This is a genomic window from Agrobacterium larrymoorei, assembly GCF_037722385.1.
In the GTDB taxonomy this organism is placed as follows: domain Bacteria; phylum Pseudomonadota; class Alphaproteobacteria; order Rhizobiales; family Rhizobiaceae; genus Agrobacterium; species Agrobacterium larrymoorei_C.
Genome location: NZ_JBBKAQ010000006.1, coordinates 230,687 through 287,599 on the forward strand (window position 1 = coordinate 230,687; position 56,913 = coordinate 287,599).

At 56.7% G+C, this 56,913-nt stretch carries 54 protein-coding genes (2 of these 54 only partly in view); 27 read left to right on the forward strand and 27 right to left on the reverse strand.

The window, feature by feature from the left end; genetic code table 11:
* The 3 genes from guaA to WKI41_RS10785 all read left to right on the forward strand — a co-directional run.
* Positions 1-102, forward strand: partial view of a glutamine-hydrolyzing GMP synthase gene (gene guaA / locus WKI41_RS10775; RefSeq protein WP_340193474.1) — the 3' end only. The gene continues 1,476 nt to the left of window position 1, outside the view; only the last 102 of its 1,578 coding nucleotides appear in the window; the start codon falls outside the window, past its left edge; the stop codon is at positions 100-102.
* A gap of 241 nt (positions 103-343) precedes the next feature.
* The gene (locus tag WKI41_RS10780) at positions 344-1,171 is read left to right on the forward strand and encodes a DUF1206 domain-containing protein (protein WP_340193475.1); all 828 of its coding nucleotides are present in this window, start codon (positions 344-346) and stop codon (positions 1,169-1,171) included.
* A 56-nt stretch (positions 1,172-1,227) separates the two neighbouring features.
* Complete coding sequence (locus tag WKI41_RS10785) at positions 1,228-1,662, forward strand: pyridoxamine 5'-phosphate oxidase family protein (protein WP_340193476.1); 435 nt, start codon at positions 1,228-1,230, stop codon at positions 1,660-1,662.
* A 112-nt stretch (positions 1,663-1,774) separates the two neighbouring features.
* Here the strand turns inward: WKI41_RS10785 and WKI41_RS10790 are convergent, their stop codons facing one another.
* The gene (locus WKI41_RS10790; protein WP_340193477.1) at positions 1,775-2,551 is read right to left on the reverse strand and encodes an IclR family transcriptional regulator; all 777 of its coding nucleotides are present in this window, start codon (positions 2,549-2,551) and stop codon (positions 1,775-1,777) included.
* Between the two features lie 88 nt (positions 2,552-2,639).
* Between WKI41_RS10790 and WKI41_RS10795 the strand changes: the two genes are divergently transcribed.
* From WKI41_RS10795 to attM, 3 genes are read left to right on the forward strand one after another with little or no spacing between them, the layout of a single operon-like run.
* Positions 2,640-4,094: an NAD-dependent succinate-semialdehyde dehydrogenase gene (locus WKI41_RS10795; protein ID WP_340193478.1), complete on the forward strand. Its 1,455-nt coding sequence runs from the start codon at positions 2,640-2,642 to the stop codon at positions 4,092-4,094.
* 20 nt (positions 4,095-4,114) lie between these two features.
* Positions 4,115-5,275, forward strand: a complete 1,161-nt coding sequence (locus WKI41_RS10800; protein WP_340193479.1) for an iron-containing alcohol dehydrogenase — start codon at positions 4,115-4,117, stop codon at positions 5,273-5,275.
* A 45-nt stretch (positions 5,276-5,320) separates the two neighbouring features.
* Positions 5,321-6,112: an AttM family quorum-quenching N-acyl homoserine lactonase gene (gene attM, locus WKI41_RS10805; RefSeq protein WP_340193480.1), complete on the forward strand. Its 792-nt coding sequence runs from the start codon at positions 5,321-5,323 to the stop codon at positions 6,110-6,112.
* Between the two features lie 138 nt (positions 6,113-6,250).
* Here the strand turns inward: attM and WKI41_RS10810 are convergent, their stop codons facing one another.
* Positions 6,251-6,418, reverse strand: coding sequence for a hypothetical protein (locus WKI41_RS10810; protein WP_340193482.1), 168 nt, complete (start codon positions 6,416-6,418; stop codon positions 6,251-6,253).
* Between the two features lie 192 nt (positions 6,419-6,610).
* Here WKI41_RS10810 and WKI41_RS10815 point away from each other — a divergent pair, with 192 nt between their 5' ends.
* The 4 genes from WKI41_RS10815 to WKI41_RS10830 all read left to right on the forward strand — a co-directional run bounded on the left by WKI41_RS10815 (position 6,611) and on the right by WKI41_RS10830 (position 10,935).
* Positions 6,611-6,961, forward strand: a complete 351-nt coding sequence (locus WKI41_RS10815) for an ArsC family reductase (protein ID WP_340193483.1) — start codon at positions 6,611-6,613, stop codon at positions 6,959-6,961.
* A 3-nt stretch (positions 6,962-6,964) separates the two neighbouring features.
* Positions 6,965-7,441: a Cys-tRNA(Pro) deacylase gene (ybaK, locus tag WKI41_RS10820; protein WP_340193485.1), complete on the forward strand. Its 477-nt coding sequence runs from the start codon at positions 6,965-6,967 to the stop codon at positions 7,439-7,441.
* A gap of 84 nt (positions 7,442-7,525) precedes the next feature.
* Entirely contained in the window at positions 7,526-8,764 is a 1,239-nt protein-coding gene (locus tag WKI41_RS10825) for an aminopeptidase (RefSeq protein ID WP_340193486.1), read from the forward strand.
* Positions 8,765-9,048: 284 nt separating this feature from the next.
* Complete coding sequence (locus tag WKI41_RS10830; RefSeq protein ID WP_340193487.1) at positions 9,049-10,935, forward strand: MFS transporter; 1,887 nt, start codon at positions 9,049-9,051, stop codon at positions 10,933-10,935.
* 71 nt (positions 10,936-11,006) lie between these two features.
* On the opposite strand, the gene WKI41_RS10835 is transcribed toward WKI41_RS10830, so the two are convergent.
* The 8 genes from WKI41_RS10835 to WKI41_RS10870 form a co-directional block, all read right to left on the reverse strand.
* Entirely contained in the window at positions 11,007-12,416 is a 1,410-nt protein-coding gene (locus WKI41_RS10835; RefSeq protein ID WP_425341019.1) for a mannitol dehydrogenase family protein, read from the reverse strand.
* Entirely contained in the window at positions 12,416-13,612 is a 1,197-nt protein-coding gene (uxuA, locus tag WKI41_RS10840; protein WP_340193490.1) for a mannonate dehydratase, read from the reverse strand. The genes WKI41_RS10835 and uxuA overlap by 1 nt, the downstream gene beginning before the upstream one ends.
* 18 nt (positions 13,613-13,630) lie before the next feature.
* On the reverse strand, positions 13,631-14,680 hold the full coding sequence (locus tag WKI41_RS10845) for an L-idonate 5-dehydrogenase (protein WP_340193491.1): 1,050 nt from the start codon (positions 14,678-14,680) through the stop codon (positions 13,631-13,633).
* Positions 14,681-14,752: 72 nt separating this feature from the next.
* Entirely contained in the window at positions 14,753-16,159 is a 1,407-nt protein-coding gene (locus tag WKI41_RS10850) for a TRAP transporter large permease (RefSeq protein ID WP_340193492.1), read from the reverse strand.
* A gap of 1 nt (position 16,160) precedes the next feature.
* Positions 16,161-16,736 carry a TRAP transporter small permease gene (locus WKI41_RS10855; RefSeq protein WP_340193493.1) on the reverse strand — a complete coding sequence of 192 codons (576 nt, stop codon included), beginning with the start codon at positions 16,734-16,736 and terminating at the stop codon, positions 16,161-16,163.
* 111 nt (positions 16,737-16,847) lie between these two features.
* A complete protein-coding gene (locus WKI41_RS10860) occupies positions 16,848-17,822 on the reverse strand; it encodes a sialic acid TRAP transporter substrate-binding protein SiaP (RefSeq protein ID WP_340193494.1) in 975 nt (324 codons plus the stop codon).
* A 76-nt stretch (positions 17,823-17,898) separates the two neighbouring features.
* A complete protein-coding gene (locus WKI41_RS10865; RefSeq protein ID WP_340193495.1) occupies positions 17,899-18,597 on the reverse strand; it encodes a FadR/GntR family transcriptional regulator in 699 nt (232 codons plus the stop codon).
* A gap of 118 nt (positions 18,598-18,715) precedes the next feature.
* Positions 18,716-19,783, reverse strand: coding sequence for an Ldh family oxidoreductase (locus WKI41_RS10870; protein ID WP_340193496.1), 1,068 nt, complete (start codon positions 19,781-19,783; stop codon positions 18,716-18,718).
* Positions 19,784-19,903: 120 nt separating this feature from the next.
* On the opposite strand from WKI41_RS10870, the gene WKI41_RS10875 reads away from it, so the two are divergent.
* Positions 19,904-20,905 (forward strand): GntR family transcriptional regulator, encoded by a 1,002-nt coding sequence (locus WKI41_RS10875; RefSeq protein WP_340193497.1) that lies wholly within the window; start codon positions 19,904-19,906, stop codon positions 20,903-20,905.
* A 53-nt stretch (positions 20,906-20,958) separates the two neighbouring features.
* Positions 20,959-22,077: a mandelate racemase/muconate lactonizing enzyme family protein gene (locus tag WKI41_RS10880; RefSeq protein WP_340193498.1), complete on the forward strand. Its 1,119-nt coding sequence runs from the start codon at positions 20,959-20,961 to the stop codon at positions 22,075-22,077.
* Positions 22,078-22,093: 16 nt separating this feature from the next.
* Here the strand turns inward: WKI41_RS10880 and WKI41_RS10885 are convergent, their stop codons facing one another.
* The 9 genes from WKI41_RS10885 to infC form a co-directional block, all read right to left on the reverse strand.
* Positions 22,094-22,618 (reverse strand): flavin reductase, encoded by a 525-nt coding sequence (locus WKI41_RS10885; RefSeq protein ID WP_340193499.1) that lies wholly within the window; start codon positions 22,616-22,618, stop codon positions 22,094-22,096.
* Positions 22,619-22,838: 220 nt separating this feature from the next.
* Complete coding sequence (locus WKI41_RS10890) at positions 22,839-25,130, reverse strand: methyl-accepting chemotaxis protein (protein WP_340193500.1); 2,292 nt, start codon at positions 25,128-25,130, stop codon at positions 22,839-22,841.
* Positions 25,131-25,384: 254 nt separating this feature from the next.
* Positions 25,385-26,374: a Bug family tripartite tricarboxylate transporter substrate binding protein gene (locus tag WKI41_RS10895; RefSeq protein WP_340193501.1), complete on the reverse strand. Its 990-nt coding sequence runs from the start codon at positions 26,372-26,374 to the stop codon at positions 25,385-25,387.
* 211 nt (positions 26,375-26,585) lie between these two features.
* On the reverse strand, positions 26,586-29,009 hold the full coding sequence (pheT, locus tag WKI41_RS10900; protein WP_340193502.1) for a phenylalanine--tRNA ligase subunit beta: 2,424 nt from the start codon (positions 29,007-29,009) through the stop codon (positions 26,586-26,588).
* 26 nt (positions 29,010-29,035) lie between these two features.
* A complete protein-coding gene (gene pheS, locus WKI41_RS10905) occupies positions 29,036-30,118 on the reverse strand; it encodes a phenylalanine--tRNA ligase subunit alpha (RefSeq protein WP_340193503.1) in 1,083 nt (360 codons plus the stop codon).
* Positions 30,111-30,983 carry a serine/threonine protein phosphatase gene (locus tag WKI41_RS10910; RefSeq protein ID WP_340193677.1) on the reverse strand — a complete coding sequence of 291 codons (873 nt, stop codon included), beginning with the start codon at positions 30,981-30,983 and terminating at the stop codon, positions 30,111-30,113. The genes pheS and WKI41_RS10910 overlap by 8 nt, the downstream gene beginning before the upstream one ends.
* A 230-nt stretch (positions 30,984-31,213) precedes the next feature.
* Complete coding sequence (gene rplT / locus WKI41_RS10915) at positions 31,214-31,618, reverse strand: 50S ribosomal protein L20 (RefSeq protein WP_027674723.1); 405 nt, start codon at positions 31,616-31,618, stop codon at positions 31,214-31,216.
* A 40-nt stretch (positions 31,619-31,658) separates the two neighbouring features.
* Positions 31,659-31,862: a 50S ribosomal protein L35 gene (gene rpmI / locus WKI41_RS10920; protein ID WP_027674722.1), complete on the reverse strand. Its 204-nt coding sequence runs from the start codon at positions 31,860-31,862 to the stop codon at positions 31,659-31,661.
* Between the two features lie 195 nt (positions 31,863-32,057).
* Positions 32,058-32,594: a translation initiation factor IF-3 gene (infC, locus tag WKI41_RS10925; RefSeq protein WP_111847509.1), complete on the reverse strand. Its 537-nt coding sequence runs from the start codon at positions 32,592-32,594 to the stop codon at positions 32,058-32,060.
* A gap of 179 nt (positions 32,595-32,773) precedes the next feature.
* Between infC and WKI41_RS10930 the strand changes: the two genes are divergently transcribed.
* The gene (locus tag WKI41_RS10930; RefSeq protein ID WP_340193504.1) at positions 32,774-33,568 is read left to right on the forward strand and encodes an alpha/beta hydrolase; all 795 of its coding nucleotides are present in this window, start codon (positions 32,774-32,776) and stop codon (positions 33,566-33,568) included.
* A gap of 120 nt (positions 33,569-33,688) precedes the next feature.
* The gene (locus WKI41_RS10935; protein WP_340193505.1) at positions 33,689-34,303 is read left to right on the forward strand and encodes a transglutaminase-like cysteine peptidase; all 615 of its coding nucleotides are present in this window, start codon (positions 33,689-33,691) and stop codon (positions 34,301-34,303) included.
* A 60-nt stretch (positions 34,304-34,363) separates the two neighbouring features.
* Here the strand turns inward: WKI41_RS10935 and WKI41_RS10940 are convergent, their stop codons facing one another.
* Positions 34,364-35,263 (reverse strand): DMT family transporter, encoded by a 900-nt coding sequence (locus tag WKI41_RS10940; RefSeq protein WP_340193680.1) that lies wholly within the window; start codon positions 35,261-35,263, stop codon positions 34,364-34,366.
* A 134-nt stretch (positions 35,264-35,397) separates the two neighbouring features.
* Here WKI41_RS10940 and WKI41_RS10945 point away from each other — a divergent pair, with 134 nt between their 5' ends.
* Complete coding sequence (locus WKI41_RS10945; RefSeq protein ID WP_340193506.1) at positions 35,398-35,835, forward strand: Lrp/AsnC family transcriptional regulator; 438 nt, start codon at positions 35,398-35,400, stop codon at positions 35,833-35,835.
* A gap of 3 nt (positions 35,836-35,838) precedes the next feature.
* Here WKI41_RS10945 and mbfA read toward each other — a convergent pair whose 3' ends face one another.
* Positions 35,839-36,822: an iron exporter MbfA gene (mbfA, locus tag WKI41_RS10950; RefSeq protein ID WP_340193507.1), complete on the reverse strand. Its 984-nt coding sequence runs from the start codon at positions 36,820-36,822 to the stop codon at positions 35,839-35,841.
* A 290-nt stretch (positions 36,823-37,112) separates the two neighbouring features.
* Between mbfA and WKI41_RS10955 the strand changes: the two genes are divergently transcribed.
* Positions 37,113-38,228 carry a Gfo/Idh/MocA family protein gene (locus WKI41_RS10955; protein WP_340193509.1) on the forward strand — a complete coding sequence of 372 codons (1,116 nt, stop codon included), beginning with the start codon at positions 37,113-37,115 and terminating at the stop codon, positions 38,226-38,228.
* 103 nt (positions 38,229-38,331) lie between these two features.
* Complete coding sequence (locus WKI41_RS10960) at positions 38,332-38,943, forward strand: flavodoxin family protein (protein ID WP_340193511.1); 612 nt, start codon at positions 38,332-38,334, stop codon at positions 38,941-38,943.
* Between the two features lie 89 nt (positions 38,944-39,032).
* On the opposite strand, the gene WKI41_RS10965 is transcribed toward WKI41_RS10960, so the two are convergent.
* Positions 39,033-39,581 (reverse strand): cupin domain-containing protein, encoded by a 549-nt coding sequence (locus tag WKI41_RS10965; protein WP_340193512.1) that lies wholly within the window; start codon positions 39,579-39,581, stop codon positions 39,033-39,035.
* Between the two features lie 148 nt (positions 39,582-39,729).
* Between WKI41_RS10965 and WKI41_RS10970 the strand changes: the two genes are divergently transcribed.
* A complete protein-coding gene (locus WKI41_RS10970; protein ID WP_340193513.1) occupies positions 39,730-41,064 on the forward strand; it encodes an aspartate aminotransferase family protein in 1,335 nt (444 codons plus the stop codon).
* A gap of 133 nt (positions 41,065-41,197) precedes the next feature.
* Here WKI41_RS10970 and WKI41_RS10975 read toward each other — a convergent pair whose 3' ends face one another.
* Positions 41,198-42,622: an FAD/NAD(P)-binding protein gene (locus tag WKI41_RS10975; protein WP_340193514.1), complete on the reverse strand. Its 1,425-nt coding sequence runs from the start codon at positions 42,620-42,622 to the stop codon at positions 41,198-41,200.
* Between the two features lie 342 nt (positions 42,623-42,964).
* On the opposite strand from WKI41_RS10975, the gene repA reads away from it, so the two are divergent.
* From repA to WKI41_RS10995, 4 genes are all read left to right on the forward strand, one after another.
* Entirely contained in the window at positions 42,965-44,179 is a 1,215-nt protein-coding gene (gene repA / locus WKI41_RS10980) for a plasmid partitioning protein RepA (protein WP_082447420.1), read from the forward strand.
* Entirely contained in the window at positions 44,176-45,189 is a 1,014-nt protein-coding gene (repB, locus tag WKI41_RS10985) for a plasmid partitioning protein RepB (RefSeq protein WP_340193515.1), read from the forward strand. Before repA ends, repB begins: the two co-directional genes overlap by 4 nt.
* Before the next feature lie 295 nt (positions 45,190-45,484).
* Complete coding sequence (gene repC, locus WKI41_RS10990; protein WP_340193516.1) at positions 45,485-46,750, forward strand: plasmid replication protein RepC; 1,266 nt, start codon at positions 45,485-45,487, stop codon at positions 46,748-46,750.
* Between the two features lie 136 nt (positions 46,751-46,886).
* Positions 46,887-48,260 carry a cytochrome P450 gene (locus tag WKI41_RS10995; protein ID WP_340193517.1) on the forward strand — a complete coding sequence of 458 codons (1,374 nt, stop codon included), beginning with the start codon at positions 46,887-46,889 and terminating at the stop codon, positions 48,258-48,260.
* A gap of 71 nt (positions 48,261-48,331) precedes the next feature.
* On the opposite strand, the gene WKI41_RS11000 is transcribed toward WKI41_RS10995, so the two are convergent.
* Complete coding sequence (locus tag WKI41_RS11000) at positions 48,332-48,814, reverse strand: pyridoxamine 5'-phosphate oxidase family protein (RefSeq protein WP_340193519.1); 483 nt, start codon at positions 48,812-48,814, stop codon at positions 48,332-48,334.
* 121 nt (positions 48,815-48,935) lie between these two features.
* Here WKI41_RS11000 and WKI41_RS11005 point away from each other — a divergent pair, with 121 nt between their 5' ends.
* From WKI41_RS11005 to gshB, 4 genes are all read left to right on the forward strand, one after another.
* Positions 48,936-49,379, forward strand: a complete 444-nt coding sequence (locus WKI41_RS11005) for a PPC domain-containing DNA-binding protein (RefSeq protein ID WP_340193521.1) — start codon at positions 48,936-48,938, stop codon at positions 49,377-49,379.
* A 175-nt stretch (positions 49,380-49,554) separates the two neighbouring features.
* Positions 49,555-51,318: a methyl-accepting chemotaxis protein gene (locus tag WKI41_RS11010; protein WP_340193522.1), complete on the forward strand. Its 1,764-nt coding sequence runs from the start codon at positions 49,555-49,557 to the stop codon at positions 51,316-51,318.
* 272 nt (positions 51,319-51,590) lie between these two features.
* The gene (locus tag WKI41_RS11015) at positions 51,591-52,205 is read left to right on the forward strand and encodes a biliverdin-producing heme oxygenase (protein WP_340193524.1); all 615 of its coding nucleotides are present in this window, start codon (positions 51,591-51,593) and stop codon (positions 52,203-52,205) included.
* 149 nt (positions 52,206-52,354) lie between these two features.
* Complete coding sequence (gshB, locus tag WKI41_RS11020; RefSeq protein ID WP_062423610.1) at positions 52,355-53,311, forward strand: glutathione synthase; 957 nt, start codon at positions 52,355-52,357, stop codon at positions 53,309-53,311.
* A 59-nt stretch (positions 53,312-53,370) separates the two neighbouring features.
* Here gshB and WKI41_RS11025 read toward each other — a convergent pair whose 3' ends face one another.
* Both WKI41_RS11025 and WKI41_RS11030 read right to left on the reverse strand, forming a co-directional pair.
* Positions 53,371-53,574, reverse strand: a complete 204-nt coding sequence (locus WKI41_RS11025) for a hypothetical protein (protein ID WP_340193525.1) — start codon at positions 53,572-53,574, stop codon at positions 53,371-53,373.
* Between the two features lie 270 nt (positions 53,575-53,844).
* Positions 53,845-54,732: an AraC family transcriptional regulator gene (locus tag WKI41_RS11030; RefSeq protein WP_340193526.1), complete on the reverse strand. Its 888-nt coding sequence runs from the start codon at positions 54,730-54,732 to the stop codon at positions 53,845-53,847.
* Between the two features lie 102 nt (positions 54,733-54,834).
* Between WKI41_RS11030 and WKI41_RS11035 the strand changes: the two genes are divergently transcribed.
* Positions 54,835-55,572, forward strand: a complete 738-nt coding sequence (locus WKI41_RS11035; RefSeq protein ID WP_340193527.1) for an SDR family oxidoreductase — start codon at positions 54,835-54,837, stop codon at positions 55,570-55,572.
* 268 nt (positions 55,573-55,840) lie between these two features.
* On the opposite strand, the gene WKI41_RS11040 is transcribed toward WKI41_RS11035, so the two are convergent.
* Positions 55,841-56,913: the 3' portion of a HAMP domain-containing methyl-accepting chemotaxis protein gene (locus WKI41_RS11040; RefSeq protein WP_340193528.1), read on the reverse strand. It continues 853 nt past the right edge of the window; the window shows 1,073 of its 1,926 coding nt (coding positions 854-1,926); the start codon falls outside the window, past its right edge — the gene reads right to left on this strand; the stop codon is at positions 55,841-55,843.

The window sequence follows — 56,913 nt, forward strand, 5'->3', positions numbered from 1 at the left end:
CTTGGCCGTGCGGCGACCCGCATCATCAACGAGGTCAAGGGCATCAACCGCGTGGTCTACGACGTGACGTCGAAGCCACCCGGCACCATCGAATGGGAATGATTGAACGTCTGCCAGTTCGATGAACTGAAAAATGTAACCGCCGGTTTTCGCCTGAAGAAACCGGCGGTTTTTTGTGTGTGAGGCTACGTTTTGTTCCTCGAAGCGGGCGCCACCCCGGCCATGAACAAGCGAGTTTATGAAACAGTCGGCCAGCGCTTCGACATTTTTTCTCGTCCTCGGCTCAACCTTTCATCCGCACGGCGCGTTAGGGACCCATTGTTCCCAGCACCGCGGACCCAACATGCCTTCAGCCTTTCGATTCGATCTCCTCGCCAAAAGCGGTTATGCCGCACGCGGTATCGTTTTCATGCTCGTTGGCGGGCTGGCCCTCCTATCCGGCGTCGCGGGCGAGAAAACCGAAACCAAATCTGCGATTTCGACATTACTGAGCCAACCCTTCGGACGCATCTGGGTGGGCGCCATCGGCATAGGGCTCCTTGGCTTTGTCTGTTGGCGGTTGGCGCAAGCCATCGCCGATACGGATGATCACGGCACGAGTGCCAAAGGACTTGTCGTTCGAACGGCTCTTATCGGAAGTGCTATCACCTATCTCGGTCTTGCAGGTTTTGCGCTGGGCCATAGCGTTCTCGCCGGTGGTGGCAATGAAGGGTCGGGCGAGAAAGACCTTGCCCAATGGATCATGTCGCAGCCCTTCGGATCCTATCTTCTGATTGCAGTCGGAGCCGGTTTCGTCATCGGCGGCGGTGTTACCGCGGCGAAGGGACTGACGCGGAAATTTGAGCGCTATCTTCGCATCCCAGACAACAACGCGATCGCAACCTGGATCTGCGTCTACGGGCTCGTCGCTCGCGGACTGGTGTTTGCAATCATCGGCGTTCTGTTCATTACGGCTGGAATAAAGGTCGATCCGCAGGAAGCCGGCAGCATGGGTGATGCGATGCAATGGCTGAGGCAAATGCCGTTCGGCAGCGCGCTCTACATCTGCGTCGCCGCCGGACTGGCAGCCTTCGGCATCTACAATCTCATCGAAGCTCGATACCGCACAATCCCAAGCCCGTCCTTAAGCGCGGTCACGCGGTCCGTACAATCGGCTCTGCCGGGTCGGTGAAGAGAAACGTCCAACACTGTCCGATGATCTAACGTTTCGAAAAAAGGAAACCCTCCATGGCGAGCAAGACAATAGAAGACATTTCTTCGACGATGAAGAAGATCGATTTTTGCATGATGGCGACACACGGCTCTTCCGGCGCGATCACCAATCGCCCTATGAGCAACAATGGCGATGTCGAGTACGACGGCGATTCCTGGTTCTTCTCGCTGAAGGACACGCACAAGGTCTCCCATATCAACCGCAATCCCCAGGTGACGCTCTCCTTCACCGAGCCGCCGAGCCTGCTTGGCAAGCCTGGCATGTTCATCTCGATCGAAGGCGCGGCCGAACTCATCGAGGATAAAGCCGCTTTCGAAAGCCATTGGGTTTCAGATCTTGATCGTTGGTTCACCGAAGGCGTCGATACCCCCGGCTTGGTCCTGATAAAGGTGCGCGGCGTGCGGGTACAATATTGGGACGGTGAAGAGAACGGCTCCATCGAACTCTAAAGCGCCAGGCGTTTTCGCAGCGATTCCGATTTCGGGCAGACGCTGTAGATGAACGCATGTCGGCGGTGGATTGCGGCGCGGCACCAGCCAGCGGCCGCATGCGGGAGCTTCGTCAGGCTCCGCCAAGTCCCTCAGACATACCTCTCGCAATTGCTTGCAATTGCGCTCCGAGTTCCGCTGTCTTGTCATCACTTGCTTCGCTGCGCAAAAGGCTGATCGCAATCCCAGCAATCGCGGTGCCGGAGTGATCTCGAAGTGCAGCACCGATACAGATCATTCCTTCGCGGATCTGCCCGTCATCAATGGAGAAGCCGCGTGCTCGCGTGACTTCAAGCTCACCCTCAAGCTCCTCGAGGCTGCGCACGCTGCGCGTCGTCAGCGGCTTGGGAAAATCGGCGAGCAGATGATCGAGTTCGGCAGGTTTGAGGTCCGACAGCAGTATTTTGCCCGTTGCCGTAAAAGGCGCGGGCAGTCTCATACCGATGCGGAACGTCTGCCCCAACGGCTGATCTGAATTGCGACAGCCTACATAGACGACTTCTGCGCCTTCCCGAACCGTCAGCGTTACGGTGTAGGGATCGAGTTTGCGGTCCCGCGCAAGCACTTCCTGGAAAGTGGTGACGATGTCGAGCTGAGACAAAAAGGCGTTTGCCCATCGCAGCGGATGAGGTCCGATCCGCAACGCGCCGTCCGGCGTCTTCGCCACCAGATCTAGCTCAGCCATCACTGCCAGTAATCCATGCGCCGTACTCTTCGGAAGGCTGAGGGCGCGTGCGATTTCGGCGGCGGTCAGATTTTTGCCGGAGGCAAGAATATCCAGAATGCCGACCGCTCGACGCAGGGCGGGTACGGTTTGAGCGGACGATGTGTCGGGCTCGTCATTTTGCATGTCGTCTCCTTGACAGTATCGGCAACAGCCATCATAGTTCAATATATGGATCGCAGTTCAATTAGATGAACTATTTGGAGATCACTCTGTGCTCACGCTGAGAAATCCTCGCCTTCTAACCGATGCCTGTCTGATCAACGGAAAGTGGATTCAATCGGATAGTTCCGAAACGATCAAGGTCGAAAATCCAGCGACGGGCGAGGTCATTGCTCACGTCCCATCCCTTACGCCAACTCAGGTGGAGCATGCGGTTGAGGCTGCGGAGAAAGCCTTTGTCGTCTGGCGAAGCCGGTCTGCGAAGGAGCGCGCTTCGCTACTGCGGCGCTGGTTCGACCTTATGGTGGCACATGCCGACGACCTTGCCGCCCTGATGACGGCAGAACAGGGAAAGCCGCTTGCTGAAGCGAAGGGTGAAGCGCTCTATGCCGCGTCCTTTGTGGAGTGGTTCGCCGAGGAAGCGAAGCGCGTCTATGGTGAGACTATCCCCGCACCAACGACCGACAAACGCATCACCATCCTCAAGCAGCCAATCGGTGTCTGCGCAGCCATCACGCCGTGGAATTTTCCAGCGGCGATGATCACTCGCAAGGCGGCGCCGGCACTTGCCGCAGGCTGCACGATGATCGTCAAACCTGCCGAGCAAACGCCGCTGACGGCACTGGCCCTCGGTGTGCTCGCCGAGGAAGCCGGAATTCCAGCGGGCGTGCTGCAAGTCGTGACAGGCAAGGCGCGGGAGATCGGCAAGGTGTTCACCGATAGCGACGCAGTGCGCAAGATTTCCTTCACCGGATCAACCGAAGTTGGACGCGTGCTGATGGCTCAGTCGGCACCGACGATCAAGAAACTCTCTCTCGAACTTGGCGGCAACGCGCCCTTCATCGTCTTCGACGATGCCAATATCGATGCGGCTGTCGAAGGCGCGATCGCGTCGAAGTATCGCAATGCCGGACAGACATGCGTGTGCAGCAATCGCATCTATGTGCAGGGCGGAATTTTCGACGTCTTTGCGGAAAAACTGGCAGCGAAGGTGAAGGCGATGAAGGTCGGAGCCGGCACAGAGGAAGGCGTCACCATCGGCCCACTGATCGATGAAGACGCCGTCAAGAAGGTCGAGGAACACGTCGCGGACGCTCTGGCGAAAGGCGCGACCTTGGTTACCGGCGGCGGACGACATGCCCTTGGCGGCACCTTCTTCGAACCCACCGTCATTGCCGGCGCAAATCAGACCATGAAAGTTGCCCGCGAGGAAACCTTCGGACCCGTTGCACCCCTCTTTCGTTTCGAAACGGAAGAAGAGGTGGTCGCCATGGCCAACGACACCGAGTTTGGCCTGGCGGCCTATTTCTACACCGAGAACGTCAGCCGCACATGGCGCGTCGCGGAAGCTTTGGAATACGGCATGGTCGGACACAACACCGGCATGATCTCCAATGAAGTTGCCCCCTTCGGTGGCGTCAAGCAGTCCGGCCTTGGCCGCGAGGGCTCGCATTTCGGCATCGATGAATATCTTGAAATCAAATATCTCTGCTCGGCTATCAGCTGAGACGTGATCGGGAGGACACTATGACGATCAATCCGTTCGAGTTTCGAACCGTTCCCGCCATACAGGTTGCCTGGGGCGGAGCTGCAAAGCTTGGTGAGATTCTGGCTGGCCGGTTCTCTCAGCGCAAGGCACTTCTGATCACCGACAGCGGTCTGGTGAAGGCAGGGCTTATTGAACCGATTTCCGAAACGCTGTCTTCCAGCGGCTTCTCCGTCGAGATCTTCGACAAGGTTGTTGCCGATCCGCCGGAACATGTGGTCGCCGAATGCGTCTCTTCCGCCAAAGCCTTCGGCGCAGATATCGTTATCGGCCTGGGCGGTGGATCGTCGCTCGACATCGCAAAGCTTGTAGCCGTGCTTCTCGTTTCCGATCAGTCGCTTGCCGATATGTACGGGATCGGCAACGTCAAGGGATCGCGCGCACCGTTGATGCTGGTACCGACGACTGCCGGAACGGGCTCCGAAGTCACCAATATCTCGATCATCACCACCGGCGAGACCACCAAGATGGGCGTCGTCTCGCCCCAGCTTTACGCGGACTTCGTCCTCCTCGACGCCGAGTTGACCGTCGGCTTGCCGCAGGTCCACACTGCAGCCACCGGCATCGATGCAATGGTTCATGCGATCGAAGCCTATACCAGCAAGCACAAGAAGAACCCGCTCTCAGACTGCCTGGCGCGCGAAGCCTTGCGTCTTCTCGGTGACAATCTGGTCGCAGCCTGCAAGGATGGTTCCAATCGGCAGGCGCGCGAGGCGATGCTGCTGGGGGCAACGCTTGCCGGCCAGGCCTTCGCCAACTCACCGGTCGCGGCCGTGCATGCTCTGGCCTACCCGCTTGGCGGCCACTACCACATTCCCCACGGCCTCTCCAACGCTCTGATGCTCGGCCCCATCCTTCGGTTCAACGCGGTTGCAGCCGCGCCCCTTTATGCCGAGCTCGCTGAGGTCTTGAAGGTGCCGGGCGAAGGTGACGCCACGACGCGCTCCGCAGCCTTCGTGCAGCACATGGAGAAGCTGATGGATGAGAGCGGTGCGCCACGCCGTCTGAGAGATGTCGGCGTAACCGACAATAGCCTCGCAATGCTGGCGTCAGACGCGATGAAGCAGACGCGTCTGCTCGTCAACAACCCCGTCGAGGTGCGCGAGGAGGATGCACTGGCGCTTTATCGGGAAGCATTCTGATCACCTAACCCATTCAGGAAATCTATTCTCAGGGAGGAAATTGTCATGACTGATATCAGGCTCTACATGCTTCAATCCGGGACCTTGAAGTGCAAGGTTCACAACATCAAGATGAACCAGGGCGACGGCGCGGACTACGAAATTCCCGTCCCCTTCTTCCTGATCACGCATCCTGATGGGCATACCGTCATCGATGGCGGTAACGCGATCGAAGTGGCCACCGACCCCCGCGGCCATTGGGGCGGCGTGTGCGATGTCTACTGGCCGGTACTGGATAAGGATCAAGGCTGCGTCGACCAGATCAAGGCGCTCGGTTTTGACCCTGCCGATGTCAAATACGTCGTCCAGTCCCACCTGCATCTCGATCATACAGGCGCCATCGGTCGTTTTCCGAATGCGACCCATATCGTGCAACGCCGGGAATATGAGTACGCCTTCACGCCGGATTGGTTCGCGGCAGGCGGTTACATCCGCAAGGATTTCGACAAGCCGGGCCTGAAATGGCAGTTCCTCAACGGTGCCGATGACGATCTCTATGACATCTATGGCGACGGAACGCTGACGACTATCTTCACCCCGGGGCACGCGCCGGGCCACCAGTCCTTCCTGGTCCGCGTACCGGATAGCAAGCCGTTGCTGCTGACGATCGACGCCGCGTACACGCTGGATCACTGGGAAGAAAAGGCACTGCCAGGCTTTCTCGCCTCCACGGTCGATACGGTGCGCTCCGTCCAAAAGCTCAGAACCATCGCAGACAAGGCAGATGCGATCGTGGTGACAGGGCATGACCCCGATGCTTGGTCGACCTTCAAGAAGGCTCCCGAATATTACGGCTAACCGTTTCATCGGCAGCGCTAACCAGTCTCCACCGCAACGATCAAATATGGAAAAGCCGGGCACTGCATCAAGCAGCGCCCGGCTTTATTCGAAATTGAACTTCACAGTGCGCAGGCCAGTGAGGCGCGCGACCGGATGTTACAGCTGAACCTTATCGAAAGCCTTGGGATCGATGCCCAGCGCATCAAGGTCGGAGCCGGCAGGCTTGCGGTGCGCGCGTACGGCAGCAGAAACCGAAACAGCGGCGCCGAAAACGGCAATGGTTTCACTGAAAAACTTACGCGATGTCTTTGCAACCGAACGCATTTCTTTCTCCTTTTGGGTTGACCTGAATATGGGCAAAACCACCCAAGTCTACAACTCATGATATAGCGCAGGAGCCATGCGGCGGAGCTCGAACTCCTTTGGATGACTGCCAAGACAAATTTGCATGGGTCCTAGCGCTTTGACGGGATCCAAGATTTTGTTAATCCATACTCAGCACGGGAGACTGCGAGCATGGCAACGGTGATTTACGGGATCAAGAACTGCGACACGATGAAGAAGGCGCGCGGTTGGCTGGACGCGAATGGCATCGAGGCGGTCTTTCATGATTACAAGACGCAAGGCATCGATCTCGACCATCTGAAAGGCTGGTGTGAGGCTGCTGGATGGGAAACCGTCCTGAACCGCGCAGGCACGACGTTCAAAAAGCTGGATGACGCAAAGAAGACCGATCTCACTCAAGAGAAGGCGATCGGGCTGATGTTCGAGCAGCCATCGATGATCAAGCGCCCGGTGTTGGAAACCGAAGGCAAAATAACCGTCGGCTTCAAGCCTGAGACTTACGCTTCGGTTTTCGGCAGATAGGCCATGTCCAAGACAACTCGCGCGACGCAGATGCTGACCAAGGCTGGCGTAACCTTCACCACCGTTTCCTATGAGTATGATCCGAATGCCGAGCGCATCGGTCTCCAGGCAGCCGAGTCCATCGGCGAACCACCGCATCTGGTACTGAAAACGCTGATGGCCGAGGTAGACGGCAAGGCCGTCTGCGTTGCCGTCCCATCCGATCGCGAAGTCAGCATGAAGAAGCTTGCCGCAGCCTTTGGCGGCAAGTCCGCGCATATGATGAAGCCGGCAGATGCCGAGCGAGCCACCGGCTTCCATGTGGGCGGCATCAGCCCATTCGGACAGAAGAAGCAGGTGCCGACCGCCATTGAGGTCCAATCGATGGACCACGCTTACGTCTATATGAATGGCGGGCAACGGGGGCTGCAGGTGCGCCTTTCACCCAAAGATGCGCTCGCTGCGTTGAAGGCCACGGCGGCGCCGCTCGTCGCCGATTGAGCAATCCCACTGGGAAGGTGGTTGGCTTTCCCGACGGATGGTCTATTGTCCAAGCCCGTTCAAGCAGACATGTGAAGGCAGATCATGAGCGTTTCTCCTATCGATCCCGTCAAACTCGAAAAGCTGGCCGAAGTCGCCATCAAGGTTGGACTTCAGCTCCAAAAGGATCAGGATCTGGTGATCACCGCACCGCTGGCGGCCCTTCCGCTGGTGCGCCAGTTGACCAAGCACGCCTATATGGCAGGCAGCGGTCTCGTCACCACCTTCTATTCCGATGAGGAAACGACGCTCGCCCGCTATCGTCATGCAAGCGATGCCAATTTTGACAGGGCGTCCAGCTGGCTCTATGAAGGCATGGCGAAGGCCTACGCAAATGGTGCGGCAAGACTGGCGATTTCCGGCGACAACCCCATGCTTCTCTCCGAGCAGGATCCGGCCAAGGTCGCGCGCGCCAACAAGGCCAACTCCACGGCTTATAAGCCAGCGCTTGAGAAGATCTCCAATTTCGACATCAACTGGAACATCATCTCCTATCCCAACTCTTCCTGGGCCAAGCAGGTCTTTCCAGACGTCAGCGAAGACGAAGCAGTTCGTAAGCTGGCCGATGCGATCTTTGCAGCATCGCGTGTCGATGTTGCCGATCCGGTGGCAGCTTGGGTCGAGCACAATGCCAATCTTGCCAAGCGGTCGAAGTGGCTGAACGGCGAGCGGTTCGCCTCGCTGCACTTCACCGGTCCCGGCACCGATGTCACGATCGGTCTCGCAGACAGCCATGAATGGCATGGCGGTGCCTCGATGGCGAAGAACGGCGTTACCTGTAACCCGAATATCCCGACCGAGGAAGTTTTCACCACCCCGCATGCGCTGCGTGTGGACGGTTATGTCTCAAGCACCAAGCCACTTTCCCATCAGGGCACGCTGATCGACAATATCCAGGTCAAGTTCGAGGCTGGCCGCATCGTCGAGGCCAAGGCTTCCAAGGGTGAATCCGTGCTGAACAAGGTGCTCGATACCGACGAGGGCGCACGCCGTCTCGGCGAAGTGGCGCTTGTGCCGCATTCCTCGCCGATTTCAGCGAGCGGCATTCTCTTCTACAACACGCTGTTCGACGAAAACGCCTCCTGCCATATCGCACTGGGCCAGTGCTATTCCAAGTGCTTCATCGATGGCGCGTCGCTGAGCCAGGATCAAATCAAGGCTCAAGGCGGCAATTCCAGCCTCATCCACATCGACTGGATGATTGGCTCCGACAAAGTCGATATCGACGGCATCAAGCCGGACGGCTCCGTCGTGCCCGTCATGCGCAAGGGGGAATGGGCTTAAAATCCGCCCGGGCTTCTTAGCGATGAGAAGCCCGGCACACTGTCCCGGTCGGAGCATTTATCGGCGGTGATCTTTCAACGATCGCCACCCCGTGCCGATCAGCCACCGCGACCATTCCAGAAGAGCTAGCGCCTATTAGACTAAAGTCATAAGCCAAAAGCATCGCTCTTCCTTTCGTTAAAATTCTGTCACCTTGCAGTCAGGTGCATCGTGCCTGGAAGGGCCAGTTCGAGGGGAGTCGAGCTGTTGCGATGCGTCTTCTTGATTTCAGTGGAGGACAGCCAATGGCAAATATAGCAGCGACGGGTGTGGAAAAAGCCCGCCCCATGACGGGGGAGGAGAAGAAGGTCATTTTCGCCTCTTCTCTCGGTACGGTCTTCGAGTGGTACGACTTCTATCTCTATGGTTCTCTCGCCATCTATATCGGCGCGAACTTCTTCAGCCAGTATCCAGAGACGACGCGCAATATCTTCGCGCTACTGGCCTTTGCCGCTGGCTTCCTCGTCCGCCCCTTCGGCGCTCTGGTGTTTGGTCGTCTCGGTGACATCGTCGGGCGTAAATACACCTTCCTCATCACCATTCTGATCATGGGCTTCTCGACCTTCGTGGTCGGTATCCTGCCCGGCGCGGCACAGATCGGCATTGCCGCTCCCATCATCCTCATCATCCTGCGCATGCTTCAGGGCCTGGCACTCGGCGGTGAATATGGTGGTGCGGCAACCTATGTGGCCGAACATGCGCCAAACGGCCGTCGCGGCTATTACACCTCCTGGATCCAGACCACGGCAACGCTCGGTCTCTTCCTCTCTCTGGTCGTCATTCTTGGCGTTCAGTTCAGCGTCGGCAAGGAAGCCTTCGCAGCTTGGGGCTGGCGCATTCCCTTCCTTCTGTCTGTCTTCCTGCTCGGCGTGTCGGTCTGGATTCGCGTGAAGATGAATGAATCGCCTGCCTTCAAGAAGATGAAGGAAGAGGGCAAGACCTCCAAGGCGCCGCTCAGCGAAGCCTTTGGTCAATGGAAAAACGCCAAGATTGCGGTCATTGCACTTCTCGGCGCTGTCGTTGGTCAGGCGGTGGTCTGGTATACGGGCCAGTTCTACGCCCTTTTCTTCCTCCAGAGCATTCTGAAGGTGGATGGACAGTCGGCAAACATCATGGTCGCCTGCGCCCTGCTGATCGGCACCGGTTTCTTCGTTCTTTTTGGTTGGCTCTCCGACAGGATCGGACGCAAGCCGATCATCATGGCCGGCCTCGTTTTGGCGATGCTGACCTACTTCCCGCTGTTTAAAGCGCTGACCTGGGCGGGTAACCCGGCTCTTGCCGAAGCTCAGTCTACAGTGCGTGCGACAGTGACCGCCGCTCCTGGCGACTGCAAGTTCCAGTTCAACCCAACGGGCACGGCAAAGTTCACGACATCCTGCGATATCGCAACCTCGTTCCTTACCCGTAACTCCGTTCCCTACGATGTGGTGGAAGGTCCCGCCGGACAGCCTGCCACTGTGAAGATCGGCGACGCTACCATTACCGGCTACGACGCAGCCTCCGCCGGTGCCGATGCGGCGGCAAAGGATCGCGCTTTCCAGAAGCAGATCAACATTGCCCTGCATGACAGTGGATATCCGCTGGTTCGCGGTGCCGCTCAGGTTCCGGAAGCCAAGCTCGATGCCTTCGTTGCGGCCAACCCGGAACTCGCGCTCAACGCCGATGCAGTGCGCGCTACACCTGCCAAGACCGTGCCGGTCGACAAGCTCGTTGCCGACAAGCTGCTAACCCCAGCCGAAGCCAACGGTGCGACGGAGATGGCCGTCTACACGGTTCCTGCAGCTGGCGCCTTCTCCATGGTTGCGGATCCCGCAGCCGTGAATTGGGTGGTGATCATCGCGGTCCTGACCGTCCTCGTCATCTATGTGACGATGGTCTATGGCCCGATCGCGGCACTACTGGTCGAGCTTTTCCCGACCCGCATCCGCTACTCCGGCATGTCCCTGCCGTATCACATCGGTAACGGCTGGTTCGGTGGTCTTCTCCCGGCAACGGCGTTCGCAATGAGTGCTGCCAAGGGCGATATCTACTACGGTCTCTGGTACCCGATCGTCTTTGCTGGCATCACGCTGGTGATCGGCCTGCTCTTCCTGCCGGAAACGAAGGACCGCGACATCCACAAGATGGATTGAGCAATAGCTATAATCTAAAGAAAACCCGGCGAGACAATCGCCGGGTTTTTTGTTTCTGACGTTTCAAGACTTTAGGCGTTCAGGCTCTGCAGTGCCGCATTGACGCGATCGCGCCAGGCTCTGTTCTGAACCAGCGCTGGTGGGAACAGCCCGTCGACGGCAAAGAATGAGGCCGAGGGGTCGCTTGGATCGATGTTGGAAGCAGCAGCGAGAATTTCCCCCCGACGCGGGTCGTCAAGATTTCCACGCTTGTGGATCGACGCAATCCAAAGTGCGATCAGATAAGCAAACTCTGCTGCATCCCGACCAGCTTCCAGCGTCTCCACCGTTGCCGCCAAAGCGCGCTGCGGCAGCTTCTGGCTGGTATCCATTGCAATCTGGATGTTCTTGTGCGCAATTGTCGGATTGGCAAAACGCTCGATGAGTTCATCCATATAGGCCGGAAGATCGATGCCCGGCACAGGATCGAGCGTCTTGACCGCCGCCTGCATGTGCCGCCTGACCTTCTCGACAAATTCCGGCACCGCCATGACATCGCGCACGAATTCCAGATCGTTGAGAATACCGAGATGGGCAATCATCGTGTGCGGGCCATTGAGCAGCCTCAGCTTCATCTTCTCATAGGGTTCGACGGCGTTCGCGAAGACAGCCCCACCTGCCTCCCAGGCGGGACGACCTGTGACGAAATTTTCTTCGATGACCCACTGCATGAAGGGTTCGGTCTCGATCGAGAGCTTGTCTTCAACACCGAGTAGAGCTTGTGCACGCGCGCGGCTTTCCGCTGTCGCCGCAGGGACGATGCGATCGACCATGCTGCAGGGGAATGCGCCGTTTTCGGCGATCCATCGTGCCAGCTCGGGATCGCGACGCTCCGCCATGTCGAGCACGAGGCGACGAACCACATGGCCGTTGGAGGGCAGGTTGTCACAGCAGAGCACCGTGTAAGGAGCGATCCCCTTCTCGCGGCGCCTGGCAAGACCTTCGACAAGGAAACCGATGGCACCGATAGGCGCGTGAGGATTGGCGAGATCGGCTGCAATCGAGGGATGCTTGAGATCCAGACCCCCGGTCACAGGATCAAGGCCATAAGCCTTCTCGCTGACGGTGAGCGTGACGATCTTGATGGTCTCGTTGGCGAGATAGTCGAGCACGTCCGTGCCACGCTCGGCCGCGCAAAGCCAGTCTACCGTCGCGCCGATGACCTCTGCGGTGTCGCCCTCTGCGTTGCGAACGATGATCGAGTAGAGACCATCTTGTTCCGCCAGCGCTTCCACCGGATCGGGTGACCGCAGGTTGACCGCGACAATGCCCCAGGCCCCAAACTTTTCGGCCAAAGCGCGCTGCGTATAGACGGCCTGATGGGCGCGGTGGAAGGCGCCAAGCCCCATATGCATGATGCCGGGCTGCAAATTCGTCCGGTCATAGGTGGGCTGTGCAACCATGTCAGGCAATATGGTGGAAGAAGACAATCTGCTCATAATCAAATAATTCCGTGAGTGGGATGTGAAAGAGTACGTTCGATGCCGCGAAGCTCTGCCAGCCCTTTGAGGCGACCGATAGCCGGGTAACCGGGCTGTGCGCCACGCGCCACATCGTCGAGGATTTCCTGGCCGTGATCCGGTCGCATGGGAATTTGATGATCGGAAAGACCGGCATCCAGGCGGCGCTTCTCTTCTGCAAGAAGAGCAGCAATCACGGCAACCATATCCGTGCCGCCTTCCAGATGCTCGTCCTCAAAGAAGGAGCACGGCACGGTATCGGTGTCGCGGGTGACGTTGCGCAGGTGAACGAAGTGGATGCGATCGGCAAAGCGTTTGGCGATGAAAGGCAGATCGTTATCCTGCCGCGCGCCGAGCGAGCCGGTGCAAAGCGTCACGCCATTGGCTCGGCTATCGACCGCCTTCAGCATATGGGCGTAATCCTCTTCCGTCGAGAGAATGCGCGGCAGACCAAGCAGTGGCCAGGGTGGATCGTCGCCGTGGGCGCAGAGATTGATGCCGACCTCTTCGGCGACCGGCACGACCTCGGAGAGAAAATCGACAAGGTTCTGCTGAAGTCTCGCGCGGTCGGTGCCGTGATAGCTGCGCAACTTTTCCAGAAGTTGATCGAGCGTATAGCCGTCAGCGGAGCCGGGAAGCCCTGCGCCGATATTTCTACCAAGTGCGGCAATCTTCGCGTCCGGCATATCACCAAATCGGCGCGCCGCCTCTTCCACCAGCCAATCCGGATAGTCGGCAACTGCGTTCGGGCGCTTGAGAATATGGATATCGAAGGCGGTAAAATCAGTCAGATCGAAGCGCATTGCCTTAGCACCGTGCCGGGTCTCCCATCTGAGATCCGTTCGCGTCCAGTCCAACACCGGCATGAAGTTGTAGCACACGGTGCGGATGCCGCTGGCAGACAGGCGGCGAAGCGTTTCCTGCCAATTGACGATATGCTGCTTCCAGTCGCCCGTCTGGGTCTTGATATCTTCCGACATCCAGACACTCTCCACCACATCCCAGTAAAGCCCGCCCGTCCTGATTTCCGCATGACGTTTTTCGATCTCTTCGACGGGCCAGACATCGCCGGTTGGAACATGATGCAAAGCGCTGACGATGCCGACGGCACCGGCCTGTGCTGCATCCTGAACCGTTACCCTGTCCACTGGTCCGAACCAGCGCCATGTATGTCTCATGATCTTATCCTCTGAATTTCAGTTCTGATCGCTGAAGGTGATCTGCACCTTGCAGGCCACTTGGCGGTCACCAGCCTGTTCGAAGGCTTCGACCGCCTGCTCGAGCGGAAAATGATGCGAAATGATGGGGCGCACGTCGATGGCGCGCGACGAGATCAGGAAGACGGCTTCACCAAACTCTGCGTCAAAGCGTTGCGACCCTCGCCAGACGATTTCCTTGCCCACCAGCAGATTGAGGGGAACTGTGATGTCGCCCGTGACCCCGACCTGCACGAGCGTACCGCGTGGCTTGATGGCGCTGAAGGCGGACCGAAGCGCAGGTGCGGCGGCCGAGCAATCGAACACGACATCAAAGCTGCCCTTGTTCTCCTGATAAGGCGCAAGCGCCTGCGGATTGGTGGCGACGTTGATGGTTCCCGTCGCGCCCATAGCCGGTGCCCGGGCAATTGCTGCGTCAGTCAGGTCTGTGACGATAATCTCTTCCGCACCGGCTTGCCTTGCGGCGGCAACCGTCAAGAGCCCGATCGGCCCTGCTCCGGTGACGAGCACGCTCTTGCCCGAAAGATCGCCAGCTTGTGCCACGGCGTGCAGGCAAACGGCAAGCGGTTCGGCGCAAGCTGCTTCATGTGCGCTCACGCCTTCGGCAAAGGCAAAACATTGTTTGGCGGGCACGACCAGATGATCTCGAAACATGCCTTGTTCATGCGGCAGACGCATGGCGCTTCCCATAAAGCGCATGTCGAGGCAGTGGATGGGCTGCCGGTTGAGGCAGTATTTGCAGGCGCCACAAGGTTGTGATGGATTGACCGCAACCAGCGCGCCAATCGCAAGATCGCTGACACCAGCGCCAAGTCTTTCGACATAGCCCGATGCTTCATGGCCGGAAATGATCGGCTCGCGCACCTGCACCGGCCCGAACCCACCATCCTGGTAGTAGTGGAGATCCGATCCGCAGATGCCACCAGAGGCCATGCGAAGAAGGACTTCGCCTTCCGCTGGCTCCGAATAATCCTGCGTTTCGACCTTAAGGTCTCTTTTGCCATAAAGACGCGCCACGCGTGTCAGCATTTCCAGTCGACTTTCTTTGTGGTGTTAGACGAGGCCCGCGCGACAAATGCCGCGCGAGCCGAAGAGGTGTACCTATCGGATCAGTCCCATTTCCTGCGGCAGCCACAAAGTGATTGCCGGAATGAAGGTGATCAGGATCAGTGCGACGAAGAGCGGCACCAGCCATGGGAGGATGGCCATCGTCGTTCGCTCCACCGAAAGCTTGGCCACACGTGAGAGAACAAAAAGCACCATGCCAAGCGGCGGATGCAGCAGGCCGATCATCAGGTTCAGCGTCATGATGATACCGAAATGCACCGGATCGATGTGGAACTGCAAGACAAGCGGCAACAGGATCGGCACCAGAATGGTGATGGCGGCAATCGTGTCGAGGAAGCAGCCGACAAACAGCATCAGCAGGTTTACCAGCACGAGGAAGATCCACTTGCTGTCCGTTAGCGTCAGGATGGCTGACGACAGCAATTGGGCCGCTTGGCTGACAGTCAGCAGCCACGCAAAGACCGATGCGGCGGCCACGATGAACAGAACCGATGCCGTGGTCTCGATCGTATCGAAGGTTGCCTTGGCCAGCGTCTTGAGCGTCATCGTGCGATAACGAACAAGACCGAGGAAGAGCGACCAGAGAACCGCTGCAACCGCAGCTTCCGTGGGCGTAAACCAGCCCATCGTCATGCCACCGATAAGGATAACCGGTGTCATCAGCGCCATGACGGCGGAGAAGTCGAAATACCAGTCGCAGAAAATCAGCACAACGAGGGCGATGAGAATGGCGAGGTTCAGCGACAGGCCAAACATCGTCATCACATAGATGCTGACCGGAACCAGCATGACGACGAAGACTTCGAAGGACGCCCCGAAGATGGTGCGCAGGCTGAAGGGCGTGTCCGATCCCCACTGCTTGATATAGGCAAAGACGGCAACCGTGATCATCATCAACAGTGTCATGACGACGCCAGGAACGATGCCTGCCATGAACAGCGCCCCGATGGAGACGTTAGCCATCATGCCGTAGATGACGAACGGTAGAGACGGTGGGAAGATCGGACCGAGGGTGGCCGAAGCGGCGGTGACGCCGACAGCAGCTTCCACCGGATAGCCATGATCCTTCATCGCCTTGATCTCGATCGTGCCGATCCCCGCAGCATCTGCCAGTGCCGTGCCGGACATGCCGGAAAAGATCACCGAGCCGATGATGTTGACCTGGGCAAGACCACCCTTCATCCAGCCGACAAGTGCGACAGCGAAGGAGTAAATACGGCCCGTCACACCGGCCGAGTTCATCAGGTTTCCGGCCAGGATGAAGAAGGGAACCGCAAGAAGCGGAAAGCTTTCCACGCCGGCGATCATGCGTTGTGCCGCAATAATGTCCGGCGCGACATTGTAGGAGACGATGTAGAGCAGTGACGAGACTGCCATGGAGATGGCAACCGGTAGGCCGACGACCATCAAAACGAGGAAAGAACCGATCAGCAGTAGCATCTCAAATCTCCTCACTCGTCTGGAATTCTTCCGGCCGTTCCAGAACGGAGTAGCCGCGACGCTGGTTGGCAACGAAGACCTGGACCGAGCGCAGGAACATCAGCACGAAGGCGCCGAAGACGGTGTAGAAAACGATGTTGCGTGGCAGCGCCACAGTGACCATTTCCTCGTCCGCGACGATCTCCAGATAACGCCACATCAGCCATGAACCATAGGCGAAGAAACCGATGCGGATGATATCGACGAGAATCGCCATGACGCGTGTCAGGTCCGGTGGCAGGTAGTGGTAGAGAACATCCACTTGAATATGACGCGACATCCGCACGCACATGACCGAGCCCAGGAAGACAACGCCGATCAGGCAGTTGACCGCGATTTCCTCGGTCCAGGCATAGCTGTCATTCAGCACGTAGCGGGTGAAAAACTGGAGAAACACGCATCCCGTCATCATCCAGAAGAGGGCAAGCGTCAGCCAGTCTTCGAAAGCATAGACGGAAAGATCGGTATCGGGCGGTGCCTCGTCAAAGGTGTGGGCAAGCTCCTCAGGCGTGACCTGAGTATGAATTTCCTGCGTCATTGAACTGTTCCGGTTGGAGCATCGGCGCAAGCAGCAGAGTGAAAAAGCGCTCGTCTGCCGGTGCTGAAAACGAGAAGGGTGGCGCGGAGCAAGCCCCGCGCCATGCGCGATTTACTGTATGGCGCGGATCGCTTCCCAATCGGCCTTGTTGTATCCGAAGTCTTCGAACTTCACCTTGTCGAGCACATTCTTTTCAAAATCGGCCTTGTCGACCTCCGTCACCGTCAGGCCACGCTTCTTGAAGTCGTCCACAAGTGCCACTTCACGCTCCTCGATGATCTTCGTCGTCTTGGTGGCAGCCTCCTGCATCACGTCGACGAAGATTTTCTTGTCTTGATCAGACAGGCTTGCCCAGCGCGACTTGGAGATGACCGTGTTGAGGTGGTCAACGATGTGGCCGGTCAGAACGATGTTCTTCTGCACTTCGAAAAACTTCTTCGCCTCGATGGTCGTCAACGGGTTTTCCTGCGCATCGACGGTGCCGTTTTGCAGCGCGAGGTAGACTTCGGCAAAAGCAATCGGCGTGGTGTTGGCGCCGCAAGCACGCGGCATGGCGAGATAGGCGGGTACGTCCGGCACACGCATCTTCACGCCATTCAAGTCGCTGCACTTCTCGATCGGCTTGTTGGATGTCGTGTGACGCGTTCCGTAATAGCTGACCGCCGCGATAACGTTGCCGGTCTTGTCCTCATAGCCTTTGGCCAGTCGCTTGAAGACGTCGCTCTTGGTGTAGGCAATCAGGTGTTCTGGATTGCGGAAGATGTAAGGAAAGTAGGTCACGCCGATCGGCTTGGAATCGCGCGCTGCGAAGCTCGAACCGGAAATGATGATATCGACCGTGCCGAGTTTCAGGCCTTGGTTGATGTCGGCTTCCTTGCCGAGCTGAGAAGCAGGGAATACGTCGATCTTGTAGCGACCTTCGGTGCGCTTCTCGATCTCCTTTGCGGCCCAGACCGACTCGGTGTGGAAAGGTTCTGTCGTCTCGTAAACGTGAGCCCATTTCAATACGGTCTGCGCTTGGGCAGACAGCGCAGAAGCCATGATGATGGCAGTGGCACCAAGCAAGGTTTTCAATCTGAACGTCATTTCTTTCTCCTCCCGAAATCGTGTCAGATGTTCATTCTCTACCGCCCTTATGGAAAGAGCGGCACCGTCCCTCCCCTCAAGCCTCCTCTCCGAAGCTTTGAGAAAATCTCTTTTGCGACTGGCTGAGATGCCGCTGCATGGCAGCTTTCGCCGCCTCTGGATCGTTTGCGGCAATCGCGTCGCGGATCAGAGCATGCTCTTCCAGTGCCGAACGCCAAGTGCGCGGCCCCTCGAAATGACTGGCAAGACGCTCGAAATAGGGCGTCATACGCCGGTCGAAGATATGTCCGGTGAAACGGTGGAGCGTCACATTGCCGATGATGTCGGCGATTGCGAGATGAAATGCCCGGTCATGAACGAGCATCTTCACCGCATCACCTATGGCATCTTCCATCCGCTTCAAATTCTCGTCCAGAAGAACGATATGCGAGGCTTTGGCTCGTTTTGCCGCTTCTTCTGCAATTCCGCCTTCGATGATGCTGCGTGCCTGAAGGATTTCGAAAGGCCCGTCGCTGTCATCGGACGGCAGGATGGACAGTGCCTTGGGTCGTTGACTCACATAGACGCCTGAACCCATTCGGATCTGGATGTAACCTTCGACCTCAAGCACGATCAGCGCTTCGCGCACAGTTGGCCTCGACACCGCAAAACGCTCGGCAAGATCCCGCTCCGCCGGAAGCTTGGCGCCATCGGCAATCTCGCCTGCCTCAATCAACGTCCTGATCTGGTCCGCCACTTGCCTGTGAAGGCGACGCGGCTCAAGCGCCACAAACATGATGTCCCCTCCCGCTGCGGCATTGGTAAAGTGGTCTTACCAATGCCGATCATTAAGGCTGATTGACCGGCGAAGTCAACCGGCAAAAACTAAGGCCTCCGCATCCCAGCCTTTCGCATCAGCCAAATGGCTGCGTGATGCCGAACCGCTTTGCCAATTCTGCGAAGGACTGCCGGGTCGCAGGATCCAACACGACACCTTCGCGCTCCCTGTCGGCTGCGACTTCCCATTCACGGTCTCCAGGCGCCATAACCCGCGCACCCTCACGCGCTGGCGAGGTTCTGAGCGTTTCAAGATACCGCGTCATCGCGCCTTCGAAGACGCTCTTTTCCAGAAATGCCTCCGGCTTCAGCGCAAGAACAAAGGCGCCCATGCCTCGTGGCGTTGAAAAATCCGGCCCACCCATGGATGCAATGTCGAAGCTCAGCTTCATGCCGGTCAACACGGCGCTGAAGATTTCCGCCACGCCGCCCAATGCTGCGCCCTTGAAGCCGAATTCGCCGCCGAGCGGCGCAAGCATTGCGGCTGCCTGCGGGTCCTTGGTGTCGTGGCCTCCTTCATCCGAAGCAGTTGCGTCCGGCAATGGTTGACCAAGGCTGCGATAAAGCAGCACACGGTTATAGGGGATAGAACTTGTCGCCATGTCCAGGAGCCAGGGATTATCTCCGCCGGACGGAACACCGACGGCAATCGGATTTGTGCCGTGAAAGCGCTGCGCGCCATCATGCAGGCGCACAAAGCTATCCGAGTTGCAGAACGTGATGCCGATGAAACCTCTTCTCGCCGCTTCTAGTGAGTAGGCGCCGGCAGGACCGAAGTGCGACGTGTTGCGGATGGCAACCGCTCCAACGCCGAATTGCGCAGCCAACTCGGTTGCGTGTGTCATTGCCGTGTAAGCGGCCAGAGCACCATGCGCATCGTCCGCATCCAGGGTCTCCACAGCGCCGAACCCGGCTACCTTGCGAAGGCGCGGTGTACGATTGATGCGACCGCCCTGCATGGCGGTGATGTAATGATCGAGCAGGCGGACGCCGTGACTATCCACGCCGTAGCGTGTGCCATGCATCATGGCCCGTGTTGCAGCGTCAGCGGTTGGCGCGTCTGCACCGCTGGCAGCGAAGACGGCACGGCAGAACCGGTCCAGCAACGTCAAAGGCACTTGGGTGCGCACTTCGCCTTGCATCATCCCTGCTCCTCTCCGTAAATGTCTTATGCATACACTAGACATTGTTTTTCTGACGTGCAATCCCTGTGATGGTAAAAACGATTGCGGGTCTGGAACGAGACGGAAGGTGAAAGCAGAACAATGAGCATCGCCAAGACCGGCATCGCACCCCGACTTTACCGCAGAGCCTGCGACCTGCTGGCCGCGGATATTGCCAATGGCGTCATTGTTCAAGGGTCCCGGTTGACCGAGACCATGGTCGCCAGTCGCTTCGGCATCAGCCGCGCGCCGGCACGCCAGGCGCTGGCGGAATTGGAGCGTCTTCATCTGGTGCGCAAAGCCGAGAGTCGCGGCTATGACGTCGTGGCAAAAGTCCGGCCGGCACCGCCGATGCAGGCACTTGACCAGAATTCGGTCGCAGCCGCTGATGCTATGCGCATGCAGCCGAGATCCAGCTGGGAGCTGATCTACGATAATATCGAGATCGAGATCGTCTCACGGACGTCGCTGGCGGACTGGCGGATCAACGAGGCTATGCTGGCAAAGCATTACAGCGTCAGCAGAACCGTGGCGCGCGACGTGGTGGCCCGGCTGCAGCAGCGCGGCATCGTGCACAAGGATGAAAGCGGAAGATGGTATGCGCCCGCACTGACGGGAAAGCATATCGATGAACTCTATGAGCTTCGCTGGATTCTGGAACCCATCGCGCTTGAAAAAGCTGCTGCCAATCTTCCAGAGGGGCTGCTGCTCTCCTTGCGCAAGAATGTTGCAGACGCCATTCAATCGCTCGACAAGATCGATGGGGAGGCGCTCGATGCGTTAGAACAGCAGCTCCATGTCGAGCTTCTCGGCTACTGCGACAACACCTCGCTCATGCGCGCGATCAGCTTGCCGCAGGCGCTGCTTGTCGCTCACCACTTCCTCTACCATTGGACCATGGAGCTCTTCGATACCGAGCCGTTCCTGCCGGAACATCTGGCAATTTTTGACAGTCTGCTGGCGGGCGATATCGAGGGCGCGAAGGCGGCACTGGTTCATCATCTGCAGGTCTCCAGAAGTCGTGCAATGAGGCGCATCAAGGCTGTCGCCGAAGTCATATCGCCAGACGAACTGCCCTATCTCGAAAAGCTGGAGAGCCACTAAAAGTAGCCTTCGACAAGCCACACTACCCTATAACCGGAGGAGGGTTATCCATCATGAAAATCGCATCCGTCCATCCCTTCATTCTCCATCTGCCACTCACATCCGATTCCATTTCGGACTCGACCCACTCCATCACCCACTGGGGCGTCGTCGGCACGAAGATCGTCACCACCGACGGGTTGGAAGGCTACGGCTTTACCGGCACCCATGCGCATCTGGCTTCAGACAGGCTGATTACCGCCTGCATTCGCGATTGCTATGCACCGCTTCTGATCGGAGAAGACGCCAACGACCACTCACGTCTATGGACCAAGCTTGCTCGCCATCCCTCATTGCAGTGGGTCGGGCGTGCAGGGATAACCCATCTGGCACTTGCTGCCGTCGATGTGGCGCTATGGGACCTGAAGGCGAAGAAGGCTGGTCTACCCCTCTGGAGCTATCTGGGCGGCGCGCGTACTGAAAAGCTCGAAGCCTACAATACGGATATCGGCTGGCTGTCTTTCTCCAAGGACGCTCTGATCGAGGGTTCAACCAGAGCCGTCGAACAGGACGGATTTACCCGGCTAAAGATCAAGGTCGGCCATGACGATCCGAATGTCGATATCGATCGCCTCACCGCAGTGCGCAAGCGTCTCGGTGGATCGGTGCGCATCGCCATCGATGGAAACGGCAAATGGGATCTGCCAACCTGCCAACGCTTCTGCGCCCTCGCGCGTGATCTCGATATCTATTGGTTTGAAGAACCGCTTTGGTATGACGATGTTGGTAGCCACGCGACACTTGCCCGCAACACGTCGATCCCGATCGCGCTTGGCGAACAGCTCTACACTGTCGATGCCTTCCGCTCCTTCATCTCAGCTGGCGCCGTTGCCTATGTGCAGCCGGATGTGACCCGCCTTGGCGGCATCACCGAATATATTCAAGTGGCAGATTTGGCACTGGCCCATCGCCTGCCCGTCGTGCCCCATGCTGGCGAAATGAGCCAGGTGCACGTCCACCTGAGCTATTGGCACCCCGCCTCGACGATCCTCGAATACATTCCCTGGATCAAGGACCACTTCGAGGAACCCGCGGATGTTCATGGTGGCATCTATAAACGGCCGCAACGCCCGGGTGCCGGTACGACAGTGTTGGAAGAAAGCTTTGCCCGCTTTGGCAAAAGCATAGATTGAAGCGACGACTGCGTGATCAGAGCGTGCGATAACCACGCTTGAAATAGATCAGTGCCTCTTCGCCCTCGCCAATGACAGTATCGACGACATCACAGATGATGATGTCGTGGGTGCTGCCATCATGGATTGCGCGGACACGGCAGTCGAATGAGGCGAGCGCGCCTTTCAAAACCGGTGCACCCGTCGCAAGCGATGACCACTCGCCACCTGCAAACCGCTCGTCGCTCGGCGTCTTGCCGCCGAACAGCCGGCTCAAATGCTCCTGATCGGCCGAAAGCGTGTTGACGCAGACCACGGCATTTTCAAACAGCGTCCGGTAGGCTGAAGAGCTGCGATTGATGCAGACGAGCAGTGTGGGGGGATTGTCGGATACGCTACAGACGGCGGTCGCAGAAAATCCCGCCCTGCCCGCCGGACCATCTGTGGTGACGACATTAACCGCGCCGGCAAGCTGCGCCATTGCGTTTCTGTAGTCGAGGCTGCGCTCTTCCGCAGTCTTGATTCCCATCGCGGCTTCCTTTTCACCATCTGATATGCGCATCTAAAACGACCTTTGCTAACAAGTCATCAAAGACCGGATGTGCGTGTCGCTCCCACATTAAAGGCTTGAAGCAAGTAAATCGAAAAATCTGCCCGTTCCCGTGAGATTCTGCCTGAACCTGAACGCGGTTGATTGATAAGAAAAGGCCCCGGACATTGTCCGAGGCCAGTCATTCGGTGAATGGTTCACGCTCGCAGCGCAGCACAAGAGCGCATCGCCGTCAAAACTCTTCCCAACTACCCGTCTTCAGCGCCGCGTTTCCACTGAAAGAGGATGCAATGCGATTGACGAGGTTTCGGGCAGGAGATCCCTTCGGGCTCGGGGCAGGAGCGACAGGCTGCGCCGAAAAAGCAGCCTGGACGTTGCGCTGGGCCCCCGTTTCGAACGCTGCCACCAGTGCAAACAGAGAATCTGCCTCCTTGGCAAGCGAATGACTTGCTGCTGTCGACTCTTCCACCATTGCGGCATTCTGCTGGGTCCCCTGATCCATCTGCGAGACCGCGTTGTTGATCTCCTTGATGCCGGTTGACTGTTCACGCGACGCCTCGACGATCGAGAGCACGTTGACGCTTATGTCTTTCACCTGCGCAACGATATGAGTAAGCGCCTCACCCGTCTCACCAACAAGTCCGACGCCGTTCTTTACATGTTCGCCGGACTTCGCGATGAGTGCCTTGATGTCCTTGGCGGCGCTGGCCGATCTTTGAGCAAGTTCGCGCACTTCCTGAGCGACGACTGCAAAACCCTTCCCCGCCTCACCGGCACGTGCGGCCTCGACGCCAGCGTTGAGTGCCAGCAGATTGGTTTGGAACGCAATCTCGTCGATGACACCAATGATGTTTGAAATCTCCCTCGACGACGCTTCGATCTCGTTCATGGCGCCGATGGCCTTCGTCACGACCGTTCCGGAGCGCTCTGCATTTTCGCGTGTTTCGCTGACAAGGCGGCCAGCTTCTTCTGCCCGGCGCGTGGTATCCGCAACCGTAGTGGTGATCTGCTCCAATGCCGCGGCGGTTTCTTCGACTGACGCTGCCTGCTGTTCTGTACGCCGTGCCAGATCGTCGGCAGACGCTCTGATCTGGTTGGAGCCAGCAGCGATACCTTGCGCGTTTCCACTGACCTTGATGATCGTATTCTCCAACCCTTCTATCGCGCCGTTGAAGTCTACGCGGATCTTGTCGAGACGATCTGCAAAGTTGTCGTGGATCCGGTAGTTCAGCTTGCCATTTGCAAGAGCACCAAGACCAGCACCGAGCGTATCGACAACGTGCTTCACTTCAGCAGCCTCTTGGGCCTGCTGCGCTTCGCGCTCCAGACGTTCACGTTCTGTCAGCGATCGGTTGGCCTCGGCTTCGGCCTCAAGCTTGAGACGCTCCTGGGCGTTGGTTTTGAAAACTGCAACGGAGCGGACCATTTCGCCGATCTCGCTGCGGTCTGGCTCAACACCCAATGCCGCATCGGCACGACCTGCTGCAAGCTCGCGCATGGTGCCGACGACGCTGCCGATCGGACCCGTGATCGAGCGCGTAATGATGGCGGCAAGAACAGCCACGACGGCGAGGACGCCTATGGATGTCAGAACCGATGCCATAAGGCCGCGCTGTTCAGACGTCGCAACGCCAGTTGCATAGGTACTCAATTCCGCGCCGACCTTGTCTTCGACCGTCTTGAGAACGTTGATGCGGTCCGTGGTCGCCTTGTACCAAGCCTCTCCGCTAACGCCACTCAACTGGCCGCCAAAGGGCGCCTGTAGAAGGACGGAGCGTTGCGTATCGACGAGCTTGGAGGCATCGCTGCCAAGAGCAGCCTCCAGCGCTGATCTTTCAGCGACGCCAGCATAGGAATCGAAGATTGAGAAATAGACGCCCTGCATGGCGCCGAGGCGAACGAATTTCTGATAGCTTTCTGGAGTGATGTTTCCGGTGGTAAAGGCCGCGGTACCCACGGTCCGTTCCTGGCCCGCCCGTTCCTTCCCTTGGAGTAGCGCGGAATAGGCGATGATACGATTGGAAATGCTGCTATCCGTCGTTAGAGAACTCATCGATTCAATGAGCTTGATCTGGCTTCCGATCGTGTCGGCGAAATAAGCGCCGATATCGGCAACAGACGCCTTTAGCGAGGTGATGTCCTGGCGCATGGCGGTGAGCTTGTCGAGCTTTGCTTGCGCGGTGATTGCAAGCTGCATGAAAGTAGGATCGCCGGCGGCCTCTTCGGTCGTCAGATTAAGCCTTCTGAATGTCGCGATCGCGGCATCGGTCACGATGCGCTGTTTTTCGAGAAGAGGTCCGAACTCGCCCTGACCCTTCGCACCCACAAAGCCGGCAGAAGCGCCGCGCTCTTTCTGAATTTCGTGGACCATACCACCGATCAGAGGCGCCATGGCGGAAATTTCAGCGACGGAACTGGCTTGAGAGGCAACGTCTAGCCTTCGGAAATTATCTTGCACCACCGCGCCCAGAAGAGCGATTGTTGGGATAGCGGCAACCACGATGATCCGGGTGCTGATTTTCAAGTTCCTGAAAAAATTCACTTTTGCCTCGATCCATCTGAATAATCTTCGGCAGCTCTTGACCGCCTGCGACGACTTTCGTCATGGATGAAGGTAATAGGCTAAAATAATTTATGATCAGTTTAATTGCCTAATTCATAATCAGATGTGACAGCAGTTGATCACATTCCTCATGATTTAACGAACAGGTAAGGATTAAAGGTGTCTTCCCCTGCGGGATGCTGGGGAAGACGATCCATTGCGAGGCTGTCTTGCTCTCAGTCCATCTGGACGTTGGCTTCCTTTACCACCGGACCCCATTTCGCAATCTCTTCCGAAACGTGGGTCTTCAGTTCTTCCGGCGACGAACCGACGATCTTGGCGCTGAAATCGGCCATGCGCTTTGCAACATCCGGATCGGACAGTGCCGTCTTGGCGGCTTCATTCAACTTCGTAATCGCCTCAGGTGGCGTCCCTGCCGGTGCGAAAAGCGCGTTCCATGTGTAGGTCTCATAACCAGGCACGGTTTCGGCAATGGTCGGCACGTCTGGGAACGAGGAAGCTCGCTCAGCCGTCGTCACGCCCAGCGCCTTCAAGGTTCCAGATTTGATATGGGCAGAAGAAGACGGCAGATTGTCGAACATGATCGAGATCTGGTTGCCAAGGAGGTCATTCAAGGCCGGACCGGAACCCTTGTAAGGCACGTGCTGCATTTCAACGCCGGCCATGCTCTTGAACAGTTCGCCGGAAAGATGAAGCGGCGTCCCGTTTCCGGAAGAGGCATAAGCATGCTTATCCGGCTCCTTCTTCAGAAGCGCAATCAGTTCGGCCACGTTGTTGACGGGCAACTGTGGATTGACCACGAGAACGTTAGGCACGACAACCAGAAGAGAAATGGGCGCAAAATCCTTTTCAGGATCATATGGCTTTGTCTTGAGGATCAATGGGTTGAGTGCGTGTGTCGCAACCGTGCCCATCAAAATTGTGTAGCCATCCGGCTCGGCACGTGCGACGCGGTCGGCACCGAGATTACCGCCAGCTCCGGCGACATTTTCCACGACGATCTGCTGGCCGAGAGCGTCACCCATTTTTTGCGCTATGACACGCGCAACGACGTCGGTGGAGCCGCCTGCCGCGAACGGCACGACGAGCGTGATTGTGCGCTCAGGATAGGCCTGCGCGTAAGCCCCGGTGTTGAACGTCAATAAAGCTGCGGCAGATGCAGCGAGCATCAAAGCGGCACGGCGTTTCAAAGATCCAATTGCCATAAAATCTCCTCCTCGAGGCCCAACGGCCTGGGAGACATAGTACCGAAAGCAAGGTCCGTAGCAACCTCTACACGCGTTCTCCGCCGAGCAACCTTCCGATTTGTTATGAAATACACGCATTGAGGGTTTCAGCGTATTAGCCGTCTATCTCGGACAATAAAAAACCCGCCGTTAAAGCGGGTTTCTCAGGGACACAACAGCGACAGCTCTGTTAAGCGCGAAGCACGCCGCCCGTCGCCTTTTCAACATTGCCGACGATCTTCGCAGTCAAGGCTTCGAAGTCCTCATCCGTCAAAGTCTTGTCCATTGGCTGAATTTGAACCTCGATGGCGATTGACTTCTTGTCCTCTCCAAGTGCGGCGCCTTCGAACACATCGAAGACATTGACGCCGGTGACGAGCTTGCGATCGGCGCTCGTCGCCGCCTTGATGATGGCGCCTGCCTCAACGGATTTATCGACCACGAACGCAAAATCGCGCTTCACGGCCTGGAACGGCGAAAGCTCGAGCGCTGGCTTGGTGCGCGTTGCCTTCTTCTTCGGTTCAGCCATGGCATCGAGGTAAATTTCGAAACCGCAATAGGCGCCAGAGACATCTAGCGCGCCCAAGGTCTTTGGATGAAACTCACCAAAATAACCGAGAATGATCTTCGGTCCCATCTTGATGGTGCCGGACCGGCCCGGATGATACCACGATGGCGCGCCAGCCTCGATCTGCACATTCGCCATGGGCAAACCGCAGGCTTCGATTACGGCCAGAGCATCGGCCTTGGCATCATAGACATCGACGGGCTTCCCACCGCCCTTCGCAGGGTTCGACCACATGCGTCCAGTACCTGCAAGCGATGCGGTGCCACGGCGAACGCCACCGGCAACGCGCCGCTGGCCTTCCGGCGTATCGCCTTCATAGGTGCCCGAAACCTCGAAGATCGCCACGTCGCCATAGCCCTTGTCGGCGTTACGCTGTGCCGCCGTCAAAAGCCCTGGGAGCAGAGAGGGCCGCATGTCGGACATGTCGGCTGCGATCGGGTTGGCAAGCTTTAGCGCTGGCGAGCCGCCACCAAAAAGCTTCGCCTGTCCTTCCGGAATGAAGGACCACGTCACGGCTTCCAGCATGCCGCGGCTTGCGAGCGCGCGCCTGGCTGTCCGCGTGCGCACCTGCAGCGTGGTCAAGATACGCCCATTGATAGCGCCGATGCTTTCAAGCGGTTCCGGCTTGATGTTGTCGACGCCGTGCATACGCATGACCTCTTCCACCAGATCGGCTTTGCCATCAACATCCGGGCGCCAGGAGGGCACCAAAACGGATACGCGTTCGCCAGAGCCTTCGATACCGAAGCCCAGGCCCTTGAGGATTTCAAGGCTTTCGTCTGCCGAAACCTCAAGACCCGTCAGGCGCTTGACCTCGGAGAGCGGGAAATCGATCCACTTCGGCTCATAACCCTTGTAGCCAACGATCTTGGCTTCTCCAGCCACACCGCCGCAAAGCTCAAGTACCAGTTCCGTCGTGCGCTCAAGGCCTGGCACCATGTATTCCGGATCGACGCCGCGTTCGAAACGGTAACGCGCATCGGTGATAATGCCGAGCGAACGGCCGGTCTTTGCGATATTGATCGGATCCCAGAGCGCCGACTCGATGAGAACATCGACGGTATTCTCGTCGCAGCCGGAATGTTCGCCACCCATGACACCGCCGATGGACTCAAGCCCATTGTCGTCAGCAATCACCACATTGTTCGGGCCGAGCTTGTATTCGCGCTGGTCGAGAGCGAGAATGGTTTCGCCTTCCTTTGCGCGACGGACAACCAGATCACCCTTCACCTTGGCGGCGTCGAAGACATGCATCGGACGGCCCTGATCGAAAGTCATGTAGTTGGTGATATCCACCAGCGCATTTATGGGGCGAAGACCGATGGCAAGCAAACGCTGCTGCATCCATTTCGGGCTCGGACCATTCTTCACGCCGCGCACGATACGAAGCGAAAAGCCGGGGCAAAGTGCTGCATCATCCAGCTCGAGTTTGACGTCGACCGGCGTCGAACCCTCGACCTTGAAGCTCGGCGCAGGCCGTGTCTTCAATGTGCCGAGACCGGATGCCGCCAGATCGCGGGCGATGCCGTAGATCGAGGTGCAGTCAGGGCGGTTCGGCGTGAGATTGATCTCGATGACCGGATCGTCCAGCCCCGCATAGGAGGCGAAGGACGTGCCGACCGGCGCATCGTCCGGCAGGTCGATAATGCCATCGTGATTGTCGGACATGTTGAGCTCCTTTTCGGAGCACATCATGCCATGGCTTTCGACACCACGGATCTTGCCGACAGACAGCGTCACATCGATGCCCGGTACGTAGGTTCCAGGGCGCGCCAAAGCGCCCACGAGCCCAGCACGTGCATTGGGAGCGCCGCAGACGATCTGCACCGGCTTGCCGTCACCGGCATCCACCGACAACACCTTCAGGCGATCTGCTTCAGGATGCTTTTCAGCCGAGAGTATCTTGGCGATGACGAAAGGCTTGTAAGCGGCCTTGTCGTCGACATCCTCGACCTCAAGACCGATGGCCGTCAGGCGTTCGCAGATCTGGTCCAGAGATGCATCGGTATCGAGATGCTCTTTCAGCCAGGAGAGTGTGAATTTCATGATCTATTGCTCCTCGACTCGACCGATCAGACACTCAGACCGCCGAACAGCGTCGGCATGTCGAGCGGTCGGAAGCCGTAATGGTTCATCCAGCGAACGTCGGCGTTGAAGAAATCGCGCAGGTCCGGCATCCCGTACTTCAGCATGGCGATGCGATCGAGACCCATGCCCCAGGCAAAGCCCTGATACTCATCCGGATCGAGACCGCCGGCGCGCAGCACATTCGGGTGCACCATGCCGCAGCCAAGGATTTCCATCCAGTCCTTGCCTTCGCCGAATTTGACGATTGGGCCGGAACGGTCGCACTGGATATCCACCTCGAAGCTTGGCTCCGTGAAGGGGAAGAAGGACGGGCGGAAGCGCATCACGACGCTATCGACCTCGAAGAAGGTCTTGCAGAACTCTTCCAGTATCCAGCGAAGGTTCCCAACATGCGCCTTCTTGTCGACCACGAGGCCTTCGACCTGGTGGAACATGGGCGAATGCGTCGCATCCGAATCCTGACGGTAGGTCTTACCAGGGATAACGATGCGGATTGGCGGCTTCTGTGCTTCCATCGTGCGCACCTGAACCGGCGAGGTGTGCGTGCGCAGCACCTTGCGCTCACCCTTTTCATCCGGCTGGAAGAAGAAGGTGTCGTGCATTTCACGCGCCGGATGGCCTTCCGGGAAGTTCAGAGCCGTGAAGTTATAGTAGTCGGTTTCGATATCCGGACCTTCGGCAATGGCAAATCCCATATCGGCAAAGATTGCCGTAATCTCATCGACGATCTGGCTGATCGGATGGATGCGACCGCGCTCAGCCGGAGACTGGCGGACGGGCAAGCTGACATCGAGCGTCTCGGCCTTCAGCCGCGCTTCAATGGCTGCGTCCTTCAACTCGCTCTTGCGAGCGGTCAGGATGTCCGTCACTTCATTCTTCAACTGGTTGATCGCGGCACCGCGTGTCTGACGTTCTTCCGGCGTCATCGTGCCCAGCGTTTTCAGAAGCTCGGAAACCGAGCCCTTCTTGCCAAGCGCCGAAAGGCGCACGGCCTCAATGGCCGCTTCGTCCGCCGCCGCAGCGATCTCCGACATCAGTTGCGATTTCAAAGTGTCCAGTTCAGTCATCTTTTCCTGCCCTGCCGGAGGTCTTGGCCCCAACATCGGTTTCAACAGCATTCTTTAGAAAGTCGGTCGCCACGATAAAGCGTCGCAGATCACTACCCATCTGCACGCGGCCAATCAACCGGGCGAGCGGCAAAAATCGGCCAAGCACGCGCACGAGACGATGCAATTCATCGATCGTCGCCTGCGGAGCATTGGCAGCCCATCCCCGGTAGGCCGCGTCAAGAGTTTCGTCGGTCTTCTCGGCAAAGGCGCTGAGTGGCAAAAACAGCAGCCAGAGATCACGCGCCTGAGCGCTTGCAAGCGGCATGACCGCCTGCGGCTCTTCCTCGAAATCCATGAAGCCGATCCGGCCGTCCTTGAGGAAAAAATCGCGAATGTGTGGGCGTCCGTGACAAAGACCGGCCGCGTGAAGTTTGCCGAGTTCGATCGCCGATTGAATAAGCAACTGATCAGGATGCCCGGCACTCGTCTTACGCGCCACGATCCCCTGAATAGTCGGTCCAACATCTTCCAGTACGATAGCAGTTTCGGAGGCGTAGATGATCGCCGGAACGGTAAAACCCGCATCGCCGAACTCGATCATCCGTCGCTTTTCGCGTGCCATCATCTCGACAGGCGAAAGCACAGGGGATGGTCTCAGGAAGGCATAGGGAAGCAGGCGCGCGGCAAAGCCCTGCAACTTGCTCCACCATCTTGGTTCTTCCGTGCCCTGTCGCTTGATCCAGACGGCACCGGAACTCAGTTCCAGCCGCTGGATACGTCGTTCGCTCATCAATAGGGTCTGCATGAGCGCAGCAATATCGGCGTCTTCCAGATGAACATGGAAGCCCTTCTCTCTCTCGCTCGCGGTGGCAGCCTGCAGCATGATTGTCCCGTCCAGCGTCAAAGCGCCTAAAGCATGTCGCGCAAACGTGTAAAGCGGTTTTGCGACAGCGACATCGGTAATGAAATAACCCAAAAGCGTATAAGCGAAGCTCGGAGATCGCGACATACTTCAGAGGCACTTCCTCCGAAGAAGGAAGCATTTCAAACGTAAAACCCGCCCCGGTTGCCCGGCGCGGGTTTCAAATGAACAACAATTTGTCCGCGCCGTAATTACTTTACAGCGGATTCAAACTCGTTGGCCGTACCTGCATCCTTGAGGTACTCAAGAGCCTTCTTCGCGGCATCGACGAGCGCGCCGAAAGCTGCCGGCTCGTGGATAGCCATGTCGGAGAGAACCTTACGGTCGACTTCGATGCCAGCCTTGTTCAGGCCGTCGATGAAGCGGCCATAGGTCAGGCCGAATTCGCGGACAGCAGCGTTGATACGCTGGATCCACAGAGCGCGGAAGTTGCGCTTGTTGACCTTGCGGTCGCGGTAAGCGTACTGCTTGGAACGGTCAACCGCTGCCTTTGCTGCGCGGATGGTGTTCTTGCGACGGCCGTAGAAGCCCTTGGCTGCCTTGAGTGTCTTGGTGTGCTTGGCGCGGGAAGTTACGCCACGTTTTACGCGTGCCATGTCATGATCTCCTTAAAATGTCCAAAAATGCGGAAAAGTCTTAGAGACCGTTCGGCAGGTAGTTCTTGACGACCTTTTTGCCGTCAGCTTCGGCCAGAACCATGGTTCCGCGCGCGTCGCGAATGAACTTGTTGGAACGCTTGATCATGCCGTGGCGCTTACCGGCGGCGGCTGCGAGAACCTTGCCGGTGCCAGTGATCTTGAACCGCTTTTTAGCAGCGGATTTCGTCTTCATCTTGGGCATTTTGCTACTCCGTTATTTTGTATCGAAACAGGCAGACGAAGCCCGTTTCAAGCTATTCAAGAACGGCCACGGCATGCCCTGCCGGACCGTTCGGACGCGCGCTTATAACCGCAGTTATGGAAAAGCGCAACGGGGAAGCAAAACTTCCCCTGCGAGAGTGGAAAACGCTGGGCCTAATGCCAGCGCGCCCAGGCATTACTTCGGTGCAAGCACCATCATCATCTGGCGGCCTTCGAGCTTCGGCTCGGCTTCCACCTTGGCGATTGTCAGCGTGTCTTCCTTGACCTGCTGAAGCAGCTTCATGCCGAGTTCCTGGTGGGCCATTTCGCGGCCACGGAACTTCAGCGTCACCTTCACCTTGTCGCCCTCTTCAAAGAAACGGTTCATCGCCTTCATCTTCACCTCATAGTCATGGGTGTCGATGTTCGGACGCATCTTGATTTCTTTGACTTCGACGATCTTCTGCTTCTTGCGCGCTTCGGCTGCTTTTTTCTGTGTGGAATATTTCAGCTTACCGAGATCGAGAATCTTGCAAACGGGCGGTTCTGCGTTCGGCGAAATCTCGACCAGATCAAGACCGGCCTCTTCCGCCATCTTCAACGCCTGATCCGTCGGCATCACACCGAGGTTCTGGCCTTCTTCATCAATCAGCTGAATTTTGGGAATGCGAATTTCCCTGTTGGAGCGCGGGCCTTCCTTGACGGGGGCATCGGCTTTGAACGGTCTGCGAATGGTCGTATTCTCCTGATCTGTTTCGATATCGCGTCGGCAAAAACAGCTTGTCGGTGCAAATGGCTGAAATGTCGTGAACGCTTCTGGGATGTCAATAGCATGGCTTTGCAAAAAAATCACCTCCTGTCGTGGTTTTTACGAATCTGGTCTACAGGGGAAAGAAACGTAAGGAGAATGAGATGACCCAGGCACACGAAGCCGTAGAGTCTATTGTGGTTGGCAGTGGTGATGCCGCACGCGAGATCGCAATCCTTGCTCGCGCAGCGCAAGCTTTGGATCATCGCCCTGCACTCGTGTGGCTGGGCGGCTATCGATCGGACATGACCGGCACGAAAGCCATGGAGCTCGATCGCTTTGCGCAACAGGAGGGACTGGCCTGCATCCGCTTTGATTATTCGGGCCATGGAGCATCGAAAGGCGAATTCAGACAAGGGACGATCTCCCGTTGGCTGGAAGAATCGCTTGCCGTTCTGGACGACAACGCACCCGAAAGCGTCGTTCTTATCGGTTCGTCCATGGGGGGATGGATTGCGCTTAGGCTAATCGAGGAACTGCGCAAGCGCGCTGTCGGCCCAAGGGTCGCAGGGCTCGTTCTGATCGCCCCGGCGCCGGACTTTACTGCTGAACTGATCGAGCCCAATCTAACGGAAGCGGAAAAGGCATCGCTCGTCGAGCGGGGCTATTTCGAGGAACGCTCGCAATACAGTCCCGAACCAAACATCTTCACCCGCGACTTGATGGAAGACGGGCGCAATAATCTCGTCTTGAAGGGCGTGATCGATACCGGCTGCCCGGTCCATATTCTGCAAGGCATGCGAGACGAGGACGTTCCTTATCAACACGCACTTCGTCTGATGGAACATCTGCCCGCCGATGATGTGGTCTTGAGCCTCATCCGCGACGGAGACCATCGTCTGTCCCGACCACAGGATATCGAAAGAATGCTGAGTGCAGTCAGAAGCCTTCTAGGCTAGGCATTTCAGCAACGGTCTTAACCATAATATTCATCTTGCGTTCATAGACGGCCCGGTTCGGATTGACACTTACCCCTTATCTCTCTTAACACTTTATTAAGACTTCAAGGGACGGGTTTGATGATGAATGCATCGCAGGCACGGGCGCTGCTCATAGCAGTAGCGGCCGGACTACTTTCTGCGGCCTCCGTGCAGGCTGAAAACAAAGGCAGCCCTGCCATGGTGACGGGCGGCATTACATCTCAGCCAATCGGCCATTACGAATTTTGCCAGAGATACGCTTCCGAATGCGATATCCGCAGCAAGCTGACACCTCCGCCACGCGTCACCGAATATGGCTGGAGTGTCATTCGCGATATCAACACGGAAGTGAACACCACCATCGTCGCCATGACGGACCAGGAAGTCTATGGCAAGGATGAGTATTGGGAGTATCCCAAGACCGCCGGCGATTGCGAGGATTTCGCACTACTGAAGCGCAGGAAGCTGATCGAGAAAGGCTTTGCCGTCTCCGATCTCCTCATCACCGTCGTGCGCAAGCCAGACGGCGAAGGCCATGCAGTGTTGACTGTGCGAACCAATGACGGCGACTTCATCCTCGACAATTTGTCGAACGAGGTGAAGCTGTGGACCAACACCAACTACACCTATTTGAAGCGTCAGGCGTCCTTCAACACCGGTCGCTGGGTCTCCATCGAAGATGGCCGCGATGTTCTGGTCGGCGCATTGCGCTAAACAGGCCGGGTTGGCGAAAGCCTGAGTGCACATTTATCAAAGCGCAGAACGCGATGTCTTCTACGAGACGTCGCGTTCTGCTTTTAGGCGTGGCACGAGAGACCAGCCCAATGTCGAGCCTGCGGCAGCCACAAGAATGGCGACCACGCCGACGATCTGCAGTGGCTGCAGTTGATGGCCGAAGGCGAGACGATCGATGATGATCGCCGCCACCGGATAGATAAAGGACAGGGCACCGGTGAGGTTGGTTGGCAATTTCTGGATTGCACCATAGAGCAGAATATACATCAGTCCCGTGTGAACGACGCCCAGCGTCACTAAAATCATCCAGGCTTTCGCCTCGATGCGCGGCCCATCCTGTGAGAATGGCAGCAGTAGAAAAACACCCGTCACCACCTGAATAAGCGCGATCAATTGCGGCGGAACACCCTTCAATTTCTTGGCGATGATGGCCGCCAGGGCATAAAAGAACGCAGCTCCAAGAGCGAGCGCAACTCCCGCCAAATAGTTGTCACCTGAAATTCCTGCGCCGGCCTTCGCCTGGATGATCGCAAGCGTGCCGACAAACGAGACGACCAGAAACACGATCTTATTGAGCGTCAGCCGTTCGGACAGGAACAGCGCGCCCATGGCGACGAGCATAAAAGGCTGGGTATTGTAGACCCCGGTCGCGATCGAGATCGATGCACGTGGATAGGCCGCAAACAACAGCAGCCAGTTCGCAACAATCGCGACACCACCCAGCGCTGCGAGGCCGAGCTGCCGGCGCGAGATGGTTCCAGGCCGGAAAAATCCAAGCGTGACACAGATCGGCAGAAGGATCGCCGCACCGAACACGCAGCGCCAAAACACGACGCTGGTCACGGGTTGGTCGGACAGAACCACAAACAGACCAATGGTTCCGGAGATCACCATCGCGCTGGCCATTTCGATCACGCCGCGCACCTTTTCAGTCATCATCTTGAGCCCCTCATTTCGACGTGGGGATCTTAATGGACCTGATCGGCATTTACCTTTATTCTTAGAAGGCTTTCCTTTAATACAGCCTTTCAAAAGAAGGATCAGAACCGTTTTCTCTTTAAAAGGAAAAGCCCATGGTCGACGATACGGATAAGCGCATTCTGGAGCTTTTGTCGAACGACGGAAGAATTTCGGTTAAGGATCTGGCGCAGCATGTGGGACTTTCGGCGCCGAGCACATCCGAGCGGATCAAGCGGCTGGAAGAACGAGGCGTCATCCGCGGCTTTACAGTGGAAATCGACCCGTCGAGTATCGGCTTTAATCTCCAGGCCATTATTCGGGTTCGTCCCTTGCCCGGCAAGCTGCATGTTGTTCAGCAGCTTATCGAAGAAATCCCAGAGATTTCAGAATGCGACAAGGTGACGGGAGACGATTGTTTCATTGCGCGCCTGCACGTCCGGTCGATCGAAGAGCTGGATACGATCCTCGACCGGATCGCCGACAAGGCGGAAACCAACACATCGATCGTAAAACTGCAGCCGGTCAAACGCCGGCTGCCTCCTTTATCGTGACACCTATCCGTGGCCGATGATGATACCGGCTGCTAGAACGAGCGAGCCGCCAAGCACCACCTGAAAAACAGCGCGCAGGAACGGCGTTTCCATGAACCTGTTCTGGATGAAGGCGATAGCCCACAACTCAATGAAGACGACGACGGCTGCGATCGCCGTTGCCGTCCAGAAATGCGGTATGAGGTAGGGAAGCGCGTGGCCGAGACCTCCAACAGCCGTCATGATACCGGATGCCAAGCCGCGCTTCAGCGGCGATCCGCGACCTGAAAGCTTGCCATCATCATGGGCGGCCTCGGTAAAGCCCATCGAGATACCGGCACCGACCGACGCCGAAAGACCGATCAGAAAGGTTTGCCAAGTGTCCTGAGTGGCAAACGCTGCGGCAAAGATTGGTGCGAGCGTTGAGACAGAGCCATCCATGAGTCCGGCAAGTCCCGGCTGCACGTAGGTCAGCAGGAACTGCCGCTTGGACGTTTCGTCCTCCTCCGAGCGCGCATCTTCGGGAAGATGCTTGTCGCTGAGCATGCCGGCAATGTCTTCGTGGCCCCGCTCCGCTTCCGCCAGATCGCCGAGCAGCTTGCGCGTCTCTGCGTCAGTGACGTGGCGAATGGCCTCGTCATAGAAGCGAATAGCCTGTTGCTCCATCTCCTCTGCTTGCTCGCGAACATGGTCAAGTGACAGCGTCTTGATCAACCAATCCGGCTTGCGCTCGTAAAAGCCGCGCACATGCTCACGACGAATAAGGGGAATGACATCGCCGAAGCGGCGTTTGTGCATATCGATCAAAACGTTGCGATGCGCGTGCTCGACCTCGGCCATCTCATCAAAAATCTTGGCGGAGTTTGGATATTGTGCACGCAGATGATCCGCATAGGATCGATAGATCCTGGAATCGTCCTCCTCCGACGAGATGGCGAGTGCGAGGATTTCCTGCTCGTTAAGGGAGGAAAATGGACGTTTGGAGGAAGAAAAGAAACTGCGGAACATCGTACCATCCTTTTAGAATGATTCTAATTACCTCCACGCTTTCGGCTTCGCAAGTCTTTTTAGAATAATTCTAAGAATGTATTTTAGCGTCCGTAAGCCGCTTGAGACGAAACCGCCTTGCTCGGTCAAGCCAACGTCTCCGCTTATGCTGATCGTCGCGAAGGCTTCGCCATTGCGATACGTCGAAGGCGGAACGTGCCGATCCGGAACATTGCTGGCGATCAGGCATTCCCTTTCGCAATGCCGCATCCGGCCGTGTTGCTTCCCCAATCCAGCAAATCGAGAGCACAATGCCGACATCAGACAAGAAAATCCGTTATGCCGTCGTCGCCGGAGGCCAGATATCACAACAGGCCTTCATGCCCGGCATCAAGCAAACCAATAATTCCGAGCTAACAGCGTTGGTCACCGGCGATCCCGTCAAAGCCGACAAACTTGCCGGGCTCTACGGCATCAAGGCTTGGTCATACGAGCAATATGACGAACTGCTGAAATCTGGCGAGATTGACGCCGTCTATGTGGCGACCCCCAACTTTCTCCATGCCCCGTTCGCCGCTGCCGCACTGAAAGCTGGCATTCACGTCCTACTGGAAAAACCGATGGCATCCAGTGTGGAGGAGGCGGAACAGATCCTCGCGGCCCAGAAGAAAAGCGGCGCCAAGCTGATGATCGCGTATCGCCTCCACCATGAGCCCGGCAATGTCGAGCTTTTCACCCGCGCTCGTAATGGTGACTTCGGCGACCTCCGCAGCTTCTCGTCGACCTTCGCGCAGAATGTTGCCGAAGAAAATTCCCGCGGTCATAATGGCTATTGGTGCGGCCCTGTACCCGATATGGGTGCTTATCCGCTGAATGCCGTGCGCAATCTCTTTCGTAGCGAGCCTATCGCAGTTCATGCGATGGGGACCAAGACCAAGGATCGCGGCTTCAACTTTCATGACACGGTCGCGGTCACCTTGCTGTTTCCGCAAGAGCGTACGGCGCAGTTTACCGTCAGCTATGCGACTGCATCGGCCGAGAACTTCACATTGGTTGGAACGAAGGCAACCATTGAAGCCTCGCCCTGCTACATGTTCGGATCGTCCGTCGGGATCGCTTATCGCGAAATCACCGATGACGGGGAGAAGGAGCACGTCTTCGAACCGGTCGATCAATTCGGTAACGAGACACAGTATTTTTCCGACTGCATTCTAAACGGCCGAAATCCGGAAGCAGATGGCGAAGAGGGCCTGATGGACATGCGCGTCCTTGCCGCTGTTGAGCGATCACTTGAGACCGGGCAGACCATAACATTGCCCGCAGCTTCACGATCTCGCAGGGTCGAAGGCGATCAGGCTCTCCATTTGGATCCTGCTGAGCAGCCATCGGAAGACGAGATGATCAGCATCATTCCCCAGTCGAGGTAAATCGGATCGACGCGCCTCGAGCCATGATTCAGCAATCCGCGACACGGGAACAAGCCCCCCGTGTCGCGGTTACGGGAAAATAATCACTCTGGAGAAGACGACAATGGCTTTGAAAGCGATCGCGCTCAACGCAACCTTGAAGACGTCCGACAGCGAGCCGTCATCGACTGACCGCATGCTTGAACTCATCGCAGCGGCGATGTCAAAAGATGGCGTTGAGACGGAAACTATTCGCCTTGCCGACTTCAATATAAAGCCAGGCGTAACCTCCGATGAGGGCGAAGGGGACGACTGGCCGTCCATTCGCCAGAAGATCCTCGACGCGGACATTCTCATCCTAGGCACGCCAATTTGGCTTGGACAGCCAAGTAGCGTTTCCAAGCGTGCATTGGAACGTATGGATGCATTTCTTGAAGAGACTGACGACGCTGGCCGAATGGTATCTTACGGACGCATTGCCGCTGTTGCAGTCGTCGGCAATGAAGACGGCGCCCATCATGTCTCCGCTGAACTCTATCAAGCCCTGAACGATGTCGGCTTTACGATTGCCCCGAACGCTGTGGCCTATTGGGTGGGCGAAGCAATGGGCAGCACGAATTTTTCCGATCTGGAGCACATTCCCGAAACAGTGACCAAGGCTGTCGACATGCTGGCGCGCAACAGCGTGCACTTGGCAAAGCTGACGAAGGCAAATCCCTATCCTGGTGAGGACTGAGCCAGGGTATCTAATTTTTTGTCGAAAGCTCGGCTCCGCCTTGACCTAGATCGAAAGCGATCATTTCGTCGGCTAATTGAGCTATAGCGTTAGAAGCTTGGTGGCGTGCAGGCACTGATCACCTCGCACGGCACCGGCCCGACGCAACGGAAAATATGCGGACGTCTGCTTTCGAAATAATAGGCGTCACCCGGCCCAAGAATGCGACGCTCGTCATCCACGGTCACCTCCAGTCGGCCCGAAAGCACGATGCCGCCCTCCTCCCCATCATGCACCAAAGGCACACGGCCGGTACTGGCGCCGGGCTGGTAGCATTCTTTGAGAATCTGCAGGCTCCTTCCAAACAGGTTGTCGCCAATCTGCCGGTAAGAAATCGGCCCTTTGCCAATCTCGACCAGTTCCTCGGCAGCATAAAAGGCTTTGCGCGGCTTGTCTGGCTCGAAAGCAAAGAACTCCGCGAGACCGATCGGGATGCCGTCCAGGATTCGCTTCAGGGCGCCAACGGACGGATTGGCAGAATTGGACTCGATCAGCGAAATCGTCGAATTCGTCACTCCTGCTCGTCTTGCCAACTCACGCTGCGACAACTTGTGTATCGACCGAAGATGACGCAATCTGTTGCCAATATCGACGCTCATTGAAATCTCCGCGTTTCACATGTTCGGTATATCGCAAACATACACTCTCCTGCTCAGTTAAAACAATAGCTTAGGGCTGAACAGAAAAGGACTTGTTTGCGGCCATAAAGTCGCGGATGGATGCATCATCCAAGTCAAGGGGACCCTTATGGACCATCAAAGCAAACCCAACATGCCAAACCTTTCCAATTTCTGGATGCCATTTACGGCGAACCGCCAGTTCAAGGCTTCACCTCGTCTGCTGGCGAGTGCTGAAGGCATGTACTACACCGATATCGACGGCAACCGGATCCTCGATGGCACGGCCGGCCTGTGGTGCGTGAATGCTGGCCACGGCCGCAAGCGCATTTCCACGGCTGTCGAACGCCAGCTCTCCACGATGGATTTCGCGCCGACATTTCAGATGGGCCATCCTATCGCGTTCGAGTTTGCCGAAAAGCTCGCCGCGCATGCGCCGGGCGGTGCCGCTGCCGAGCTTGACCGTGTCTTCTTCACCGGTTCGGGATCTGAATCGGTCGACACTGCGCTGAAGATCGCCATCGCCTATCAGCGCGCGATCGGTCAGGGAACGCGCACACGTATCATCGGTCGTGAGAAGGGTTACCACGGTGTCGGCTTCGGCGGCATCTCGGTCGGCGGTCTCGTCAACAACCGCCGCGTCTTCCCGCAGATCCCTGCCGACCACATGCGCCATACGCTCGATGTGGAGCGCAACGCTTTCAGCAAGGGTCTTCCACAGCATGGTTTGGAGCTTGCCGAAGATCTGGAACGCCTCGTCGCGCTTCACGGCGCAGAAACGATTGCCGCGGTGATTGTCGAACCTATGTCGGGTTCGGCCGGCGTCGTTCTGCCACCGAAAGGGTATCTGGAAAGGTTGCGTGCCATTGCCGACAAGCATGGCATCCTCGTGATTTTCGATGAGGTCATCACCGGCTTCGGCCGCCTCGGACAGCCATTCGCCACGGATTACTTCGGCGTTGTTCCAGATCTGGTCACCACGGCTAAAGGTATTACCAACGGCTCGATCCCGATGGGCGCAGTGTTCGCAAAGCGCTACGTCTATGACGCATTGATGCACGGCCCGGAGAACCAGATCGAACTCTTCCACGGTTACACCTATTCTGGCCATCCCGTTGCCTGCGCAGCCGGCATTGCGACGCTGGAGATCTATGAGGAAGAAGGGCTACTGACACGCGCGGCATCTCTGGCGCAGAAGTGGGAAGATGCGCTTCACGGATTGAAGGGCGCACCACATGTTGTGGACATCCGCAATCTCGGCCTTGTCGGTGCCATCGAACTTGCGCCCCGCGACGGCGCGCTAGGAACGCGTGCTTACGATGTCTTTGTCGATTGCTTCAAGAAGGGCCTTCTCGTCCGCGTCACCGGCGACATCATTGCGCTGTCTCCTCCTCTGATCATCGAGGAAGACCAGATCGACACGATCGTCTCGATGATCGGTGACGCTCTTCATCGGGCTGCTTGATCGCCGCGTCCGTAACGAAAAACGTCCGGGTTGGAGAGCCAGCCCGGACGCAAATTCGACCAAAGTTTACTCAAAATTTAGCGTTTTTATCACTCTGTTATTAAACGACAAAAAGCATCATATCCAAGCAAAGTCACGCTTTGCTTTCTGCACTTCGTATCGCCTGTTTCACTGAATTTGGGCCGCTCTGCGGTGACTCGATTTGAACGATTTGGCTGATCGCTTTGGCAACCTTCTGAGTCTGCACACGTATGTCGGGCACAGCAGTAATTTCCCAAAACTGCCCCGCTGTCAAGGCACCCACCGCGTAGAGCCGCGGCTGTTCATGCCCATCAAGAGTGAGAACGTGGGACTGCGCATCGACCCGAATGCCCAGCCCGAGCGGATCGGTATCGATTAGCTTGTCCGCGACCATCTGTTGCAGAAGTGGCGAGTGGGCGACGCCCGCACGCTCCATTCCGGTGCAATTTACCAGCCAGTCGAACGCCATTCTGACCTCGTCCGTTCCGCCCCGTTTGCGGTAGGTCAGGAAAGGTCCCCCCTCCCCTTTGGCAATTCTTTGTACGAAGCCAGCGTGAACTTCGACCACTCCTTGTTCGAGCAGCGCATCGAAAACTTCATGCACTTGGGGCGCTACCCGGTGCCGATGAATATTCCACCATGCGAGTGCATGGCGAAGGAAGCGCGCCCGCTTCTGTTCATCAAGCGATTGCCAGAGTTCTTGGGTTTGTGGGCGAAGGCCGTCCATAACCGCACGCCACTCAGCGCCTGCCCGCACGATCCCTCGCAGATCGGCAAGGATTTGGCTGATCTCGCTGCAATCTCCGCTAAGCTTCGGGCTTACAGGAGCGACGGGAGACGTGCTATGACTATGCGGAACAAGGCCCCGGCGAGAGATGACGTGGATCTTTCCGCGATGCCCAGCATTCCTCAGCGATAAAACCTGGTCAATCATCGTTAGACCAGAGCCAAGAATACAGACAGTGTCATCGGGCTGAACCTTGGAGAGCCAATTGAGGCGCCATGGGTTTCGGACGACGCGGCGCAATAGCGCCATGTCGGCGTCTCGAGTTAGCCGCGGCAAACTGGCTGTGCCAACGCCAAGGCATAGCACTGCCTGGCTGGCAATTAGCGAGCTTCCGTCATTGAGGCGAAACGCAACCTGCCCGTCATCGTGTACGGAGCAAGACATTGCTTTGGCTTTGATAAAGTCAACCCGAATTTGCTGTCTCTGATCTCGGAGAAGCGCGGCAAGCGTGTCACGCAAATAAAGCCCATAATCATTTCTGCTTGCAAAACCCGAGCTAGCGACATCCCGCCCCCGACTCTTCAGCCAGTTGAGGAAGTCATCGGGCCGGTCGGAAAAAGCGCTCATTCGCGCCGCCGGTACGTTTAGCCGATGAAGATGTAATTCCGTACGATATGCCGTCCCTCTGCCGAAGCTGGCATCATCACCGACGACGGCAATCGATGTTCCAGCGGGAAGCAGTTGCAAAAGATTGGTCACCAGACTGATCGCTGAAAATCCGGATCCCACTACCGCGACGTCATAGATCATATTGGCCTCCTTGATATTACATGGCCAGCAAAGCGTACACCGCCGCAAAAAGCAAATGAAAGCACTGACACATACAGGACAGACTGCTTGTCGCCGAGCGCCGATAAAAATCGGTTAGCCGCGGCTAACACGGCAAAAAGAGTTCCGGCCGCGCAACCCCGCTGCCCGGTGAAAACCAATTTTTTGATTCAACATGCCCTTGTATAGCGCTGAAAAGATTCATGTTTGGGCTGAGAAATGCCTATTGCGTCAAAAAGAGAATCGGCGCTTATATCCCAGTTGCGGAAAAATCCGATTTCGACGGAAAAAACCGCAACTGATCTAACGAGCGGAAAAAGAGAAATGACACCTGGTGCCGACCCAAACATTGCTGAAAGAGCGCCCGATCTGACGAGCCTCATATTACAGCATTCGGCAGCTTTGTCTGCACAGCTTCAGGCGCACAATGCTCACACATTTGCGCCGCTGTCCGAAAAGACGATGCGCACCTTCTCTCCTTCCGAAACGGCAAAGCTGATCGGTATCGGCGAGGCCTATTTGCGGCAGATCGCGGCAGAGATGCCGGATCTCAGCGCCTCCCAAAGTGGAGGTCGCCGTAGCTACTCCGTCGATGACATCCACGCCATCCGCAAACATCTCGATCAGGGTGCTCGCGGTACACGGCGTTACCTGCCGCATCGTCGTGACGGTGAAGCGTTGCAGGTCGTTGCAGTGATGAATTTCAAGGGCGGCTCGGGCAAGACGACGACCTCTGCCCATCTTGCTCAGTATCTGGCGTTGCGCGGCTATCGTGTTCTCGCGATCGACCTTGACCCGCAAGCCAGTCTCTCCGCCCTCTTCGGCCACCAGCCTGAATTGGATGTCGGCCCCAACGAGACGTTGTACGGTGCTATCCGATATGACGACGAACAGCGCCCTGTCGCTGAAATCGTCCGTGGGACCTATATCCCGGATCTCCACATCATTCCCGGCAATCTGGAACTGATGGAGTTCGAGCACGATACCCCGCGTGCTTTGATGCGCAGGGCACCTGGCGATACGCTGTTCTTTGCCCGCATCGGTCAGGCGATCGCGCAGGTGCAGAACTTCTACGATGTCGTTGTCATCGATTGCCCACCGCAGCTCGGCTATCTGACACTCTCAGCCCTAACAGCTGCCACATCGGTTCTCGTCACGGTTCACCCGCAGATGCTGGACGTCATGTCCATGAACCAATTCCTGGCGATGACTGGCGACCTTCTCTCCGAAATCGGTCGTGCCGGCGCGCGCTCCGATTATCACTGGATGCGATATCTCGTCACCCGTTTCGAGCCGAGCGATGGACCGCAAAACCAGATGGTCGCGTTCCTGCGTTCCATCTTCGGCGAGAACGTTCTGAACCATCCGATGCTGAAGAGTACGGCGATCTCGGATGCCGGTTTGACCAATCAAACCCTTTTCGAAGTCGAGCGTACACTCTTCACCCGGTCGACCTATGACCGTGCGTTGGAAGCCATGACCAATGTGAATGCCGAAATTGAAGGCCTGATTAAAAAAGCGTGGGGTAGAACCGCATGAGCAGAAAGCAAATCTTCGCCAATCTCGGTGGTAACAGCGCCGATAACAACGAGGCTGCTGCGGAACGTCCGCGCCCGCGTATCCGTCCTATTCTTGGCTCGCCGGATCTGGTTACAGATACCGTCAATTCACCCGTTGGGATGATCGGCCAGTCGCTCAATGAAGTCTCGGAGCGCAGCAAACGCGCAGAAGAAATCGAGAAGAAGCTCGCTGAAGGTCTCGCGATCGTTGCCCTTGATCCTGCAGATATCGATCCGTCGTTCATTCCTGACCGCATGCCGGCCTCCCGCGAGGCGGATGTGGGACTTGTCGAAGCTATCCGTGAGCAGGGGCAACAGGTTCCGATCCTGGTCCGCCCACATCCAGACAAACCCGGTCGCTATCAGGTCGCCTTCGGACATCGTCGTCTTCGTGCCGTTGCGGAGATCGGCATTTCCGTTCGTGCCGTCGTCCGAGATTTGTCGGATGAACAGCTCGTCGTCGCACAGGGGCAGGAAAACAACGAACGCCGCGATCTGAGCTATATCGAGAAGGCGCGCTTTGCCCAGAAGCTGCAGCTCCGCTTCTCCCGCGACACCATCATGGCGGCAATGTCTCTCTACAAGAGCGACCTTTCCAACATGCTTTCGGTCGTGGGGCGCATTCCCGATGACATCGTCGACAAGATTGGTCCGGCGCACGGTGTCGGCAGACGCAACTGGATGGATCTCGCCGATCAGCTAACGTCATCAAAGGTAAACGATGTCGCTCGCTCCTTCCTCGAAGAGGATCGCATCGAAAGGCTAGCGTCGGAAGAGCGTTTCAAGGCGCTGCTGGAATATCTCAAGCCGAAGGTAGAACCGAAACGCAACGGCGTTCTGGCGTCCAAGAGCGGTCAGAAACTTGCGAAGATTGTGGAGACAGACCGGAAGATCGACATCTCCATTGATCGTAAGGAAGCACCTGAGTTCGCATCTTTTGTTCTGGAGCACCTGCAAACTTTGTTCGAGGAGTACCGCTCCAAACAGTAACATCGCCCATCTCACGGGGGTCGATTGCGCTCTCGAGTGAGTGACGAGTTTGAACACCATATCAAGGCGCGGTACCGATTTTAGAAAAGTCGACGCGCTTTAACGAAACCAACGACTGAAACAGAAACAGGAGCATTTGGCCCAAAAGAAAAAAGCCCCCGAACGTTGCCGCGCGGAAGCCTTTCTTTGATTTAAGCACCCGAAGAATCTCATTTCCGCGAATCATAGTCAAGAGTCTTGGCATCGAAATCTTTTCGGTGAGCGATTTTCTTTTGCCTTTTTGAAGGTGAGAGACATGAATAGCGATATTGTAACGACGCCCTTTGGGCGGCGAGGAGTAAGTTATGCCCAACTCGCGCACCAATTTGCGTCCCAACGCATCAAGGCGGAGCAGTCCGTCGACAAATGGAAGCTGTTCCGTCGCATATGCGAAGCAAGAACCGTTCTTGGCGTTTCGGATCGGTCTCTTGCCGTTCTCAATGCACTTCTGAGCTTTTATCCGAAGACAGAACTGTCCGACGAACATGGTTTGGTGGTCTTCCCATCTAACGAACAGCTATCGTTACGCGCTCATGGGATGTCGGAACAGACACTGCGCCGGCATCTCGCAGCGCTTGTCGACGCGGGTCTTGTTCTGCGCAAGGATAGTCCAAATGGGAAGCGATATGCCCGGAAGAACCGCGCTGGCAGTATCAGCGATGCTTTCGGATTTTCGCTGTCACCTCTCATCACGCGCGCCAGCGAAATTGAAGTCATTGCAGAAATGCTAGCCGAAGAGCGTCTCCAACTTCAGCGTCTTCGTGAAAGGATCAGCCTCTGCCGACGTGATATCGTCAAATTCATCGAACTTCTGGCAGAGGGATCGGACAATGAGAGATTTGACGTCTTTCGCGCACGTCAAATTGTCATCACGTCCAAGCTTGATCGCAAGACCAGAGCGCCGCAGCTCAGCCTTGTTCTGGAAGAACTGAACGAAATTCGCGATGAACTCTCTAAGCTTTTGGAAAAACAGGTAGAAATTGAAAAAATAAGCGCCAATGCCTATCAAAATGAGCGGCTTATACAGAGTTCAGAATCCGAATCCTATTTTGAAGATGCCAACCTTGTGGAAAACGCGAGCGTCCCGGAAACCGAGATGCTTACAACAACTCAATCTGCGCCAGAGGCAACTTTAGGCATGAAAGATGACGGAACTGTTAGCGAAGAAAAATATGATCTCCAGACGGTGCTAAGAGCCTGCCCGGAAATATCGCTTTACGGCCCGAATGGCGCGGTCAGGAGCTGGACAGACCTCAAAAGCGCTGCAAACGTTGTGAAAACCATGCTCTCCATCAGCCAGTCAGCTTACGATGAAGCGGAGAAACGGGTAGGCTCACAGGCTACATACACAATCATAGCGTGTATCTTGGAAAGATCCGAGCAGATCTACTCGGCCGGTGGTTACCTTAGAAGCTTGATCAATAAGACGCACAGCAACAACTTCAGCGTGAAACCGATGCTGATGGCGCTTCTCCGATCTAAAATCTCAAAGAGCACCAGCCGACCGCCATTGCTGTGCTGAGAACCTTCTTTGCGCCGCGCAATACGCTTCCCTGAAAAGCTCAGGGCGAGGGAGAATTGATCCATAGGACCAACATAAGCTGCTCATGACATTCGTAATCCACCCAGGGCTTCCCATATCAAAGGAACGAGAGTGAATGACAGGGAGCAGTCAATTGAACGACCAAAGCCTATCATTGAAGCCGATGGGGCCGGTGATGGAGACCTCGACAGCAAAAGCGCTGCTAGCACTCATCCGCAATCCGCTGGATGCATTGCCGCCAGCCGTCTTTACCGAACCGCTGGTATTTTCGAGAACTGCTGGAAGGGTCAGCATCTACATCTCTGATCCAGCGCTCATTCACGAGGCGCTCGTCAAGAATGCGGATGTGTTGGGGAAAGGCGACCAAGTTCGTCGCGCGCTTGGACCGGCACTTGGATCGGGATTGTTGACTGCCGATGGAGCGCATTGGAAATGGCAACGTCAGTCGGTTGCCAGCGCCTTTCGCCCATCCTCCTTGACGGACCTTCAGCCAGCTATGCTTGATGCTGCGCGACAAACGCGTGACCGACTGTTGCGTGACCGAGATGAGACTATCGATATTGGTCACGAGATGATGAAGACAACCTTCGATATCATTGTTGAAACGATGATGTCGGGCGGTCACGGCATTGATGTGGGGCGTGTCGAGCGCAGCATCACCGACTATCTTCGACCCAGCGGCTGGACCTTTGCACTTGGTGTCGTCCGTGCGCCAGAGTGGACACCTTATCCAGGGAGAGGACGCGCGAGGAAGGCGGTGGAGTTTCTACGCTCAAGTCTGATGAGCGTTTTGGAAGAGCGCCGACATACCCCGTCAGATCGTCATGATCTCGTCTCCATGCTGATGTCCGCAGCCGATCCCGAAACCGGGCGCATGATGACCGATGTTGAGATCATCGATAATCTGATGACCTTCATCACGGCGGGACATGAGACTACGGCCCTCGGTCTTGCCTGGACATTCGATCTTCTGGCGAGACATCCCGAATGCGAGGCGCGGGTGTTGGCGGAAATCGAAGAGGTAACGCAAGGCGGCGAAGTGGAGCCGGACCATATCGCGCAGTTTCATTATACGAGACAGGTGTTTTCGGAAGCGATGCGGCTCTACCCACCGGCGCCGATCATCACTCGGACGGCGCTCGAAGACTTCAAACTTGGCGACTACCATGTGCCGGAAGGGACCGTTATGTTCGTTCCGATCTACGCTGTCCATCACCACGCAGCGATATGGAATGCGCCTCAGACGTTTGATCCTGAGAGGTTCACGCCGGAGGCCGTAAAAGCTCGCCACCGCTATGCCTACATGCCCTTTGGAGCAGGTCCGCGTGTGTGCATCGGAAACGCATTCGCCATTATGGAGGCCGTTGCTGTTCTCGCCGTCATTCTTCAGAAGCTTCGCTTGAAAAATGATAGCGGTGCGCCTGAGCCACTGATGAAGGTAACGTTAAGGCCAAAAACGAGCCTGAAGATGAAGGTCGAGCCGGTCTGAAGTTGAACGCGGCGTAGGACTGGCTTTAAATAGAAATAATGGCCAGCGATGATCCGCTGGCCATTGGTGTTTTACATATCGACTTTGGCGTTCTCGCCCATATCGGGGCGAGTGTTGCTTACGGCTGCCGCTGCCATCTTGATGTAGCTGATGACGGTGCCGGGGCTGTCCCAATATTCAGCAGACGACGGTGTAACCTTCAGAACGCGGATGGACGGGTCTTCCGCACTGTCCCACCAAGCTTTCGCCGGCGTCGACCACAGGTCGCGAATGCGCTCACGGTCGTTCTGCACCTCAGCAACGCCGGAAATCGAGACGTATTTCTGTCCTTTCGAATCTGCGAAAGCGAGGCAGACATTTGGATATCGTGCGATCTCCTCATCCTTATGACTTGCAACATCGGTTAGGAAATAGAAGGCATTTTCCAACCGCTCCGTGTGGGCCGCCATAGGGCGTGCGCGAAGATCGGAACCGGTCTGCGTCGTCAGCATGCAAAAGCCGATCTTGTCAGCCAGATCCCAAACCTTGCTCGTGTCGTCTTCGATATGTGCCATCTGGCCCTCCTCTGATTTATCCTCCTTCAACGAGCTTTGCAGCGACATCGTTCCTCTCAAGGAACCTCGAAAGCATGCGGCCAGTTGTCCTTGTGGTTCTAAACGGCAGAGAGGCAGTGACATGGAGAGCAAAGAGCTTGGTAGAAGTGATCCCTGGAGCGAGCGAAACTTCGTTCTGGTTCTGGAGGATGGCGAGGAAGCCTTCGGCGCCATCACCAAGTTCTGTGAGGAGCAGAACATCACCGGAGCCTCATTGACAGCAATTGGTGCCTTTAGGCAGGCGAAGCTAGGCTTTTTCAACTTTACCCAGAAAAGCTACATCGACATTCCGGTCGATACCCAATCGGAAGTGCTCAGTGCCATTGGTGACGTGGCTGTCGATGACGAAGGAAATGCCAGCGTCCACATGCATGCCGTCCTCGGTTTTGCCGATGGCTCGACCAAGGGCGGGCATTTTATCAGTGGTATCGTCCATCCGACATTGGAGATCATTATCCGCGAAAGTGCCGTCGCGCTGCGTCGCCGCAAGAAACCGGAACTGGGCATCGCCCTGATTGATCTATGAGGGGAGGGGAGTGACGTTGTTTTCCAATCCAAAGGTCTCCTCACATCGCGTCAAAGCGGTGATGCATATCCAGCTTGACTGTAAAACTTAATTAGCGGGTAGAAATTGTTTCTTCACTAAATTATTAACTTCGACATGAGAGGATGTGTGACACCGTACTTCAGGAACACACCCCATGGCGCTCTTTTTCAATTCCGATGCCGCAAAAATCTTGAATGCACTCGATCTATCCTTCGCCGTCATCGAGTTTGACGTGGATGGTAACATCCTCAAGGCCAATAAAAACTTCTGTGACCTGATGGGTTACTCGCAGGCTGAGCTTCAGGGAAAACACCACAGCATTTTCCTGGACGGCGACTATGCGCAATCCGCCGATTACAAGACTTTCTGGAATAAACTGCGCGGCGGAGAGTTCATCTGTAGCGAGTTTACGCGTCTTGCCAAGGACGGGACTGAAATCTTCATTCGCGGCAACTACAATCCGATCAAGAACAGCGCCGGCAAGGTGCTGAAGATCATCAAGTTTGCCAACGACATCACACAGACCAAGATGCACGGCATCGATACGGGTTCGAAGATAGAGGCAATCTCGAGAGCCCAGGCGGTGATCGAGTTCAAGACAGATGGTACGATCCTGTCTGCAAACCAGAACTTCCTGAAGGCGCTGGGCTACACGGCTTCGGAAGTGGTCGGCAAACACCACAGCATGTTTGTTGATCCAGCGTATGCGGCGAGCCCGGCCTACATGGAGATGTGGCGCAAGCTTAATGCTGGTGAATTCATCGCCGACGAGTTCATGCGTCTGGGCAAAGGCGGCCGCCACGTCCACATTCAGGCATCCTATAATCCGGTTTTCGACTTCAAGGGACGGGTGTTTAAGGTCGTCAAGTTCGCAACCGATGTGACGGACCGCGTTGAAAACGTCGAGAGACTGGCGAACGCGCTGACGAACCTTGCCAACGGCGACCTGTCACAAACGATCGATACGCCCTTCATTTCAGTGCTCGACCGGCTGCGTCGCGACTTCAATGCTGCCTCGGCAAAACTACGGGACGCCATGGCGACCGTGCGCAACAATGCCGAGACGATTTCTGCAGGCGCGCACCAGGTCCGCATTTCTGCTGACGATCTGGCAAAACGGACGGAACAACAGGCAGCTTCGGTTGAAGAGACGGCGGCAGCACTTGAGGAAATCACCACTACGGTGAAAGATTCCAGCCAACGCGCCGAAGACTCCGGTCAGCTTGTCGGGCGTGCGAAAGCGCATGCAGACCGGTCCGGCGAGATCGTCAACGAAGCCATGGTAGCGATGGACAGGATCAACCAGTCATCGAATGAGATCTCAAACATCATCGGCGTGATCGACCAGATTGCCTTCCAGACGAACCTGCTTGCGCTGAATGCGGGGGTTGAAGCTGCACGTGCCGGAGAAGCCGGAAAGGGCTTTGCTGTCGTCGCCCAGGAAGTCAGAGAATTGGCGCAACGTTCTGCCTCCGCGGCGAAAGAAATCAAGACGCTGATCACCGCTTCAGGCGCCCAGGTCGCCAATGGTGTCACGCTGGTCGGCAAGGCTGGTGAAGCGCTTCAGGAGATCGCCGGCAACGTTCAGGATATCAACAAGGACATTGGCGCGATCATCGAGTCGGCTCGCGAGCAGTCGACAGCCCTCAACGACATCAACCGCGCTATCAATCTCGTAGACCAGGGCACGCAGCAGAATGCAGCCATGGTCGAAGAGCAGACGGCCGCAAGCCACGGTCTTGCAGCGGAAGCAAAAGCGCTCTTCACCTTGCTTGAGCAGTTCCGTTTCGACGACCGGCCGCCCGCCAACATGGTGACATCCAAACCCGTTACGGCCAAGTCGTCTGTCCAGAGATCGGCGCCGAAATTCGTCTCGCAAGGCAATGCAGCGGTGAAGGCTGAATGGACGGAGTTCTGATACGGCCATTTGGGATCAGCCGCTATCACCTATGACAGTTTCCATCATCCCGTGATCATAAAAGCGCGGCCTCAGGAGAAACGCTGCTCCTGAGGCCGTGGTTTGACTTTGCACGCGATAGTTCCACCAATCGGGAAGACGTGCTAGGACCACGGCAGTCGCTGCCGAAAGTCCGAAGCTGTAGTGCATTTAAATTTGACTTTAAAAGGAAAGATTTTTATGTGCAAACACGCTGATGAAAGCGCAAGTCGATAACGGGACGACCATAGACCATGAACAGCGTGAGCCCCATTGTGGATGAAATCCAGATAGAACCTAGCCGCACGAAGCGCCTGAAAGCGGGCACACGTGACGCGCATGGTGCGCTCGACAGCTTCATCATGACCGCCAAGCCGTTCGAAAGCCGCGAAAACTTCGGCAAGTTCGTGAAGACGCAGTATCTGTTTCATAAGGATCTCGATGCGCTTTTCTTCAATGCGACCCTCGACGGCCTTCTTCCGGACCTGAAAGGACGCCGTCGGATCGGTCTTATCGAGCAGGATCTGCACGATTTGTCTCTCGATATTCCGGAAAAGCAGAATGCCCGCTTTCAGCAGAACGACAAGAATTTCGATCTGCCAGAGGCAATGGGTTGGCTCTATGTGGTGGAAGGGTCCAATCTGGGCGCCGCCTTCCTGCTGAAGGACGCTGCCAAGCTCGGACTTGGCGAAGAATTTGGCGCACGCCATCTTGCAGGGGCACCCGAGGGTAGAGGCTTGCACTGGCGTACATTCACCTCAGCGCTCGACGAGATCGAACTGACGGAAGATGAAGAACGTCGCGTTGTTTCCGGTGCGCAAGACGCCTTCATCGCGGTCCATAACTACGCCCGTCAGATGATGGCGTGAAGAGTTTCGGTCACCAAAAGACTCTCTTGCCTTGAAATGGGGAGAGGTTGGGTCTGTGTGAATAAAACTCAAAGATCCCGCTTGCTGCGCCAGTTGCCTTTAAAGGTGCTCTGTCCTACATCAGACGGGCTTTTGAAAAGGAATTGCGCATGGCGAAGATCAAGAACGTTGCGATCCAGATGGATCATGTTTCCGGCATCAACATAGCCGGAGATTCAACATTCGCCATTAGCCTCGAGGCCCAGGCCAGAGGGTATCGCCTTTTCCACTACACGCCCGATCGCCTGTCGATGCGCGATGGAAAAATTTACGCGACCGTCGAACAGATGGAACTGCGTGATATCAATGGCGACCATTTTTCCCTCTCTGAGCCTGAACGGGTGGATTTGTCGACGATGGATGTGATCCACCTGCGCCAGGATCCGCCCTTCGACATGGCCTACATCACCTCCACGCATCTTTTGGAGCGTATCCACCCCAAAACGCTGGTGGTGAATGACCCGGCTTGGGTGCGTAACTCCCCGGAGAAGATATTCGTCACGGAGTTTGCGGACTTGATGCCTGCAACTCTGATCACTAAGGACGTGGCCGAAATCGCTCGTTTCCGTCAGGAGATGGGCGATATCATCCTTAAACCCCTTTACGGAAACGGCGGGGCAGGGGTGTTCCACTCCACCCGCGATGACCGCAACTTCTCGTCCCTTCTTGAAATGTTCGGCCAGATGTTCCGCGAGCCTTACATCGCGCAGCAATATCTGCCGGACGTGCGCAAAGGCGACAAGCGCATTCTTCTGGTAGACGGCGAACCTGTCGGCGCCATCAACCGTGTGCCGGCTGAAAACGATGCGCGCTCGAACATGCATGCGGGCGGTCGTCCGGAGCCGACGGAACTGACAGCGCGAGAAAAGGAAATCTGCGAGCGCATCGGCCCGGCACTGCGCGAACGCGGCTTCCTCTTCGTCGGTATTGACGTTATCGGCACGTATATGACGGAAATCAATGTCACCTCTCCCACCGGAATTCGCGAAGTGAAGAAGTTTGGCGGCGCAGATGTTGCAAGCCTTCTTTGGGATGCGATTGAGCGCAAGCGCGACGCTCAGGGATGATACGTATGGTTTGTCCGTCTTCGCCTTCGCGTCAGAGCATCAGGCTCTAAAGCCCCATTTCAGCGCCGCAGTCCCAGGATGATGAGGAGGGACGCGACCGCGAGCGGCAGCCATAGGTGCACGAGCCCGATTGCGCTGAATGCGGGAAACTGTTCCTTGCAACCGGTCGGGTTCATACCGCAGCCAAGCGGGACAAAAAAGAAGAACCAGATGAAGGTCAGGCATACAAGAAGCGCCCCTGCGATCAGCAAGATTGTCTTCAACTTGTCCTCCGTCTTGAGAGACTACACCCGGCAGAGTGAAACTTTGTCCTATGCGCTGAAGCTCTGACCGGCATTGGCATCACGTCGATGACAGACCGCTAAGGCGTTTCGAGATCACCCGGATTTTCTCCCCACGCTCTTTCTCTTGCTTATTGCATGCCGCTATTGCAGAACCTCTGCACAGTTTTACGCAACATGCAAACAATTGAGCCGCCCGTCGATTGATCGGCTCACTCATATGATGCCCCGGAGTGCAGAGTGCTCCAGCCTTTATCGCCCTCTTGGAGTATGTCCCGTGACGCGCTTGAACGCATGGGTGAAAGCGCTTTGCGACGTATAGCCAACGGAAAGCGCGACATCCGAGATGCTGCGCCCGTTCGCCAATTGCCGCTCTGCCAGGATCATGCGCCAGCGGGTCAGATAGTCCATGGGAGCGCGGCCAACGCGCTGCGAGAAGCGAAGCGTAAGAGAAGAGCGAGACATGCCGACTTCCCTCGCCAGGGAGTCGATCGTCCATCGGCGGGCTACATCATCATGCATCAGCCTTATCGCCTTTGCTATTCGGGCATCGGCCAGCGCCGCTATCCAACTGATATTCTTATCGGGGTCGGTGGAAATGTAGGAACGGATAGCCTCCACGATAAGGATTTCCGCCAACCGCTCCGCTACCAAGTTCCCCCCAACTCTTTCGGCATCCGCTTCGTCTTTGAGAGTGGACAGGGTCCGCGCGATCGAATGAGCACGCGTTGAACCGGGATCAATCCGCAGAAATGTTGGGAGCGCATCGAGGAGGAATGGAGCGTTGACACTGGCAAACCCGCTGCCGCCACCCATTAGCATTGTGTCGATACGATCTCCCAAACGCACCGTGTTGTGGCCAGGAGGAGCATAGAGCGTCATACCGTCGCAAGGTTCGATATCGGGGTGACTTGCGACTGTATAGGAGGTGTTGCTGAGCAGGATCACATCTCCTTCAACCAGCACTTCCGGATCACGATCAGCCAGGATGAGCCAGCATCGCCCCGTCAAGACGGCGATGAATTTCAAGCGCAGCCTTCCGTCAAACGATAAGGACCAATTGCCACCTGCCTCAAGACTGGTGCCACGCACGCTGTGCGTTTCCAAAACCGACAGGACCTCGGAAAAAGGATCTCTCATTTTGATTTTGGCCGATCACGACAAAGACTAAGCCTATCAAGCATAGATAGTCCGCGGAAGCCACTTTATTTTAGCAACGCTGAAACCAGAAAGGGGTACCTCATGACCATTCAGGGAAAAGTCGTCGCCATCACCGGCGCTGGTCGCGGAATCGGGCGTGCGACGGCGCTTCATCTCGCTCTACGCGGCGCGCGCGTGGTGATTGGCGCGCGCAATAAGACAGAATTGCTCGACGTTGCTCAGGAGATCGAAAGACATGGGGGTGAGGTAGCTTTACGCGCCACAGATGTGACGAAGCGGCCTGACCTTCAATCGCTCATCAGTCTAGGCTGCGAGTGTTTCGACAGGGTCGACGTGCTCGTCAACAATGCAGGTATTGGCCCAATCTCGCGCTTCGATGCCCTGCGCGTGGAGGATTGGGACGCGATGATCGACATCAATCTTAGAGGTGCTCTCTATGGCATTGCTGCTGCGCTTCCCGTGTTCGCGCAGCAAGGAACAGGCCATGTGATCAACGTGATATCTACTGCAGGCCTGAAGATCGTGCCGACCATGGGCGTTTACGCCGCGACTAAAAACGCACTGCGTACCGCGACGGAAGCTTTAAGGCAGGAGTCTGGCGCTAAGCTGAGGGTCACAGAAGTATCTCCTGGCTTTATCGATACGAGCTTCACGGATTCATCGATTACCGATCCGGACGTAAAGGCCATGATCAACCAACAGAAGGAGCGATTGGCGATCTCTCCGGACTCCATCGCGCGAGCCATCGCATTCGCCATCGACCAGCCAGAAGATGTCGAAATCGGCAGTATCGTCGTTCGCCCAACCGCGCAGGATTGAAGCATGGTCCAAGCAAAAGTGCGCAGCGATTTGCGATAACGACATGCAGCATAAGACGGAGCTAAAGCGTAGGGAGCGACTCTAAAAGATCGCGAAAGGCTCTGGTGTCAGATGAAGTTCTGTCCCGTCGTGACCGAGGGTCTGCAAAACTGGTTCTGCTCAGAATTATTGTGCCCGCATCTTCAGTCGGATGCGGGCACAATAGTATCGGTCTTATCTCGAGACATCGATTTACGGCGAAGATCGGGAATGTCTCGATCGTTTTCGATTAGACAACCTGCCGGAATTCCTCGTCTTCTCCGTCCGGTCCTCCCATCGACATGTCAATGGCGAACCCCTTTGCGAGAGCCTGTTGTGCGTGGACGCCACCGTTTGCAGAAGACTGGCGCATAGGTGCTGCGGGCTTAGCTGTAGGACGTTTCGCTACGGCTGGCTGACGAGTCGCTGCCGGTCGAGAGTAGCTCTCCGCGCGTTCGACCCTAAAGAAGGCGATGCTTGCCTGAAGCTCTTCGGCCTGTGCGGCCAATTCTTCCGATGTGGCAGACATTTCTTCCGAAGCACCGGAGTTCTGCTGCGTCACCTTGTCGAGCTGCTGGATCGCTTCGTTGATCTGGCTTGCACCAATATCCTGCTCGCGGCAGGCCGCAGAGATTTCAGCCACCAGTTCGGCCGTCTTGCGAATGTCGGGCACCAGGCGGTTCAGCATGTCGCCAGCTTCAGTCGCAACCTGAACAGTCTCACCAGAGAGCGAGGAGATTTCGGCTGCTGCTGCCTGGCTGCGTTCTGCCAGTTTGCGCACTTCAGAAGCGACTACCGCAAAGCCCTTGCCGTGTTCGCCGGCGCGCGCAGCTTCCACAGCGGCATTCAGTGCCAGAAGGTCGGTCTGACGCGCGATTTCCTGAACGATAGAGATCTTCTGCGCAATCGTGCGCATGGCAACGACGGCGCGGCCCACGGCTTCACCGCTGGCCTCTGCGTCCTTTGAGGACTGGCGAGCAATCTTCTCTGTCTGAGCGGCGTTGTCGGCGTTCTGCTTGATGTTGGCAGCCATTTCTTCCATAGAAGCGGACGCTTCTTCGGCAGAAGATGCCTGTTCGGTTGCGCCCTGCGAAAGCTGCTCGGAAGACGAAGACAGTTCCTGGCTACCGGATGAGACGTTGTCGGCTGCAGCCAGCGCATCGCCGACGACACCGCGCAAGCGCTCAACCATAGACTGCAGCGCAATCCCGAGCGTGTCGCGCTCCGACAAAGGCTTTGGCGTCACGGTCAGGTCGCCGTTTGAGATCTTGTCCGCTACGCTTGTCGTTTCACGCAGATTGGTCACCATGTTCAACATGGCAA

Bases quoted from the DNA above. Each gene is read 5' to 3' on its own strand.
- WKI41_RS10780 (WP_340193475.1), top strand. From the start codon at position 344: ATGCCTTCAGCCTTTCGATTCGATCTCCTCGCCAAAAGCGGTTATGCC.
- WKI41_RS10785 (WP_340193476.1), top strand. From the start codon at position 1,228: ATGGCGAGCAAGACAATAGAAGACATTTCTTCGACGATGAAGAAGATC.
- WKI41_RS10790 (WP_340193477.1), bottom strand. From the start codon at position 2,551: ATGCAAAATGACGAGCCCGACACATCGTCCGCTCAAACCGTACCCGCC.
- WKI41_RS10800 (WP_340193479.1), top strand. From the start codon at position 4,115: ATGACGATCAATCCGTTCGAGTTTCGAACCGTTCCCGCCATACAGGTT.
- attM (WP_340193480.1), top strand. From the start codon at position 5,321: ATGACTGATATCAGGCTCTACATGCTTCAATCCGGGACCTTGAAGTGC.
- WKI41_RS10810 (WP_340193482.1), bottom strand. From the start codon at position 6,418: ATGCGTTCGGTTGCAAAGACATCGCGTAAGTTTTTCAGTGAAACCATT.
- WKI41_RS10815 (WP_340193483.1), top strand. From the start codon at position 6,611: ATGGCAACGGTGATTTACGGGATCAAGAACTGCGACACGATGAAGAAG.
- ybaK (WP_340193485.1), top strand. From the start codon at position 6,965: ATGTCCAAGACAACTCGCGCGACGCAGATGCTGACCAAGGCTGGCGTA.
- WKI41_RS10825 (WP_340193486.1), top strand. From the start codon at position 7,526: ATGAGCGTTTCTCCTATCGATCCCGTCAAACTCGAAAAGCTGGCCGAA.
- WKI41_RS10830 (WP_340193487.1), top strand. From the start codon at position 9,049: ATGGCAAATATAGCAGCGACGGGTGTGGAAAAAGCCCGCCCCATGACG.
- uxuA (WP_340193490.1), bottom strand. From the start codon at position 13,612: ATGAGACATACATGGCGCTGGTTCGGACCAGTGGACAGGGTAACGGTT.
- WKI41_RS10845 (WP_340193491.1), bottom strand. From the start codon at position 14,680: ATGCTGACACGCGTGGCGCGTCTTTATGGCAAAAGAGACCTTAAGGTC.
- WKI41_RS10850 (WP_340193492.1), bottom strand. From the start codon at position 16,159: ATGCTACTGCTGATCGGTTCTTTCCTCGTTTTGATGGTCGTCGGCCTA.
- WKI41_RS10855 (WP_340193493.1), bottom strand. From the start codon at position 16,736: ATGACGCAGGAAATTCATACTCAGGTCACGCCTGAGGAGCTTGCCCAC.
- WKI41_RS10860 (WP_340193494.1), bottom strand. From the start codon at position 17,822: ATGACGTTCAGATTGAAAACCTTGCTTGGTGCCACTGCCATCATCATG.
- WKI41_RS10865 (WP_340193495.1), bottom strand. From the start codon at position 18,597: ATGTTTGTGGCGCTTGAGCCGCGTCGCCTTCACAGGCAAGTGGCGGAC.
- WKI41_RS10870 (WP_340193496.1), bottom strand. From the start codon at position 19,783: ATGATGCAAGGCGAAGTGCGCACCCAAGTGCCTTTGACGTTGCTGGAC.
- WKI41_RS10875 (WP_340193497.1), top strand. From the start codon at position 19,904: ATGAGCATCGCCAAGACCGGCATCGCACCCCGACTTTACCGCAGAGCC.
- WKI41_RS10880 (WP_340193498.1), top strand. From the start codon at position 20,959: ATGAAAATCGCATCCGTCCATCCCTTCATTCTCCATCTGCCACTCACA.
- WKI41_RS10885 (WP_340193499.1), bottom strand. From the start codon at position 22,618: ATGCGCATATCAGATGGTGAAAAGGAAGCCGCGATGGGAATCAAGACT.
- WKI41_RS10895 (WP_340193501.1), bottom strand. From the start codon at position 26,374: ATGGCAATTGGATCTTTGAAACGCCGTGCCGCTTTGATGCTCGCTGCA.
- pheT (WP_340193502.1), bottom strand. From the start codon at position 29,009: ATGAAATTCACACTCTCCTGGCTGAAAGAGCATCTCGATACCGATGCA.
- pheS (WP_340193503.1), bottom strand. From the start codon at position 30,118: ATGACTGAACTGGACACTTTGAAATCGCAACTGATGTCGGAGATCGCT.
- WKI41_RS10910 (WP_340193677.1), bottom strand. From the start codon at position 30,983: ATGCTGCAGGCTGCCACCGCGAGCGAGAGAGAGAAGGGCTTCCATGTT.
- rplT (WP_027674723.1), bottom strand. From the start codon at position 31,618: ATGGCACGCGTAAAACGTGGCGTAACTTCCCGCGCCAAGCACACCAAG.
- rpmI (WP_027674722.1), bottom strand. From the start codon at position 31,862: ATGCCCAAGATGAAGACGAAATCCGCTGCTAAAAAGCGGTTCAAGATC.
- WKI41_RS10930 (WP_340193504.1), top strand. From the start codon at position 32,774: ATGACCCAGGCACACGAAGCCGTAGAGTCTATTGTGGTTGGCAGTGGT.
- WKI41_RS10935 (WP_340193505.1), top strand. From the start codon at position 33,689: ATGATGAATGCATCGCAGGCACGGGCGCTGCTCATAGCAGTAGCGGCC.
- WKI41_RS10940 (WP_340193680.1), bottom strand. From the start codon at position 35,263: ATGATGACTGAAAAGGTGCGCGGCGTGATCGAAATGGCCAGCGCGATG.
- WKI41_RS10945 (WP_340193506.1), top strand. From the start codon at position 35,398: ATGGTCGACGATACGGATAAGCGCATTCTGGAGCTTTTGTCGAACGAC.
- mbfA (WP_340193507.1), bottom strand. From the start codon at position 36,822: ATGTTCCGCAGTTTCTTTTCTTCCTCCAAACGTCCATTTTCCTCCCTT.
- WKI41_RS10955 (WP_340193509.1), top strand. From the start codon at position 37,113: ATGCCGACATCAGACAAGAAAATCCGTTATGCCGTCGTCGCCGGAGGC.
- WKI41_RS10960 (WP_340193511.1), top strand. From the start codon at position 38,332: ATGGCTTTGAAAGCGATCGCGCTCAACGCAACCTTGAAGACGTCCGAC.
- WKI41_RS10965 (WP_340193512.1), bottom strand. From the start codon at position 39,581: ATGAGCGTCGATATTGGCAACAGATTGCGTCATCTTCGGTCGATACAC.
- WKI41_RS10970 (WP_340193513.1), top strand. From the start codon at position 39,730: ATGGACCATCAAAGCAAACCCAACATGCCAAACCTTTCCAATTTCTGG.
- WKI41_RS10975 (WP_340193514.1), bottom strand. From the start codon at position 42,622: ATGATCTATGACGTCGCGGTAGTGGGATCCGGATTTTCAGCGATCAGT.
- repA (WP_082447420.1), top strand. From the start codon at position 42,965: ATGACACCTGGTGCCGACCCAAACATTGCTGAAAGAGCGCCCGATCTG.
- repB (WP_340193515.1), top strand. From the start codon at position 44,176: ATGAGCAGAAAGCAAATCTTCGCCAATCTCGGTGGTAACAGCGCCGAT.
- repC (WP_340193516.1), top strand. From the start codon at position 45,485: ATGAATAGCGATATTGTAACGACGCCCTTTGGGCGGCGAGGAGTAAGT.
- WKI41_RS10995 (WP_340193517.1), top strand. From the start codon at position 46,887: ATGACAGGGAGCAGTCAATTGAACGACCAAAGCCTATCATTGAAGCCG.
- WKI41_RS11000 (WP_340193519.1), bottom strand. From the start codon at position 48,814: ATGGCACATATCGAAGACGACACGAGCAAGGTTTGGGATCTGGCTGAC.
- WKI41_RS11005 (WP_340193521.1), top strand. From the start codon at position 48,936: ATGGAGAGCAAAGAGCTTGGTAGAAGTGATCCCTGGAGCGAGCGAAAC.
- WKI41_RS11010 (WP_340193522.1), top strand. From the start codon at position 49,555: ATGGCGCTCTTTTTCAATTCCGATGCCGCAAAAATCTTGAATGCACTC.
- WKI41_RS11015 (WP_340193524.1), top strand. From the start codon at position 51,591: ATGAACAGCGTGAGCCCCATTGTGGATGAAATCCAGATAGAACCTAGC.
- gshB (WP_062423610.1), top strand. From the start codon at position 52,355: ATGGCGAAGATCAAGAACGTTGCGATCCAGATGGATCATGTTTCCGGC.
- WKI41_RS11030 (WP_340193526.1), bottom strand. From the start codon at position 54,732: ATGAGAGATCCTTTTTCCGAGGTCCTGTCGGTTTTGGAAACGCACAGC.
- WKI41_RS11035 (WP_340193527.1), top strand. From the start codon at position 54,835: ATGACCATTCAGGGAAAAGTCGTCGCCATCACCGGCGCTGGTCGCGGA.